Raw genomic sequence first — 44589 nt, forward strand, 5'->3', positions numbered from 1 at the left:
TGACGCCGCCGCCGTCCGCCGCCGCACCGGTCCGCCTCACCAAGGTGACGCTCACCAAGGCGGCCCCCGCGGTGTCGCTGGCCAAGCAGGGCGGCACCTCCGGCGCCCTGCGCGTGAACCTCAACTGGCAGGTGCGCAAACAGTTCTCCGGCTGGGCCGGCAAGCGCGGGCGGGCCTTCGCCACCCACTTGGACCTCGACCTCGACCTGTGCGCCCTGTACGAACTGACGGACGGCCGCAAGGGCGTCGTCCAGGCCCTCGGCAACGCCTTCGGCTCCCTGCACCGGCCGCCGTACATCCAGCTCGACGGCGACGACCGCACCGGAGCCGTGGCCACCGGCGAGAACCTCACCGTCAACCTCGACCGCAGGAACGACTTCCGGCGCATCCTCGTCTTCGTCACCATCTACGAAGGCGCCCGCTCCTTCGCCGACCTGCACGCCACGGTCACTCTCCAGCCCCAGCACGGCGCCCCGGTCGACTTCTCCCTCGACGAGTGCACCGTGCCCTCGACGGTGTGCGCGCTCGCCCTGATCACCAACACCGGAGGCGACCTGGTCGTCCAGCGTGAGGCCCGCTACCTGGTGCCCCAGCGCGGGGTGAGCCCGCAGCGCACCGTCGACCAGGTCTACGGCTGGGGCATGCGGTGGACCCCGGGCCGCAAGTGAGCAACCGCGCGCCCGGCCTCCTCAGCCCTCCTCGGGCAGCGCGTCCGGGCGCGCGTAGGTGCGGCCCTTCCAGGCCGCGCCCCGGCCCCGGTAGTGCAGCACCGCCGAGTCCACCGTCATCAGCAGGTACAGGAACGCGGTGAACGGCAGCAGCGGGGCGAGCCACAGCGGCTGGCGGTAGTAGCGCAGCATCGGCACGTAGGTCGCCGCCATCACCAGCCAGGCCGCGCCGCCGGCGACGGCCGCCGCCGCGCCGCCCGCCGCCGGGTCCGCCAGGCCCACCGCCAGCGTCACCGGCGGCGCCAGGTACACCAGCGCCAGCCCGGCGACCGTGCCGGCCAGCAGCAGCGGGTTGTGCCGCAGCTGCGCGTAGGCGCTGCGCGCCACCATCCGCCACAGGTCGCCCAGCCGCGGGTACGGACGCACGCTGTCCACCCGGTCGGCCAGCCCCAGCCAGATGTGCCCGCCGCCGCCCTTGACCGCACGCGCGAGCGCCACGTCGTCGATCACCGCGTGCCGGATCGCGTCCGGGATCCGGGCCCGTTCGGCGGCCTCGGCGCGCAGCAGCACGCAGCCGCCCGCGGCCGCCGCCGTCCGGCCGCCCCGGCGGCCGATCCGGCGGAACGGGTACAGCTGCGCGAAGAAATAGACGAAGGCCGGCACGACCAGCCGCTCCCACGGTGTCCGAACCCGCAGCCGGGCCATCTGCGACACCACGTCGAAGCCGCCGCCGCGCGCCGCCGCGACCAGCCGGCGCAGGCTGTCGGGGGCGTGCGCGATGTCGGCGTCCGTCAGCAGCAGGTACTCGGGGTCCCGCGCGCGGGCCAGGGCGATGCCGTGGCGCACGGCCCACAGCTTGCCGGTCCAGCCGGCGGGCGGCTCGCCCGGCGAGGCCACGGTCAGCGCCGGCCCCGCGCCGCGCCGCCCCAGCGCGCGGGCCAGCTCCCCGGTGCCGTCCGTGCTGCCGTCGTCGATCAGGAAGACCTCCGCCCGCCCGGGGTAGTCCTGGGCGAGCAGCGACGGCAGGCTCTCGCCGAGCACGGCCGCCTCGTCGCGCGCGGGCACCACGACGCACACGTCCGGCCAGCCGTCCGGCGGCGGCTCCTCGCCCGGCGGCAGCCTGACGTCCGTACGCCAGAAGAAGCCCTGGCCGAGCAGCAGCCACAGCCAGGCGGCGAGTGATCCCACGGCGATCCACACGATCACGGTCACCCCCGCAGTCTGCCCCACCCGGGCGGCCCGTTCGAGGGCATCGTCTATCGTTACGGGGTGAAGATCGCGCTCATGGACTCCGGGATCGGGCTGCTGGCGGCCACCGCCGCGGTACGGCGCCTGCGACCCGACGCAGATCTCGTGCTCTCCCTCGATCCGGCCGGCATGCCCTGGGGGCCGCGCACCACGGAGGACCTCACCGCGCGCGCCGTCGCCGTCGCCCAGGCCGCCGCGGCGCACGCCCCCGAGGCCCTGATCGTCGGCTGCAACACCGCGACCGTGCACGCGCTGACCGCCCTGCGCGCCCTGCTCGAACCGGACCTGCCGGTCATCGGCACGGTGCCCGCGATCAAACCGGCCGCGGCCGGCGGCGGACCCGTCGCCATCTGGGCCACGCCCGCCACCACCGGCAGCCCCTACCAGCGGGGTCTGATCCGCGACTTCGCCGACGGCGTGCCGGTCGCCGAGGTGCCCTGCTGGGGACTGGCCGAGGCCGTGGAGCACGCGGACCAGGCGGCGATCGACGAGGCGGTCGCCGCCGCCGCCGCGCTGACCCCGGCCGAGGTGACGACCGTCGTCCTGGGCTGCACCCACTACGAACTGGTCGCCGAACGCATCCGGACCGCCGTGCGGCGGCCCGGCCGCCCGCCGCTGGTCCTGCACGGCTCGGCGGGCGCGGTCGCGGCGCAGGCGCTGCGCCGGATCGGCGCCCGGCCCGCGCCGGACGCCCCGGTCCGGGGCGCCGTGACGGTGCTGCTCAACGGACGGGAGGGCGCGCTGCCCGCCCCGGCCCTCGCCTACGCGGAGGGCCGGCTCGTGCAGGCCGCCGCACCCGCCCGCTGACACCCTTCGTGTGCGACGCGCTACCCGCGCGGCGAAACCTTAGTAACCTCGTTGGCATGAGGGACCACCCCCGCAGTGACGGCGGCCCGCACCCCGAGGTGTGGACGGGCCGCGCCACCAACCGGTTCCAGTGGCTGCTGGCGCTCGTCGGCGCCGCCTGTCTGGCGCTCGGCATCGAACTGGCCGTCGACTCCGCGTGGAGCTCCGGCCTGGCGCCGCTGGTGATGTCCGTGGTGGGCTGCATCGCGGCCGGACTGCTGGTCCTGTTCGGCACCCTCGCCTTCGTGCACGTCGCGGTGAAGGTCGACCGGGAGTGCCTGGAGGTGCGCTGCGGCCACATCGGCCTGCCGCGCCGCCGGATCCCGCTCGCCCAGGTCGCCGGCGCCGAGTTCGCGCCGCACGTCACCCCGCGGCACTGGGGCGGCTGGGGCTACCGCTGGCGGCCCGAAAAGGGCACCGCCGTCGTCGTACGGCGCGGCGAGGGCATCGTGCTGCGGCTGTGGGACGGCCACACGTTCACGATCACCATCGACAACGCCGAGTCCGCGGTCCGCGTGATCAGAGCCCGGCTGCGCCCGCCGGCCCCGGACCTCGTCTGACCGTCCTGCCGCTCCCAGGTCGCCGCCGTACACTCCCTGAGGTGACCGTCACCGCAACTTCCGTCGACGAGTCGGACAGGCTGCGACCGCAGCCCGCTCCGGCGCCCCGGAGCGCCAGGCTCGTCCGGCTCGCACCGGCCGCGGCCGCCACGCTGGCCGGCCTCCTCCTGTACGTCAGCTTCCCGCCCCGCACCCTGTCGTGGCTGGCCCTGCCCGCCTTCGCCGTCCTCGGCTGGACGCTGCGCGGCCGGAGCCGGAAGGCCGCCTTCGGGCTCGGCTACCTCTTCGGGCTCGGCTTCCTGCTCCCGCTGCTGGTGTGGACGGGCGTGGAGGTCGGCCCGGTGCCGTGGCTGGCCCTCGTCCTCATCGAGGCGGTCTTCGTCGCCCTGGTCGGCGTGGGGATCGCGGCGGTCTCCAGGCTGCCCGGGGCGCCGCTGTGGGCGGCGGCCCTGTGGATCGCCGGCGAGGCGGTACGCGCGCGGGTGCCCTTCCACGGCTTCCCCTGGGGCAAGGTCGCCTTCGGCCAGGCGGACGGCGTGTTCCTGCCGCTGGCCGCCGTCGGCGGCACACCGGTGCTCGGCTTCGCGGTCGTCCTGTGCGGCTTCGGCCTGGGCGAGGCGGTCCGCCTGGCCGTCCGGGGACGGCGCACCCGCACCCTGCGGCGGTCGGCCGCGGCGGCGGCCCTGCTCAGCGTGGCGGTGCCGGTGGCGGGCGCGGTCGCCGCCCGCTCACTGGTGAGCGACAAGGCCGAGAACGGCACCGCGACCGTCGCCCTCGTCCAGGGCAACGTGCCGCGCGCGGGCCTCGACTTCAACGCCCAGCGCCGCGCGGTCCTCGACTACCACGCGCGCGAGACGGCACGCCTGGCCGCCGACGTAAGGGCGGGCAAGGTCCCCCGGCCCGACTTCGTGCTGTGGCCGGAGAACTCCTCCGACATCGACCCCCTCGAATACCCGGACGCGCGGCTCGTCGTCGACCAGGCCGCCAAGACCGTCGGGGTGCCGATCTCGGTCGGCAGCGTCGTCGAGCGGGACGGCAGGCTGCTGAACGAGCAGATCCTGTGGGACCCGGTCAAGGGCCCCCTCCAGACGTACGACAAGCGGCAGATCCAGCCGTTCGGCGAGTACCTCCCGCTGCGCTCGATGATCGGGGCGATCAACGAGAACTGGACCTCCATGGTCCGCCAGGACTTCACGCGGGGCAGCGAGCCGGGCGTGTTCACCATCGGCGGCGCCAAGGTCGGCCTGGCCACCTGCTACGAGGCCGCCTTCGACTGGGCGGTGCGCGACACCGTCACGCACGGCGCGCAGATGATCTCCGTGCCCAGCAACAACGCCACCTTCGACCGCAGCGAGATGACCTACCAGCAACTCGCCATGAGCCGGATCCGCGCGGTCGAGCACAGCCGCACCGTGACCGTCCCGGTGACCAGCGGGATCAGCGCGATCATCATGCCGGACGGGCACGTCACGCAGAAGACGGGCATGTTCGTGCCCGCCCACCTGGTCCAGAAGGTGCCCCTGCGCTCCTCGAAGACGCCCGCCACCGAGCTGGGCGTGCTGCCCGAGATCGCCCTGGTGCTGGTGGCCGCGGGCGGACTGGGCTGGGCGATCGGCTCCGGGCTGCGCGCCCGCCGCGCCCGTTAGGGTCGAGCGCATGGCCACTCCCGACTTCATCCGCACGATCCGCGCCGCCGCCGGCAACCAGCTGCTGTGGCTGCCCGGGGTCACCGCCATCGTCTTCGACGACGAGGGCAGAGTGCTGCTCGGACGCCGCTCCGACACCGGGAAGTGGTCGGTGATCGGCGGCATCCCCGACCCGGGCGAGCAGCCGGCTGCCTGCGCCGTGCGGGAGGTGCACGAGGAGACGGCGGTGCGCTGCGTCGCCGAGCGGCTGGTCCTCGTCCAGGCGCTGAACCCGATCACCTACGGCAACGGCGACGTCTGCCAGTTCATGGACATCACCTTCCGCTGCCGTGCCGTCGGCGGCGAGGCGCGGGTCAACGACGACGAGTCGCTGGAGGTGGGCTGGTTCGCGCTGGACGCGCTGCCCGCCCTGAACGAGTTCGGCCTGACCCGGATCAAGCAGGCCCTGACCGACGAGCCCGCGTGGTTCGACCCGGCGGCGACCGGCTGAGACCCGGGCGGCGGCCCCGGGGAGGGGCGGGGCCCCCGGCGGGACCGTGTGCTCCGTCCGCGCCCTTTTCGCCGTCCCGCGCCGCGCACCGCCCCGCGTGACGGCCGCGCCGGGAGGGACGGCGCGGATACTCGTGGCCCGAGCCACGCATCCCAGGAGCCCGCTTGTCCCGCACCCGGCCCCGCACGTTCTCCCGTTCCGAGACCACCCGCGCCGAGGCATTCAGCGACGGCGTGTTCGCCATCGCCGTCACGCTGCTGGTCCTCGACCTCGCCGACCCGCCGCACCGGCCGGGCGGCCTCGGCCGCGCCCTGCTGGCCCAGTGGCCCGCCTACCTCGGCTACCTGGCCTCCTTCGGCTATGTGGCGGTGATCTGGCTCAACCACCACCAGGCGTTCGTCCGCATCCGGATCATGGACCGCGGCCTGCACGCCGCCAACCTGTTCCTGCTGCTCACCACCGCGGCGCTCTCCTTTCCCACCGCGGTGGTCGCCGACGCCCTCCAGGCCGACCTGTGGGACGCCGACGCGCGGGTCGCCGTGGCCCTGTACGCGGGCCTCGCCGCGGCGATGTGCCTGAGCTGGGTGGTCTTCTACCAGCAGCTCGCCCGCCGGCCCGAACTCCTCCACCCGGACGCGGAGCGGACGTACGTCCGGCACGGGCGGCTCCGCTCCTGGGCGGGCGCGCTCGCCTACACCGCCGCCGGACTCCTCGGTGTGTTCGTCGCGCCGCTGCTGGCGATCGCCGTCTTCGTCGCCCTGCCGGTCTTCTACTTCGTCACCAGCGAGGGCCTGCCCGAAGGACGGGACGACTGAGCCGCCGCCCGGCTGCCCGCCCCGCCCCGCCCCACGCCACCATCCGGCCGCGCCGCAGCCCGCCGCGCCGCTGAACCCGCCCCCGAAAGGAAGCTCCGATGACCGAGCCCGCCACCGAACCCACCGTCGAGCGCAGGGACGACCGGCACCGCTACGAGATCCTGGTCGACGGCGAGCGCGCCGGCCTCACCGCCTACCGCGACCGCGGCGAGCAGCGCGTCTTCTACCACACCGAGGTCGACGACGCCTACGCCGGCCGCGGCCTGGCCGGGCGGCTGGTCGGCGAGGCCCTGGCCGACGTGCGCGCCCAGGGCAGGCGGATCGTGCCGGTGTGCCCGTACGTGGCCAAGTACCTGACCCGGCACGACGAGTTCGCCGACCTCGCCGATCCGGTGACCCCGGACGCCCTCGACTGGCTGCGGGACGGCGAACCGGCCTGACCGGCGGCTGCGGGCGCCCCCGCCGCCCGGGCGCGCCCGCCCCGCCCCGCACTCCCGCCCCCGCCCGCGGGGTGGCTCCCGGCGGCCGGGGGCGCACCGGCCGTCGCCCGCCGCCGTCCGGAAAGGACCCGGAGATGCCCGAGCGCCCTGTGCGGGCCGTCACCGCCCCGATACCCTGAACTCAGGTATGCCTGGTCGGGCAGGGCCACTCCGGGGGGTGAGTGGGTGATGCGCGTTGACCCGTATGCGGCCGGTGAGGCCCATGAGTACGGCATGATGGGCCCTCCGCGCCGCCACGACGACGATCCCCACGGCGACCGTCCCCGAGCCGCGCGACCGTACCCGTCATGAGGCCGAACGGAGCACGGGCCGTGGGAGTGCACCTGCTGCACGGGCACACACGCCGGCTCGCCGTGCCCTACCTCGTGATCGCCGTCTGCTTCGCCGTCGGCGCCGGCCTCGTCGCCGGGGCGCTGTGGCCGGCCGGCTCCGTCCTCGACGCCCCCGGCTACGGCTTCGCCGCCACCCTGCTGCTGGGCGTCGGCCTGTACGGCAGCACGCACGCCATCGAACCGGCCGAGGTCAGAAGGTCCCTGGGCGTCGTGCTGGTCGCCGTGACCTTCGGCGTGCTCCTCAAGGCCGCCCTCATCGCGGCCGTGATGGTGCTCGCCTTCCGCAGACCCGAGTACCTGGTCCTGGGCATCGCGGTCGCCCAGATCGACCCGCTGTCCGTCGCCGCCACGCAGGACGACCCGCGGGTCAGCGCGCGCGCCAAGGCGATCCTGTCGATCTGGGCGTCCTTCGACGACCCGATGACCGTCCTGCTCACGGTGTACTTCTCCGCGCTCGCCCTGCGCCTGGACCACACCGGCCCGGCCCCCGGCTCGGCGCTGTCGGACTCCGCCGACGTCCTCGGCGGCCTGCTGTCCAACATCGCGCTGTTCGCGGCCACACTGGCCGCGTGGTGGCTGATCCGCCTGGCGTACCTGCTCCGCCCCCGCACCCGGCGCGGAGGCGCGGACCGGCCGGCCCCGCCGCCCGCCGCCCCGACCGCCGTGCCCGGCCGGCCGCTGTCCCTGGACGTCGCGGCGCTGGTCCTGGTCGCCGTGCTGCTGGCGGTGGCCGCGCACACCGCGCTGGTCCTCGCGGTGGCGCTGGCCGGACTGGCCGTCCGCCTGGGCCGGTTCGCCGCCGTCCTGGAGGGCGCGGTCGCCGTCGCCTTCCTGCTGGCCGCGGCCGCCCTGGGCTTCCTGCTCTCCGGCGGCGTCCTCCTCTACCAGGGACTGGTGCTGGGCGTCGCCGCGTTCGCCGCGCAGTTCCTGGTCACCCTGCTCATCGGGCGCCTGCTGGTGCGGCCCGGGCTCAGCCGCGCCGACCGCGCCCACCTCGGCCTCGGGCAGCAGAACGGCATCACCGCCATCCTGCTGGCGCTCTCGCTGGAACCGTCCTTCCCGGGGACGGTCGGCGTCGTCGGCCCGGCGATCCTGACCGTCAACCTCCTGCACTACGCCTTCCGCTGGGCCCGCGCCGACACCTGGCGGTGGGACGCCGTACGCTCCTGGGCGCGCGCTCGGCGCACCCCGGACCGGCCGGCCGGTCCCGCTCCCGGGCCGGCGCGCCCCTACCGGCGGTCACCGCGCCGCGGCAAGGACCGCGGCCGGATCCGGGCCCGATGAGTACCCGGGCGCGGGAGCGGGGATCGCCATGAGGGAGGATCCCCGGGCGGGCCGCGGACCGCGCCCGGCGGGCGCCGCCGCCCGCTGACGCACCAACGATCGTGTTCTTCACGGAGGTTCGACCGGCAGGGGAATTTCGTGACACAGCCACCCAGCGCCGCGGGCGGCGTACGCGCGCCCCGCACAGCGCACCGAGGACACCGTCGGGCGGCCCGCTCCCCGGGACGGCCCGAAGCAAGAACACGGGGGAACGCGCATGCCCAACGCCAACTGCAGTCTCTTCGGCACCCCTCCCGAAGACGGCCACGCCCCCTGGCCCACCTACGAGCCGCTGGCGCCCTGGCACATCACCGGGCACGAGGACCTCTGGGTCGACATCGACCACCTGCCGAACGCCCTGCTCACCTTCCGCAACACGATGGGAGCCGTGGCCCGGGGGATCAGACCGGGCGAGGACGGCCATGGCCACCTGGTCGTGGTGAGCGGTCTGCCCGGCACCGGCAAGAGCAGCCTGTTGCACCGCTGCGTCCACGAACTCGTCCAGCTGCTCGACGGCTTCGAGGAACCGGCCGACGACCCGGCGCCGTGCGAGAGCACCGCGTCCGCCCGGCCGGAACGGCCGTGGAGCCGGCGCCGCCCGGCCAGATCGGTGCACGTCGTCCGGATCGACGGCAGCGCCAACGAGGGCCGCGGCCTCGGCTCGCCGCCCGGGGCCGAGCCCTTCGTCCCGCAGTACGACATGACGGTCCACCGCATCGCCCACCTCATCGTGGAGAAGCTGTGCGCGGACGAGGAGTTCGCCGCCGCCTGGCACGGCGCGGACCGCCCCGAGCAGCCCGACCCGTACCTGGCCTGGCGCCGGCTCACCACCACGCTGGAGGCGCGGGGCCGCACCCTCGTGGTGATCGTGCCGCACATCGACTGGCAGGACGCCGACATCGCCCGGCGGTTCCTGCGCTTCTGCTACGACCGGTCCACACGCGGGGTGGTGTTCTTCGTGGAGACGAAGCGTACTGACGTCGGACGCGACCTCGACACCTTCTTCACGGAGAAGGAGCGGATGGGCATCACCCACTTGCAGACCTCCGCCCTGCGGCCGCAGGACTGGGGCAAGTACCTGCGGCACTGGATGGAGGTCCGGGACATACCCGCCCCGAAGATCGTCATCCACGACGACGTGCTCGAGTACCAGCCGGAGACCTGGGCGCTGCTCAGCATCTCCCGGCTCCAGGACTGCCTTCGCCAGGTCTCCCAGGAGGCGGTGCTCAACGACGAGGGACAACTGCGCATGAGCCATGTGGCCGACTGGTTCGAGGCACACCGGCCGAAGCCGGACGCCTTCCTGCGCGAGCCGGGTACCACCCGCCACGGACAGGAGACGCGATGACCTCGCCACCCGCCCGCCCGCCCGAGGGACGTCCCCTCAAGAACCCCTTCCGCGAGAGCACCGTCGCGCAGCTGGAGGCGTTCGACGACAGCACGCAGATCGGGACCGGACCGACCGGCGCCGGCGTCCACATCCCGGGCCGCACCAGCGCCTGGCTCACCGAGCACATCGAGGCCTACCTCGGACACCGGGGCGAGCCGGAGACGCGCGGGCGCGCCATCGCGCTGGTCGGCGAGTTCGGCCTCGGCAAGAGCCATCTGGCCCGGGAGGCCACCCGGCTGCTGAGGAAACACGTGCCGCCGCTGCCGCTGTGGGTGATCAGCCAGCCCTCGATCGACATGCGGACCGTCTACCAGGAGCGCCTGACCAGCCCCCGCGACGACTTCGACGCCTTCGTGGACTTCAAACAGGCCATCACCGACTTCTACGCCGACGTCACCGCCGAGATCCTGGGCGAGGACGACACCGACCGGTTCGGCGCCGACCGCGGCGCCTTCCTGGAGGGGCTGCGGGCGCGCCGGCTCGACCCGCAGAAGATCGTCCAGGCCTTCAACCTGGACGAGGAGCGGATCCAGCACCGGCTGCGCCGCCACTTACGGGGCGTCACCGCCCACCGCACCTTCGCCGTCGCCCTCGCCCAGCTGTTCAACCGGCCCTTCGAGAACGACGTGTGGAACTGGCTGTCCGGCGGCGAACCCGTCGCCCACCTCCGCGAACGCGGCATCCGCGAACCGATCCGCAGCATCCAGCAGGTGTTCGACGCGCTCGCCGTCTTCAGCCTCGTCTACGGCAAGAGCGGCCGGCCCTACGCACTGGTCCTGGACGAGCTGGACAAGACCACGGAGTGGCCCGAGCAGGACCGGGCGGTGTTCATCAACGCGTTCGAGATGCTGGTGGAACGCTATGTGAACCAGGGCGGCCTGCTGCTGTTCTGCGCCCGGCCGGAACTGTGGGGCCGGCTGCCGCTGTCGCTGCACGAACGGGTGCTGCCGCTGTGGCTGGACAGCTGGGGCCCGGCCGAGACCGACCGGCTGATCGCCGGGCACGTCCACCGCGCGGACCGGACGCCGGGCGCGGGCCCGGACGGCGCGCCGTTCGCCGAGCCCGCGCTCCGGGAGATCGTGCTCCAGTCCGACGGGGTGCCCCGGCAGATCCTGCAGATCTGCGAGGGCGCCTGGGACCAGGCCGTACGCCGTGAGGCGGGCGCACGCGAGGACCGCAGGCCGCGGCCCGGGCCTCCTCGGGAGATCGGGCTGACCGACGTGCACGCCGCGCTGCGCTCCGCGCACGGCAAACGCGACATGGCCGAGGTCGCCCACCGGTTGCAGCACGTGCTCGCCCCCCGCCAGTGGTGGCACCACATGCCGCCGGTCTCCGTGCGGAGCCTGTCCGCGCCGCGGGAGGGCGGCGAACCCCGCTGGGTCCAGGTGACCCGCAGGACGTGGATCGCGCTGCTGCCGGTGCCCTCCGTGCTGGCGCAGGACGACGTGCACGGCATCCAGCGCTTCGTCGACCGGGTCCGCTCGGTCCTGGCGCCCGAGAACGTCGAGATCCTGGTCATCGTGAACGGCCACGCCTGCCGGGAGATGCGCAACCGCGTCGCCGAGCACTGCGGCACCGTACCGCTGGTGTTCGACGACCCCCGCTTCGAGTCCATGCTGATCGACGGCGTCCGCAGCCTGATCGAACGGCTGCGGGCCAACGGGCGCAACGCCGTGCTGGGGGAGGTCCGGGACCAGCTGGAGACCATCACGACCCAGCAGGCCATGCTCGCGGACCGCATCGACGCCGTCGACCACGCGGTCAACCACCCCCGGCTGCCCCCGCCGACGCCCGGCCCGCTCACGAGCGACCCGCGGGTGCCGCCCCCCGTCCGTGAACCCTTCCGGCAGGCGCAGGCGGCCCTGGACCGGCTGCTGGAGGACGGCGTCGGCCCGCGCCCGCGCCTGGGCCCGGCCGTGCCCGGCGCCGAGGGCGCGCGCGCCGCGCTGCCGCGCCGGGCCACCACCGAGCAGACCACCCTCCAGGCCATGGGCGCCCTGCTCTACGCCCGCCGCCTGGTGGAGGCATTCCGGGAGGCGATCACCCACTGGTGGGAGGCCGGCGGCGACGCCGACGGCCGCAACGCCCAGGGCCTGTTCACCGTCTGCCGCAGCTTCGAGATCTCGGTGGAGGTGCTGCCCCGGGTCGACACCGGCGAGTCCGGCCCGGGCGCCCGGGCCGGCGGCGGTGTGGAGGAGGTGCTCACCGGACTGGCCGAGCAGGTGTGGTTCGCGCTGCGCGACGGGTTCAGCGCGGAGCCGGGCGGAGCCGCGCGATGAGGTCGGCGAGCCGCTCCTCGGCCACCGCGACCTCCCGCTGCCGTACCGTCACGCCCACCAGGAAGTCGCCCGCGGCCGGGTCCAGCCAGTGCACGTACACGGCCCCCTCCTGCACGTCCAGGACGAGCCGCTCCAGCGGGTCGCCGGTGACCGGCCGCAGGATGTCCGCCAGATCGACCAGCGCCGCACCGAGCCGGAAGACGAGGTCCCGGTAGAGCGCGCGCCGGGTCTGGACGGGGACGACGAGGAAGGTGTCGGCCAGCTCCCCGTGCTCGAAGGCGTCTCCGACGCAGACCGGGGCGCGGTTGCGGTAGTAGCCGGCGTACTGGAGGTCGTAGGGGTTCACATGGCGCTGCCAGAGGCCGCGCAGCCGGCTCTCCTCGTCCCTGTCGGGCGTCAGGACGTGCATCACCAGCGGGACCTGGCCGTCCAGGGGGCGTTTGGGCCGGTCCAGTTCGCCGCCCGGCAGCTCGTCCGCCTGCTGGTAGTGGCTGGTCCGCAGATCGGTGACCATCGCGTTGACGGCCCGGTCCACCGCGTCGCCGCCGGCGCCCGTGGCGCTGACGCCGACGACGTACTGCCCGTCCCGCAGCCGGGAGCACTGCGCCCCGGCGGACCGGGTGACGGCCAGCACCCGCATCAGCTCACCGGTGTTCAGGGGCCGCATGGCGGCGTCCAGCTCCGTGACCCAGCGCACCAGCCGCCGCGCGGGCCGCCCCTCCACCTCCACCTCGTCCTCCCAGGGCAGCGCGTCCTCGAAGGGCACCGCGGCGGCGGCCCGCAGGCAGAAGTCGACGGTGTTGAGGGTGAGGTGGGTCAGGGACCGGATCTCGGGGCAGGCCGCCGCGGTCGTGCGGCAGGCCTCGATCAGATGGTCGTAGCCCCGTTCGGCGTGGGGGGCGACCAGGGCCTTCGGATCGCTCACCGCCCCGTCGGCGTCCCGCTTCATCGGCTTGCACGCTCCTTCCGGTCCGTGCCGCGCGGCGGCGCGGACCGCGTCACAGGTCGGGTAGTTCGAGGTCGATGTCCGTGCGCCGGCGCGGCTCCTCGCCGGTGGGCGGGGCGCCCAGCCGCCGGGCGCGGGTCATGGCGAGATTGTCCGCCACTACGGCCCGGTCCGGGTGCCGTCCGAGGCCGGTCCGGTCGTAGCCCCGCAGGGCGAACTCCTCCAGCCGCACCGCCTCGTCCAACTCGTCCAGCTCCACCAGGGTGTTGGCGACGGAGGCGGCGGCCGCCAGCACCCAGGGGTGGTGGTCGCCGAGCCGCCCGCGCAGGTTCTCCCGCGCGGCCCGGCCGGCCTCCAGCGCCTGCGGCAGCCGCCCGGCGCCGCGCAGATGGACGCCGAGGCGCACCCGGCACAGATCGGAGAACGGGTGGGCCGAACCCAGCGACGCCTCCAGCCCCTCCAGACAGCGTTCCGCCTCCGCCACGGCGCCGGCGTGGTCGCCGAGCAGATGGTGGTCGGCGGCGAGCGAGAACCGGCAGCGCAGCGCGGTGATGCCGTGCTCGCCCAGCATCGCGGCCGCCATGTCCAGGGTGCGCAGGTCGCGTTCCTGGGCCCGCTCGTGGTCCCCGAGCCGGCGCTCGCTCACCGCCAGCCCGTTCTCCGCCTGCACGACCAGCGGCACCCGGCTGATCCGGGGCCGCGCCCCGCCCAGCACCCGGGCCTTCTTCAGCAGCTGGTAGGACTCGATGTTCTGGCCCAGCAGCCGGTGCATCTCGGCCAGTTCGGGGACCATGGCCTCCACCGCCGGGTCGTCGTCCCCGCCCACAGCACGCCGGTGGTCGTAGAGCAGACGCAGGATGCGCAGGCCCTCGGTGTAGTTGCCGAGCACGGCGTAGCGCCAGGCGAGGTTGCGGCGCAGCTGCTCGGTGGTCCAGTGCCGCGGCCCGAGCAGCCGGCTCATGGCGCGCGCGGCGTGCAGCCCCTCGTCCAGGGCGTCGCCGAAGCGGCCGAAGGTGCGCAGGTTCGCGGCGTACCCGTCGGCCATCAGCAGGGCGCGGGGATGGCCGAGACCGAGGCGGGTGCGGTAGCTCTGCAGGACGCCGCGGGCCATCCGCGCCGAGGGGCCGTAGACCTGGAGGTGGCGCAGGGTCTGGGACAGCATGGAGCGCAGCCGCAGCCCTTCGAAGGAATCGGGCTCCCAGTACCGCTCGGCCAGTTCGGCCAGCCGCCGGGCGTCCTGGAGGTGCTGCCGCTCCTGGCTGACGATCAGGTCGGACAGATGGGCGAGGAGAGCCTGGCGCACCTCGGGGCGGTGGTCCGCCCAGAGTCTGAGCGCGTCGATCTGCCGGCCGCGGCGCACGACCGTCTGCGCGGCGGGCGCCGGCCGGTCCTGGTCGGTCACCAGCAGGGTGTCGCCGATCGCGGCCCGCAGCTCCGCGTCCCGGTCGGCCCGGTCGCCGCCCGGCATGCCCGCGACGATCAGGTCCCGCAGCACCCGGTGCTGGCGCACGGGCTGGTCGGGGCGGGCGAAGTCGAAGTCCAGCAGACCGTGCCGGTTCATCGCCCACAGCGAGGCGTCGATGAGCAGCTGGTCGCCCGACCGGACCGGCGCGGCCGGGTCGCCGGGCGGGCCGGCGGCCGGGTCCGCCGCGATGCGGGCCAGCGCGGCGGCCAGCTGCCGCGAGTGCAGCAGCCGCAGGTCGGTGCCGGCCCCGGTGAGCAGGGCGCACGCCTCCAGCAGCCACCCCAGCGCCCGGCTGCCCACCGGCTCCCGCGACCACGCCTCGGCCGCCGGGGTGCGCAGCAGGGAGGCGCGGGCCAGGTGCAGCAGCACCTCGACGCCGGGCAGCGGGCCGACGCCGTGCGCCTGACGGCGCAGGTCGAAGGCCCGGCTGAAGTCGTCGACGGCGGTGAGCAGCGCCTGCGCGCCGGACTGGTTGACCGCCTCCGCCCGCTCGGCGGCCACCCGCAGCCAGCAGGCGGCCAGCCACAGCGCCAGCGGCAGCGGCCCGACCCGCTGGGCGACGGTCCGCGCGGACAGCGGCGTCAGCCCCGGCACCATGGTGGTGAGCAGCGCCTCGCTCTCGGCGCGGGCGAACGGCGGCACCTCCACGGCGCCGCGCGCGGCCGCCTCGGCGCCGCCGCGCGCGCCGATCAGCACATGGCAGTGCTCGGACGGCTCGGGCAGCAGCCGGGCGGCGGCCTGGGCGCCGGCGTCGTCGTCGATCTCGTCGCACACCAGCAGCCACCGCTCGCCGAGGTCGTCGGCGCGCGAACGCAGCGCGCGCACGTGCGCGGCGGCGTCCTGGATGGTGGGCTCGCCGAGCGCGCCGCCGAGCGCGGTCAGACCGGACAGGATCTCGCCCCGGTCGTCGCCGGTCAGCCACCACACCACGTCGTAGGAGCCGCCGAAGCGGTGGCAGAACTCCAGCAGCACCTCGCTCTTGCCGATCCCCGGCGCGCCCAGGACCAGGCAGGGGCGGTGATCGCGGGCCAGTTCGGCCACGGCGGCGCGGATCTCGCCCAGCAGCGCGTCCCGGCCGACGAAGGCGACGTTGCGGGCCATCAGGTCGGTGCTGTGGGGCAGGCTGGGGAAGCGGCGCCCCCTCGACGGCCGTACGGTGTCGGCGGGCAGGTCCAGGCCGCGCAGCAGCCGTTCGGCCGCGCGCTGTTCGGACAGCCGGCGCAGGTCGACGCGCTGGTGGTGGGCGAACTCCCGGGGCAGCGCCTCGTCGTCCACCAGCACCATGCGGATGCCGGGGTCGGACAGCGCCCGCAGCGCCTGCCGGTCCTCGGGGCCGGGCGCGGCGGGCGGCAGGAGCAGCAGCACCTCGTCCGCGCCGGGCGGCCGCAGCGCCCAGTCGTCGTAGGAGCGGCGGACCACCTGGACGCCGGCGCCGCGCAGCCGGTCCTCGATCCACTCCGCCCACACCGCGTGCCGGGGGCCGCAGACCAGCAGCGCCTTGGCGGGCCGGTCGAACCGGGGCCGGGACAGGGCCTGAACCAGCTGTTCCAGCGCGGGGCGCACGCGTTCGGCGAAGCCGTTGCCGGGCTCCAGCTCCATGCCCAGGCGGGGGCTGCGCTCGGACAGCGCGTGGTAGGGGATCTCCAGGTAGCGCGCGGGCCGGTCGCCGCCGAGCGGGGCGAACCGCTCGCGGGCCCGGTCGCGGGCCAGGCGCAGCTGATCCTCGTGGGCCGGGTCGGTCTGCAGGGCGAGGGCGAGCACGTCGAAGGGCCGCTCGGCGTGCTCGCGCAGCCGCTCGGCCAGCCGGACCGCGGACTCGATGAAGGCGGAGGCCGCGGTGAAGCACATCACCAGCACCGACGGCAGCCGGGCCAGGCCGGCGGCCTGCCGATCGGTGCGGATCAGCGGGGCGTCCACCAGGACGTCGTCGTAGGCGGCGAAGGCCGGGTGCTCCGGCGCGGGCAGCGCCGTGAGCGCGTCGTGGCCCTTGAGGGTGACGATGCCGATGGGCCGCGCGACACCCGCCGGACTCCACTCCTCCACCGCGGGGCCGCCCTCGCTGTCGGCGAGCAGGGCCGGGCCGGGTGTGACGGAGCGGACGTAGTGCCGGGTGCGGACGTCCGCGTTGCGCGCGTCCAGAACCAGCACCCGCCGGCCGGAACGGGCCAGCAGCACGGCGGTGTTGAGCAGGGTCGTGGTCTGGCCGATGTTCTCCGCCGTGGAACAGAACACCGTCACGCGGGGGCGCTGGTTTCGGCCTTCCGCCTCGGACATCTCGGCTCCACTTCGCTTCGGGGTGGGTGCGTCCGCGTGGCTCTGGCGCGCCTAGGGTCTCTCGTGTGGATCCCGCCGGGCTCGCGGGCCCTGGTGCCGCACCTCGCCGCGTTGTCGTCGGTTGCCATGGCTCCGCCATGACGCCCTCCTCCGCCTTGCGATGCACGGCACCAGACCCCGCTCCCTGATCCGGCCTGATCCACACGAAAGACCTTAGGGCAGGGCCGGGGGATCGGGCTGCTGGGTGTAGTTGGTGTGGAACAGCGCCTCCGGGCGGGCGGCTTCGTCCCGGACCCGGCGCAGAGCGAGAACCAGCGCGGATTCCGGCAGTGCGGCGATTTCCTCGAAGGGGAATTCGGACAGGTCGACCAAGGGCGATTCCACGACGTTCCGCGCTTCGGTCTGGTCATCCATACGGAGCCCCGTCATCCCGTTTCCGTCGAGAATCCGCCACGGTGTGGAGGAGTGCCGGACAGTTGTGGTTTGGCCGGTGAACCCGGCTGCCAAACAACCGACTTGCTGCCACACTGCTGAGTCTACTGGCAAGGGCGGCGCGCGGAGCGCTCGGTGACGGGCGGCGCGCCACACGGCCCGCCGGTCCCGGCACGGGACGCGAAAACGTTCACACGGGAGTTCCATGGGCGCGGAAACAGGTGAGTGCGGGTGGCCGGCCCGGCGCTCACAAAACGGCCGGCCCTCTTCCCCGGGCGGCGCGGAAACCCCTTCCCCGGGCGGTGGGGAATCCCCTTCCCCGGGCGGCGCGGAAACCCCGTACCCGGGCGGTGGGGAACGCTCCTCCCCGGACGGCCGCGGGGAATTCCCCTTCCACACCTTCGTCCTGAAGTTCCACAGCCGGTGCGACCTCGCGTGCGACTACTGCTACATGTACCGGGCCGCCGACCAGAGCTGGCGCCACCAGCCCCGCTCGATGTCGCCCGCGGTCATCGCCTGGACGGCGCGCCGCATCGCCGAACACGTCCACACGCACGGTCTGCGCGCGGTGAGCGTGGTGCTGCACGGCGGCGAACCGCTGCTCGCCGGACCGCGGCTGCTGCGCCTGGCGGTGACCGAGATCGCCCGCGCGGTGGGGCCCGGGGTGCGGGTGACGACCGCCGTGCAGACCAACGCGCTGCGGCTGGACGAAGCCTGGCTGGACACGCTGGGCGAACTGGACGTGCGGATCGGCGTGAGCCTGGACGGCGACCGCGCCGCCCACGACCGCCACCGGGTGCGCCCCGGCGGCGGGGGCAGCCACCGACGGGTCGCCGCGGCCGTCCAGCGGCTCGCCGAGGGCCCCCACCGGCGGCTGTTCGCCGGACTGCTGTGCACCGTCGACCTGCGCAACGACCCGCACACCACCTACCGGGAACTGCTGCGCTACCGCCCCCCGATGATCGACTTCCTGCTCCCGCTGGGCACCTGGGACGCGCCGCCGCCCGGCCGGATCCCCGGCCGGCCCGACACGCCGTACGGCGACTGGCTGGCCGCGGTGTTCGACCAGTGGTACGCGGCGCCGGTCCGCGAGACGGACGTCCGCGTGCTGCGCGACCTGGTCTCCCTGGTGCTCGGCGGGCGCTCCCGCACCGAGGGACTGGGCCTGGAGCCGGTCCGGTACGCCGTCGTGGAGACCGACGGCTCCATCGCCCTCGACGACACCCTGCGGGTGGCCCGCGCCGGCGCGGCCCGCACCGGCCTGCACGTCGCCCGCGACTCCTTCGACCGGGCGCTGGGCCACCCCGACGTCCGGGCGCGCCAGTCGGGCGCGGCGGCGCTGAGCGCCGTGTGCCGGGCCTGCCCGCTGCTGCCGGTGTGCGGCGGCGGCCACCATGTCCACCGCTACCGCGCCGACGGTACCGGCTTCCGAAACCCCAGCGTCTACTGCCCCGACCTCACCGGACTCATCCGGCACGTCCACCGCGAGGTGGCCGCCGACACCGCGCGGCTGCGCCGCCGGGCGCCGGCCGCCAGGACGTGCCCGTGACCCCGAGCCCCTACCGCCTGAGCGCCCCGGTCTTCCAGGCGCTGGCCCGGGGCGGGGGCGGCGCACCCGCGGTCCGGCTGCTCGCGGACGCCGAGTACGGCCGGCGGCTGCTGCTCCTGCGGGCGGTGCTGGACCGGGCGCGCGAACACGGCGGGAGCACGGAGACCCGGGTGCGGCACCTGTTCGGCGTACTCGCCGAGGCCCGGCGCACCGCGCCCGAGGCAACCCGGCGGGTGCTCGCCCACCCCTCCGTGGGGCCGCGTCTGGTGACCACCTGGCGGGCCCTGGAGCAGCCCGGCCCCGAGAGCGCGCTGCCGTTGGCGGCCGTCGCGGCGGCGGCGGCGGCCGCCGCCGGTCTCGACACCCCGGTCGCCTTCCACACCACCGGACCGGGCGCCGTACTGCCCGCGGTCGGGACGGCGCCCCTGCCCGGCGCGGGGCGGGGCGGCGCCGTACGGCTGCGCGGCCGGCGGCTGGAGTACGGCGACGGCGCACGCGCCTGGCTGCCGCCGCCGGCCGAACTGCCCCGCGAGCGCCCCGGGTGGTGGCCGCTGCGCGCGGTGGCCGCCGGGGGAGTGGTCCTGGACGACGCCGACCCCGCGGACGGCACGGCCCCGGCCCGGCTCTCCGCCGCCGAACTGCGCTCCTGGCGGACCCAGACCGCCTTCGCGCTCCGGCTGCTGCGCACCCGGCACGCCGGATACGCCGCCGAACTCGCGGCCGGTCTCAGGGCGTTGACCCCGGTGGCGAAGGACGACGGCGACCGCGCGCACCACAGCGGCAGTTCGGCCGAGATGTTCGGCGGCGTCGCCCTGAGCCGCCCGGCCTGCGCGCGCTCCCTCGCCGAGACGCTGGTGCACGAGATGCAGCACAGCAAGCTGCTGGCCGTGACCCACCTGGTCGACCTGCTCGACCCGGCCGCCCCCGACGACGCGCCGCTGCACTACGCCCCCTGGCGCGAGGACCCGAGGCCGCTGTCCGGCCTGCTGCACGGCACCTACGCCTTCCTGTCCGTGGCCCGGTTCTGGGCCGTAGAGGCGGCCGCCGAGCCCGGCCCCGAGGAGCGGTACCGGGCCCAGGTGCGGTGCGCGCGCTGGCGTGGGGCCGCGGCGGAGGGCGCCGAGGCGATCCTGACCGACGGCGCCGACCGGCTGACGCCGACCGGCCGCCGCTTCGTCACGGGGATGGCGCACGCCCTCGCCGAACTGACCGGGACGCCGCTCCCGGCGAGCGCCGTGCGCGAGGCGCGCCGCCAGGCCGAGGAGCACCGCGGACGGTGGTCGGCGAGCGGCGACGCCGTCGGACGGACACGTACTTGACGTGGCATCAGAAGGCGCGGGAGTGTGACACGTGTGCGCGGCCGTCCCGGGCGGCCGCCGGTGCGTCGGACCGGCTCGGACCGGCTCGGACCGGCACCGACTTGTACGGACCGACTCGGACCGGGCAGGGTTCCCGCACAGCGGCTCGGCCATGGGGGTGGTGGGGATGGGCGCCGTGGTTCTGGTGCACGGCATCTGGAACGAGGAACCGGACCTGTCCCCCGAGGACGCGGCCCGGCACAAGGCCGCGGACGCGGCGCGGCGGCTGCGCCAAGGCCTGGCCGCCGCACACCTGACCCACCTCGCCGTACCGCCCCTGGTCATGGCCTACTACGCACACCAGCTCGCCGACCGCACCCGGCCCGAGCAGGCGCAGTCCGGCGACGAGGCCACCCTGGACGACCTGACGCCCGAGCAGGCGGCCGAGGCGCTGGAGTGGCTGCGCGCGGCCGGCGCGCGCGAACCGGACGACTCCCAGGCCGCGGCCCTCGCCCCGCTGCGCTGGACGCTGGGACGACTCGTGGCCCAGCGGACCCCCGACGCCCCGCCCGGCGCCCGGCAGAGACTGACCGAACTGCTGTCCCGGATCGTGGTGGCCACCGTCCGCGACCTGGACTCCTACACCTCGCGCCCCGGCCGCCGCGCCCTGGTCCGCGGCACCGTCGCCACGGCGGTCCGCGACAGCGGGGCCCGCGTCGTGGTGGCCCACTCGCTGGGCAGCGTGGTCGCCTACGAGACCCTGCACGCCCACCCCGACATCGAGCTGGACCTGCTGCTGACCCTCGGCTCGCCGCTCGGCCTGCCCGCGATGCTGCGCAAGCTGGACCCGGAGCCCGTGGCCGGACGCGGCGCCCGGCCGCCGGGCGTACGGAACTGGATCAACATCGCCGACCTCGGCGACCTGGTGGCGATCCCGCCCCGGCTGGGCGAGGCGTTCGAGGTCGACCGGCACGACACCACCGACATCGGCCTGTTCGACCCGCACACCCTCGGCGGCTATCTCGCGAGCGGTCTGACGGCCGCCGCGCTCGCGCCGTACCTCGACGGCTCCCGCTCCTGAGGGCCCCGAGGACAGGGGAGGGAGCCGGCAGGTGACCTTGCACGCGCTCGTGGCGGGCGCCGGGAACTTCCCGGAGCGCTCCCTGACCGAGGAGGAGCGGGCCGCCGGCGCGGTGGCGCTGCGCCGCCTGCCCCGGGTCGCCGACGCCGTCGCCGAGATGGCCCGGGCGCTGGCGGCGGCCGGGGCCCGGGTCGCGCCCGTGCTCACCGACCCGACCCGGCTGGAGTGGGACACGGCGTGGCGCACCGCGCGCGAACGGGCCGGCCAGGACCCCCTGATCGTCCACTTCTGCGGCCACGGCCTCCTCGTCGACGACGACCTCTACCTCGCCGTCGCCGGCACCAGCCCGGTCCGGAACCGCATCCGCGACACCGCCGTCGAGGTGGAGTCGCTGCTGAAGGACGTCCGCCAGGGCGACGGCGGACCGGTGCTCTTCCTGCTGGACGTGTGCCACGCCGGCGCCGCGCTGCGCCCCCAGCTCACCGCCCGCCTGCACGGAGTGACGGACCGCAGGACCTGGGTGGTGGCGGCCTGCGACACCCACGCGATCACCTACGGCGCCCGGTTCAGCACGGCCGCCGCCACCGTCCTGGACGGCATCGCCCGGCGCAGACTGGTCGTGCCCCCGGAGCACGAGCACGTCCCGGTGGAACTGCTCGCCCGGGAGATCGACACCGCGCTGGCCCGGGCCGACCGCGAGCGGGGCGAACCGAAACAGGACGTCGTACGCACCCCGCACGACGAGGCCGCGCTGCTCCCGGCGCCGATCCTGCCCAACCCCTGGCACGGGGCGTCCTGGGCCGAGCGGCTGTGGGCCGCCTACGACGCCGGGCTCCAGGACTTCGCCGCCTCCCTCGAACTCGACCCCCGGCTGGACGCCTTCCACTTCGTCACCCGCGCGACCGGCACCGGCCACGCCGGAACCTCCTTCTTCCGCGGCCGCGCCCGCCAGCTGGCGCGCATGCAGCGCTGGCTCGACGACCCCGACGGCGACCAGGGCCGGCTGCTGGTGGTCACCGGCAGCCCGGGCGCCGGGAAGTCCGCGCTGCTCGGCGCCGCGGTGTGCGCGGTCCATCCGAAGTTCGCCCCGCTGCGCACGGAGATGGCCGTGGACGGCTTCCGCCCCCGCGCCGACCCCGACTTCGTCGCCGTGCACGCCGGCGGCCTGACCACCCAGCAGGTGGTGGCCTCCCTGCACCGGCAGCTCCACGGCGAGCCGGCCGCCGTCGCCGGCCCCGGGCAGGGGCCGAGCGAGGCCGTCGCCGAATGCCTGCTGGACGCCCTCGGCACGCGCGGCGCGGTGACCGTCGCCGTGGACGCCCTGGACGAGGCCGCCGACCCCGAGGAACTGCTGCGGGAGGTGCTGCTCCCGCTGGCCGGCCGTACCCCCGGGGACCGGGCCCCCGGCTGCCGGGTGCTGATCGGCACCCGCCTGTGGCCGGACACCCTGCCCGCCCTGCACACCGCCCTGGCCGGGCGGCCCGCCGAGCGCGTCGACCTCGACGAGGAGGACCCGGACGTCCTCGCCGGCGACCTGGCCGCCTACCTGGACCGCATGCTGGGCCCCGGCTATCCCGCCGAGGTCGCGCGGACGCTCGGCGGCCGCCTGGCGCACTCCCCGGAGCACGGCGCGTTCCTGACCGCCTTCCTCTACGGCTCCCACGTACGCGCCCTGGCCGCCGCCGGTGCGCCGCCGACCGCCGAGCGGGTCCTCGGCGACCTGCCGGACGGCCTGCCCGGCACGCTGGAGCTGAACCTGCGGACCCTGCTGGCCGAGGACCCCTGGACCGGCCCGGTGCTGACCGCCGTCGCTCACGCGGCCGGCCCCGGCATGCCGCTGGAGCTGATCCACGCGGTGGCCCTCGCCCTGGCCCCCGAACGGGCCCGCGGCCCGCTGCCGCCCCGGCCCGAGGACACCCGGCGGGCGCTGTGGCACGGCCGGTTCTACCTGCGCGTCACCGCCGACGGCGACCGCCGCCTGCACCGCTTCTTCCACCGCGCCCTGGCCGAACACCTCGCGCCCCGCGCGGACGCCCACGACGTCCTGCGCGCCCTCGTGGAACGCGTCCCGGCCGGCGCCGCGACCCGCGCCTGGGCGCGAGCGGACCCCTATCTGCTGCGCCACCTGGCCGACCACGCGGCCCGGGCCGGCCGGACGGACCTGGACGAACTCCTCGCCGACCCCGGCTACCTGCCGCACGCCGACCCCGACCGGCTCACCCCGCACCTGCACCGCGCGCGCGACCCCCGGGCCCGGGCGCACGCCGACGTCTACCGGCACAGCACCGCCCACGATCCGCGCCGCCACGACCCGGCCGTACGGCGCGACCTGCTGGACCTGGACGCCGCCGGATGGCGCCGACCCGCCCTGGCCGAAGCGCTCGGCGCCCCGCCCGGGGTGCTCGCCCGGCCGAGCTGGGCGGTCAGCCGGGCGGCCTCCCCGGCCCGGCTGCACACCCTGGGACCGCACGGCGGGCACGTCCTGCGGGTGGCGCTGGCCCGCACCTCCACCGGCGGTGCGGGCGCGGACCTCGTCGTCACCGCCGCGGGCGACGGCCGGCTGCGCCGCTTCGACGCGCTGGGCGGCCGCCCGCTGCCCGGCCTGGCCGGCGGACCGGCCCGCGCGTTCGCCGCGACCCGGCTGTCCGACGGCCGGCCCGTCCTGGTCTCCGGCGGCGACGCGGGCGGGGTCCTCGTGCACGATCTGCGCACCGGGGACCCGGTCCGCTCCCTGACGGACCCCGAGGCCCGGCCGGTCGGCCTGCTCACCGCGCTCGCCCTGCCGGACGGCGCGCGGGCCGTCACCGCCGGACAGGGCAAGGAGTTCCTGGTCTGGGACCTGGAGGCGGGCCGGCTCGCGCACGAGGAGGACAGCCCCGTCGTGGTCGTCCGCGCCCTGGCGGCGGCCGAACTCCCCGGCGGCGAGGCGGTCCTGCTCGCCGCCGGGGACGAGTACACGGCCATGGTGTGGGACCTGCGCACCGGCCGCCGGCTGCGCTCCCTCGGCCCGCACCCGGAGTTCGTCCGCGCCGCCGCCACCGCCCGCCGCGGCGACGGCGCCGTCCTCGCGGTGACCGGCGACCGGGACGGCGCCGTCCTCGTGTGGAACCTGGCCGACGGGACGCCGGTGCACACCCTGCGCCGGCACGCCGACTGGGTGACCGCGGTGGCCGCCGGCCCGGTCGGCGGCCGCTGCCTGGCGGTCAGCGGGGACCGGTCGGGCCGCGTGGCGGTGTGGGACCTGGACACCGGCGGCCTGCTGCACGACCTCGACGGGCAGCACGGCGTGATCACCCGGGTGGCCCTCGGCGAGGGCGCGGGGGCCGGCGTGGCGGTCACCGGCTGCGCCGACGGCCGGGTCGCGGTGTGGGACCTCGGTTCCGGACGGCGCACCCACGATGTCGCCGCCCACGCCGACGGGGTGCACGACGTGGCCGTCGGCCGGCTCGGCGAGCGGGTGGCGGCGGTCAGCGGCGGCGCCGACGGACGGGCCGTGGTCTGGGACGTCACGGGCCCCGGCCCGAACGCGCCGGAGACCGGCCCCGGCGAACCGCCCACCGCTCTCGCCGTCGCGCCGCCCGCCGGGGGCGTGCCGGACTGCGGCGGGGCGGCGCGTGCCGCGGGTGCCGGGGGAGCCGTGCGCGACCGCGGGGCGCCGCACGGCGCGGGCGCCTTGCTGGTTGCCGCGGGCGGTGAGCGGACGGCGGAGGTGCGGGATCTCGCCGGGGGCCGGGTCGTACGCCGGCTGCGGGATCCGGAACGGCCGTTGCTGGTGCGCGCCGTCGTCGCCGCCGAACTGCCGGGGAGCGACCGGGTGGCGGTCACCGGCAGCCGGGACGGCCTGCTGCGGGTGTGGGACCTGGCCGACGGGTCGCTCCTGCGCGGGTGGGACACCGGGACGGGCCGCGTACGGGCCCTGGCGGCCGGACATCCGGGCGACGCCGGGCCGACGCTGGTCGTCGCGGGCGGCGACGAGGGCACGGCGACGGTCTGGGACCCGGCGACGGCCCGGCGCGTGGCGGTCTTCGACGGGCACGACGGCGCGCGCATCCTCGCCCTCGCCGCCGTCCCCGGCACTCCGGGGGCCGTCGTCAGCGGTGACGACGCCGGCGCCCTGCTGCTGTGGGACGCGCGCACCGGAACGCGGCTCGCGGTCCTGACCCGGGCGGCCGGCCGGATCGACGCCGTGGCCGCCGCCGCCCTGCCCGACGGCCGCGCGGTCGCCGTGTCCGGCGAGGCCACGGGCGAGACCCGGCTGTGGGACCTCGGCGACCCGGCCGCCGCCCGGCGACTGGACGGCCCGCGCGGCCCGGTGACCGCGCTCGCCGCGGCCCGGCTGCCGGACGGCCGGGCCGTGGTCCTCGGCGGCGGCGCCGACTGCCGTGTCCTGGCCTGGGACCCGGCCGACGGTACGCGGCTGCCCGCGACGTACCACCTGCCCGCGGCCGTCTCGGCGCTCGCCACGTGCCCCGCGGGCTTCGTCGTCGCCCACGCGGCGGGCACCGCCCGCCTCACCTGGAACGCGGCCCTCGGCGAGCGGGCGCCCGGCGCCGACCGGCCTCGGTGAGCGCGCGGGTGGGCGGTTGCCGGGGCCAAACGGCCCCGACCCGCCCGGCGGACCGGGACGGCACGGCCCCGCACCTCCGAGGAGAACCCCGTGCACGCGGCGTGCCCGCCCGTCGCGTGCGCAGCGAGGTGTCCGGGCCGGATGCGCGGCCGGCCCGCGCGGAAGGCCGGGCACCGCCCGCTCGCCCGCCGCGCCGCCGTACTACCCTTGCCCCAGATGGTTCGGGCAGGTCGCCCGATGATGGTGTTGGGGGTAGGTGTGGTCACTGGTCGGGTGGTCCGGTTCGACAGCGCGCGGGGCTACGGCTTCATCGCGCCCGATCACGGCGGGGAGGACGTCTTCCTGCACGTGAACGACATGCTGATGCCGGAGTCCTACGTCCGCTCCGGGGTCGCGGTGGAATTCGAGATCGAGGAGGGCGACCGCGGTCCCAAGGCGTCGTCGGTGCGGCTCGCCACGAAGGCCGACGGCAGCCCGGTGACGCCCCCGGCGGCCGCGCCGGTCGCCGCGGGCGGACGGAGCGCCGCGGACGACGGGCTGTGCGACGTGCTGCGGCACGACGAGTACGTCGCCGAGGTGACGGAGGTCCTGCTCGCCGCCGCGCCGACGCTGACGGGCACTCAGATTCTGCAAGTGCGGGCCGGACTGCTGGAGTTCGCCACGAAGCGCGGCTGGATCGAGGGCTGACGCACCCCGGCCGACGGGCACGGGGGCACGGCGGCGCGGCAAGCCGGTCCCGGCTCAGCCCTCGTGCGCCGGGCGCCGGCCCGGTCCTGCGGCTGGAGTACTACCCGGTCCTGCGGCCGGAGTGCTAGGCGTCCGCGTCGTCCGCGGCCTCGGCCGGCGTCCGTTCCGGCGTCAGCAAGTGGGTGAGACGGCGGGCCGAGGCGTCCCAGGACCAGGAGTCCCGGACCCGGTCGCGGCCCGCCGCGCCCAGGGCGGCGGCGCGCTCGGTGTCGAGGAGCAGGCCGCTCAGCGCCCCGGCCACGGCCGCGGCGTCGGCGCCGTCCACGACCATGCCGGTCTTCCCGTCGACCACCGTGTTGGGAGCGCCGCCCGAGTCCCCGACGACCACGGGCAGTCCGCTCGCCGCCGCCTCCAGGAACACGATCCCGAGTCCCTCCGCCTCCAGGCCGCCCCTGCGGGTGCGGCAGGGCATGGCGAACACGTCGGCGGCGGCGTAGTAGCGGGGTGTCTCGGTGTGCGCCTTGCCGCCCGCGAAGACGACCGCGTCCGGGGCGTGGCGGCCGGCCAGCCTGCGCAGCCGGGCCTCGTCGGGCCCGTGGCCGACCAGCAGCAGCACCGCGTCGTGCGCCGCGCGCCGGATCAGCGGCATCGCCCGGATCAGCACGTCCTGGCCCTTGCGGGCGACCATGCGCGCCACGCACAGGATCACCCGCCGGCCGCGCAGCCCCAGCTCGGCCCGCACCTCCGCGCGGGCGGCGGCGTCCGGCCGGTACACCCGCGCGTCCACCGCCGGCACCAGCCGGCTCATCCGCGCGCGCGGGCCGAGGGCCGGCTCGATCCGGGCACGTGTGTACGCGCCGAGGTAGGTCACGACGTCGACTCCGTCGCCGATCCGCCGCATCGTCCGCCGCGCGCCGGGTATCCGGGCCCACCAGATCTCGTGGCCGTGCGTGGTCGCCACGATGCGCCGCACCCCGGCCGCGCGCAGCGCCGGCGCCATCAGGGCGAGTGGCGCGGCGGCCCCGAACCAGACCCGGTCGCAGCCGTGCGCCCGGGCGATCCCGACGGCCCGGGCCGTCGCGCGCCGGGTCGGCAGCAGCGTGCGGGCCGCGTCCCGGACCACCGGGAACGGCAGGGTCGCGTCGAACGCGGCGCCGCCCGGTTCGTGCGAGGTGTAGACGACCACGTCGTCGTCCGGCATCCGGGTGGCCAGGGCGTGCACGAAGGTCTCGATGCCTCCCTGACGGGGCGGGAAGTCGTTGGTGATGACGAGGGTGGAGCCCATGGAGGTGTCGCATCCTTCGGCGGGTGGCGAGGGACGGACCGCGGTCGCGGCCGTCGTCACCGGCCTCCGGACGCCCGCGGAGACCGACACCTCATGCCACCATCCGGCGCCCCGCCGCTTCGTCCCTCCGGGGAGGGAAACCCGGCCGCCGGGTCGCACCTGAGAGGTAGTACCGGCCGGGGAGGGGCGGCACCGGCCCGCCGTGCGCGCGACCCCGCCGGCCCTCGTCAGCCCTGTGCGGCCGGGACCGCCGGACGCTCCTCGCGCACCCGCTCGGCGACCGGCGTCCCGGTGAACTCCGGCAGCACCTGGAAGACACCCGTCAGGCCCGTACGGCGCAGGATCCGCCGGAACGACGCGCTGTCGCTCACCAGGCGCAGCCGGCCGCCACGGGCGGTGACCCGGTTGCGCAGCCGGCACAGCAGGCCCAGCCCGGCGCAGTCGATGAACGGCACGGCGCGCAGGTCGAGGACCAGGTCGGGGCGGGAAACCGCGCTCAGCGCGTCCAGCCGTCCGCCGAGGCACAGGCGGGTGGCGAAGCCGACGTCGCCGCTCAGCGTCACGACGGTCGCTCCACCGATCGTGCGCTCGATGTGGCCGAGCAGGGGCCGGGTCTGGCTCTTGGACATGCGGCAAGCAAATCCCGGCGGGCACCTCGGGCGGTAGGGCCGTTCGGCCCCCTCGGGACCGGCCCCAGTGGCCCTGCGGCCGTCCGGTGCGGAAGGCGGTGCGTCCGGTGCGGCAGGCCGTGCGTCCGTACGGCGGGCCGTCCGGCCCGCGCGGAACCTCCGGTCAGCGGACAAGATGGAAGCGAGGGGCATCCCGGCGACACGTCACCCTCAGGCCGCCCCGCCGGCCGTGTGCCGCCCGGCCCCGGACAGCCGCCCGAGAAGCAAGGGGTGAGGACCGGCATGAAAGCCTATGTCTTCCACGGCCCCGGGCAGTCCGCCTGGGAGGACGTGCCCGACCCGGACATCAAGGACCCGACCGACGCCGTCGTGCGGGTGGACACCGTCACGATCTGCGGCACCGATCTGCACATCCTCAAGGGCGACGTGCCCGAGGTGCGCCCCGGCACCGTCCTGGGGCACGAGGCCGTCGGCGAGGTCGTCGAGGTCGGCGCCGACGTGCGCACCGTACGCCCCGGGGACCGGGTGCTGGTCTCCTGCGTCTCCGCCTGCGGCCGCTGCCGCTACTGCCGCGAGGCCGTGTACGGCCAGTGTCTGGGCGGCGGGGGCTGGATCCTCGGCCACCTCGTCGACGGCACCCAGGCGGAGTACGTCCGCGTCCCCTTCGCCGACCTGTCCGTGTACGCGCTGCCCGCCGCGGTGCCGAGCGAGGACGCGGTGCTGCTGGCCGACATCTTCCCCACCGCCTACGAGGTGGGAGTGCTCAACGGGCGGGTACGGCCCGGGGACACCGTGGCCGTGGTCGGCGCCGGGCCCATCGGTCTGGCCGTGATCGCCGCCGCCCACCTGTTCGCGCCCGAACGGGTCATCGCCGTGGACGTGGACCCGGCCCGGCTGGAGGCCGCCCGCAGACTCGGCGCCGAGGCGGTCGCCGACGCCCGCGAGGCCCCCGAGCAGCTGGTCGCCGACCTCACCGCGGGACTCGGCGCGGACGTGGTCGTGGAGGCGGTGGGCCTCCCGGAGACGTTCGAGACGTGCACCCGCATGGTCCGCCCGGGCGGCCGCGTCGCCAACGTGGGCGTGCACGGCCGACCCGCGACCCTGCACCTGGAAGACCTGTGGATCAAGGACGTGACCATCACCACCGGGCTGGTCGACACCCATTCCACCCCCACGCTGCTGAAGATGGCCGCCGCGGGCCGGCTGCCCACCTCGCAGCTGATCACCCACACCTTCCCGCTGGAGCGCATGCAGGAGGCGTACGACGTCTTCGGCCACGCCGCCGAGACGGGCGCCCTCAAGGTCGTGCTCGGCGGACCGCAGCGCGAGGTGGTCCCCGTCCCCACCGCCTGACACCCCCACTCGACACCCCCTGCTCGGCACACCCCCACTCCACACACCCGGGCGGGACCCGACGGACGGAAGGCGGTGCGCGCGATGGAGCTGCCCCGGTGGCCGCCGGGCCCCGACGGGTGTGACCCCGTGACGGACACGACCTGGGCGTACGAGGGCTACGACCCGGCGGCCGAACGGCTGAGGGAGTCGCTGTGCACCCTCGGCAACGGCCGCTTCGCCACCCGCGGCGCACTGCCGGAGTGCGCCGCCGACGACGTGCACTACCCCGGCACGTATCTCGCCGGGTGCTACAACCGGCTGGTCTCCCGGGTCGCCGGCCGTGAGGCCGAGCACACCGACGACGCCGAGCACGTCGAGCACGTCGAGCACGTCGAGCACGTCGAGAACGAAGACATGGTCAACCTGCCCAACTGGCTGCCCCTGCGCTTCCGGCCCGCCGGAGGCGACTGGATCACCCCGGACACCGCCCCGGTCCTCGACCACCTCCAGGTCCTGCACCTGGACGCGGGGGTGCTGGAGCGCCGCACCCGCTACGGACTCGGCGCACAACGCTTCCTGACCGTGCGTCAGCTGCGGATCGTGCACATGGTCGACCCCCATCTCGCCGCCCTGCGCACCGAGTTCACCGTCGAGGGCGGCGGGGTGGAGCTGGTGGTCGAGGCCGCGCTCGACGGCGGGGTGACCAACTCCGGCGTCGCCCGCTACCGGGACCTGGACGGCCGCCACCTCACCGGGGTGCACACCGGCACCGCCGCGCCCGGCACCGTGTGGCTGGGCTGCCGGACCCGCACCTCCGGCATCGAGATCGGCCTGGCCGCCCGTCTCACCGGCGACGGCGAGGTCACCGCCCGGCACGAGCCGCCGCGCGCCCTCCAGGAGACACGGCTGCGCCTGACGCCCGGCCGCACCCGCACCCTCGACAAGACCGCCGCGCTGCACACCTCCCACGACCGCGCGATCAGCGACCCGCTGTGCGCCGCCACCGTCCGGGTCGCCGCCGCGCCCGCCTTCGAGGCCCTGCTGGCCGACCACCGCACCGCCTGGGCCCAGTTGTGGCGCAGGGCCGGCATCGACGTGCCCGGGGAACCGGGCCGCATCCTGCGCCTGCACCTCTTCCACGTGCTCCAGACCCTCTCCCCGCACACCGCGGACCTGGACGTGGGCGTACCCGCGCGGGGCCTGCACGGCGAGGCGTACCGCGGGCACGTGTTCTGGGACGAGCTGTTCGTCCTGCCGTACCTGAACCTGCGCCTGCCCGAGGTGGCGCGCGCCCTGCTCGACTACCGTCACCGGCGTCTGGAGCGGGCGTGCGCGGCGGCGCGCGCGATCGGCCGGCGCGGCGCGATGTACCCCTGGCAGAGCGGCAGCGACGGCCGGGAGGAGACCCAGCGGCTGCACCTCAACCCCCGCTCCGGACGCTGGCTGCCCGACCACTCGCACCTCCAGCGGCACGTCGGCTCGGCCGTCGCCTACAACGTGTGGCAGTACTGCGAGGCGAGCGGCGACACCGAGTTCCTGCACACCAAGGGCGCCGAGATGCTGGTGCGGATCGCCTGGTTCTGGGCGGACTCGGCCACCTGGGACGAGCGTCTGGGCCGCCACCGGATCCTGGGGGTGATGGGCCCCGACGAGTACCACGACGCCTACCCGGACGCCGAGCGGCCCGGCCTGGACGACAACGCCTACACCAACGTCACCGCCGCCTGGGTGCTCGCCCGCGCGCTGGAGGCGCTGCGCCTGCTGCCCGAGCCCCGCCACCGCGAACTCCTCGAACGCACCGGCCTGGACGGCCCCGAGCTCCAGCGCTGGGAGGAGGTCTCGCGCACCCTGCACATCCCCTCGCACGACGGCGTCGTCAGCCAGTTCGAGGGCTACGGCGACCTCGCCGAACTCGACTGGGCGGGCTACCGCGAACGCTACGGCGACATCCGCCGTCTGGACCGGATCCTGGAGGCGGAGGACGACACCGTCAACCGCTACCAGGCGTCCAAGCAGGCCGATGTGCTGATGCTCGGCTACCTCTTCCCGCCCGCCGAACTGCACTCCCTCTTCCGCCGGCTGGGCCACCGCCTGGACGAGGAGAGCTGGAGCCGCACCGTCGACTACTACCTGGCCCGCACCAGCCACGGGTCCACGCTCAGCGGCCTGGTGCACGGCTGGGTGCTGGCCCGGGCCCGCCGCGCCGAGGCGTGGGCCTTCGTCCAGGAGGCGCTGCGCGGCGACATCGCCGACGTGCAGGGCGGCACCACCGGCGAGGGCGTTCACCTCGGCGCCATGGGCGGCACCCTGGACCTGGTCCAGCGCGGACTGACCGGCCTGGAGGCGCGTGACGGCGCGCTCCGGCTCGACCCGGCGCCCCTGCCGGAGCTGTCCTCCTACGGCTTCGCCATCCGCTACCGGGGCCACTGGGGGGTACGGCTGCGGCTGACGCACGGCCGGCTGGAGATCACCCTGCCGCGTTCCCACCAGAGCCCGGTCGAGGTCCGCCTGGCCGGCCGCGCGTACCGCGTCGAGCCGGGGGAGACCCGCCGGCTGACCCTGCCGGAGTGAGACGCGGGGAACCGCCCGCCGGGCCGCCCGGCGTCCGCGCGCCACGACGCGCCGGCGGGGCCACGAAGATCTCGTGGCCCCGCCGGCGCGTCTTCACGGTCGGACGTCCCCGCCGCCCTACGGCTCCTGCCCGCGGTCGGGCGCACCGGCGAGCCGCTCCGCGCCCCGGGGGCCCTTGGACGCCTGGAGGGACTTGAGCACCTCGTCGCCGTACAGGTCCTCCAGCCAGGTCGACTGGTAGATGGTGTCGAGGTAGCGCTCGCCGAGGTCCGGCGCGATGGCCACCGCGGTCAGGTCGCGCTCGTCGTGCTCGGCCAGCCACTTCATGGCGCCGCTGACCACCGTCCCGGTGGAGCCGCCGAACAGGAAGCCGCGCCGGGCCAGCCGGTGGCAGGCGCGGATCGTGTCCGCCTCCTCCACCCGGATGACCTCGTCGACGTAGGACTCGTCGAGCAGCGGCGGGCGCATGCTCATGCCCAGCCCGGGGATCATCCGGCGGCCCGGTTCGCCGCCGAAGGCGACCGAGCCGACGGTGTCCACCGCCACGATCCGCACCGGACGGTGCCACTCGCGGAAGTAGCGGGCGCACCCCATCAGGGTGCCGGTGGTGCCCGCGCCCACGAACAGCACGTCCAGGCGCGGGAACTGCTGGGCTATCTCCGGGGCGGTCTTGCGGTAGTGCGCTCCCCAGTTGCCGGGGTTGGTGTACTGGCTGAGCCACACGTACCGGTCGTCGGAGGCGCACAGCGCGCGCACGTAGTCGATGCGGGCGCCGAGGAAGCCGCCGTTGGCGTCCAGGTCGGCGATGACCTGGACCTCGCTGCCCAGCGCTTCCATGAGCAGACGGGTGGAGAGGTTGCAGCGGGAGTCCGTGACGCACAGGAACCGGTAGCCCTTGCTGGCCGCGATCATGCTGAGCGCCACGCCGAGGTTGCCGGAGGAGGACTCGACCAGGACCGAGTCCTCCGTCAGCAGCCCGTCCCGTTCCGCGGCTTCCACCATCTCGATCGCGGCCTTCAGCTTGATCGAGCCCGCGAAGTTGAAGCCCTCGCACTTCAGGAAGAGCGAGCGCCCGAATGTCGGCCGCAGATCGACGTAGAGCTGGCCTTCGTTGAAGGCGTGGGGGGCGGTGATGACGGGCACGGTGGCCTCCTGACGCTCGGGCCGAGTAAGCGGATGATCAGCCGGACGGAGGATCAGCCGTACCGCCGAAGTTCGTGGAAGAAGTCGTCGATGACGCGCAGTTCCCCGGCCCGGGCCACCTCGTCGTGGACGTAGCCGCCGACGGCGAGGTCGAGGACCCCGAGGCCGAAGGGGGAGAAGATCACGGTTCGGTCGGCCGGCGGCCGCACCCGGTCCGACAGGACGTCGTCGAGGGTGCCGTCCAGGAAGTCCCGTCCGCCGGTGAGCTGTTCGGCCAGGTGCGGCGAGGTGTCCGCCTTCAGGCAGTGGTCGACGTCGTCAACGAAGTTGGCCGAGGCGAGCAGCACCTCGGGGGCGAGGTCGCGCAGCGACACGTGCAGGACGAGGGGATGGTGGTCGAACCAGCCCGGATCGGTGACGTGCGGCTCGCCCGCGACGGTCGCGAAGACCACCAGGTCGCTGGAGCGGATCAGCTCCTCGGGACGGTCGTGGACGGTGATGTCCGCACCCCGCCCGGCGGTGCCGGCCTGCCGCAGGTAGCCGCTGAAGCCGGCCGCGCTGTCGGCGGACACGTCGTACACCCCGACCCGGTCGAACTCCCAGCCGGTGGCGGCGAGATACGTGTGGATGTAGCGGGCGATCAGACCGGTGCCGAAGAAGCCGACCCGGGTGGGCCGGGCCCGGCCGCGGCTGAGCCGGTCGGCGGCCAGCGCCGCGGACGCCGCCGTCCGGGAGGCGCTGATGATGGAGCTCTCCAGACAGGCGAACGGGTAGCCGGTCTCGTGGTCGTTGAGGATCAGCACCGCCGAGGCCCGCGGCAGACCGGCCGCGACGTTGTCGGGGAAGCTGGAGATCCACTTCAGGCCGTCCACGCCGACCGGACCGCCCACCGACGCGGGCAGCGCGATGATCCGGGAGGCGGGCCGGTCCGGGAAGCGCAGGAAGTACGACGGCGGGTTCACCGTCCGGCCTTCGCCGTGCAGCCGGTAGGTCGCCTCGACCAGGTCCACGATCTCCTTCTCGCGGCCCTGGAGCGCCTGGTGCACCTGTGCGCCCGGGATCACCGCGAAGGACGGCGTCCGGGGCGGCCGGGCGGTGTGCGCGGCGCCGGCGTCGGGACTTGTCACGGAGGTCATCGCCGGCTCCCCTTCGGGCTCGGGCGGCCGTCGGCCGGGTGCCAGGGCTCGGCCATGGCGACCAGCACCTGCCGCTGCCCGGTGAAGGCCTCGCGGCTGTGCGCGGTGCGGATGTTGTCGACGAGCATGAGGTCTCCGTCCTGCCAGGGGGTGCGCCGGGTGTGGTCCTCGTACGTGGCGTTGAGGGTGCGCACGACGTCCTCGTCGATCGGACCGCCGTCGCCGTAGCGGGTGTTGAACGGCAGGCCGTCCGGTCCGTACTCGTCCACCAGGTACTCGCGCACCTCCGGCGCCAGCGTCCATTCGTTGAGGAAGGCGACCTGGTTGAACCAGCAGCGGCGGCCGGTGGCCGGGTGCCGCACGATCGCGCTGCGGCGCTGCCGGGTGCGCAGCGACCCGTCCGGCTGCCACTCGAAGTCGATGGCGTGGGCGCGGCAGTAGTTCTCCACCGTCTCACGGTCCTCACTGCCGAACGACTCGGACAGCGAGGCCCCGATCTCGTCGTTGTAGCTGCGGGTGAGCAGCCAGCCCTCCCGCTCGAAGCGCTCGGTCAGCTCGGCGGGCAGCGCCCGCAGCACCTCCTCCGCGTCGGCCACCGCGGTCGCCCCGCCCTGCGCGGGCGCGGTGAGGCAGGCGAACAGCATCAGGCCCGGCACCCGCTGGACGTAGCTCAGCTCGTGGTGCATGCACATCGGCTGGTTGTCCGGCCAGGCGGTGGAGGAGTACAGCCCCGCGCCGTACGACGTGCGCGGGGCGAACGCCTCGCGCTCCGCCAGGAGTTCGCCGGCCAGCGCGGTGAAGACGGCCCGAACCTGGTCCGGCTCCCGCAGCCCCAGGCCGCGCACCAGCAGCGCGCCGTGCTCGGCGACCTGCGCCCGCACCGCCTCGCGGTACTGCGCGGCCCAGCCGGTCACGTCGAGCGGCTGCTCCACGTGCAGGACCGGCGGCCGGTCCGGTCGCAGCTCCACCTCCAGCAGCGACGCCGGGGACGAGAACGACATGTGGGTCTCCTTTCGTTCGCAAGGTGGCCGCAAGGCCCTAGGAGGACGCCAGCAGTTCGGCGGCGCCCAGTACGGCGCGCGCCGCCTCGGCCGGCCGGGTGCGCGGGAAGTAGTGGCCGCCGTCGGCCAGTTCGCGCAGCTCCACCCGGTCGGCCAGCAGCCGCCACCGGCGGTGGGCGGCGCGGGCATCCGCCGTGTGCGGGTCGTCTGCGGCGACGACCACGGTGATGGGCGCGGCCAGCGGCTCGGCCGGCGGACGCTCCAGCGCGTCGGCGAAGTAGCGGTGCGCGGCCAGGCAGTCGTGCCGGTAGGCGGCCCCGATGTGCTCGGCGTGCGCCGCGTTCAGCTCGCCCAGCTCGGTGTACCCGCTGTCCGCGCCGAGCCGCGCGGCGATCTCCGCGTCGCTCAGCAGCGTCAACTCCTCCGCCGCCGCACGCCGTTCCGTCGCGGTGCCGAGCAGCTGGGCCCCGACGAACACCCGGACCACCTCCACGCCGCGCTCGCGCAGCCGCCGGGCCGTCGCCACCGCGAGCGCGGCGCCCGAGGAGTGGCCCCACAGCATCACCCGGCCGAGACCGCGCCCGGCCAGTTCGGCGACCACGTCCTCCACCACCCGCTCCAGCGGCGCGAACGGCTCCCGGGCGGCGGCCAGGTCGTGGCCGGGCAGATCGACGGCGTACACCGCGAGGCCGCTGCCGGCCAGCGCGCTCGCCATCGGCCGGAAGTTGACCGCGTTGCCGCCCGCGTACGGGAAGCACACCAGCGCGCACTCCTGCCCGCCCGCCGCGTCCGACAGCGGTTGCAGCAGCTCCGTGCGCCGCTTGCCCGCGCCGTCCAGCAGCGCGGCCAGGTCGGCGAGCACGGGATGGCGGGTGACGTCCTTCAGGGACACCGCGCGGTCCAGGGCGATGGTGAGCTTCACCGCCGTCAGCGAGGTCCCGCCCCGGTCGAAGAAGTGGTCCCGGCGCCCGATCCGGTGCGCGGACACCCCCAGCAGCTTGGCCCAGACCTCGGCCAGTTCGCGTTCGGTCGCGGTGCGCGGCGCGTCCCGCCGCCCCTCGCCGCCGGCCGGCCCGCCCTCCCCGGCCGTCTCCCCGGCCGCCCGTGCCGCCCGCTCGGCCGACGCGGTCAGCGCCTTGCGGTCGATCTTGCCGTTGGCTGTCAGCGGCAGGCTCTCCTGCCAGTGGAACGCCGTCGGCACCATGTAGGCGGGCAGCGCCGCGCCCAGCGCCCGCCGCAGCTCCTCGTCCGTCAGCCGGCGGCCGCTGTAGTAGGCGATCAGGTGCGCGCCACCGCCCGCGAGTTCCGCCACCACGACCGCGCCGTCCCGCACCCCGCCCACCCGCAGCAGCGTGTTCTCGATCTCGCCGATCTCGATCCTGAACCCGCGGATCTTGACCTGGCTGTCCCGGCGGCCGAGGAACTCCAGCTTGCCGTCCGGATGCCAGCGCCCCCAGTCGCCGCCCAGGTACAGGCGCTCACCCGGCCGGTACGGGTCCTGCCGGTAGGCCTCGCGGGTGCGCTCGGGATCGTTGACGTAGCCGCGCCCCACGCACACCCCGGAGAAGGCGATCAGTCCCGGCGCGCCCAGCGGCACCAGCGACAGCCGCTCGTCCACGACCAGGACCCGGACGTTGTTCACCGGGCGCCCCAGCAGCACCCGGTCCGGGACCGCCTCCATGACCTCGTGGTTGGTGTCGTCCGACGTCTCGGTCAGCCCGTAGGCGTTCACCAGGGCGACGCCCGCCTTGAGGGCGAACCAGCGCTGCACCAGCTCCCGCTTGAGCGCCTCGCCGGTCACCGACACACAGGTCAGGTCGGGCAGTTCGCGCGGGCGCTGCTCCAGGTAGGACACCACCACCTCCAGATAGGAGGGCACCAGCTGCGCCACGCCGACCCGGCCGCGCTCCAGCGTGTCGACGAAGCGCTCCACGTCCGTGATCGCGTCCTGCTCCACCAGCAGCGTGCGCCCGCCCACCAGCAGCGCGGCCAGCAGCTGCCACAGCGAGATGTCGAAGCACTGCGGCGCCGTCTGCGCCACCACCGTGCCCGGGCCGACGCCCAGGTCGTCGATCTTGGCGAAGAGGTGGTTGAGCAGGCCCGCGTGCTCGCACATCGCCCCCTTGGGCTCCCCCGTGGAGCCGGAGGTGAAGTAGATGTACGCCAGTTGCTCCGGCGTCACCTCCACCCCGAGGTCGACGTCGTCGTGCCCCTCCGCGTACGCGTCCGGCACGAGCAGCTTCTCGACCGGGGCCGGCAGTGCGGCGAGCGCCTCGTCCAGCGTGTCGGCGGAGCCTGGCTCGGTCAGCACCAGCCGGCACCCGGAGCGGGACAGCGTCGCCCCGATCCGGCCGGCCGGGAAGTGCGGCTCGATCGGCAGGTAGACGCCGCCGGCCTTGAACACCGCGAGCACGGCGGCCGGCCAGTCGAGATCGCGCTCGGTGACCACCGCCACCACGTCCTCGCGGCCCACCCCGCGGGCCAGCAGCGCCCGCGCCAGCCGGTTCGCCCGCGCGTTCAGCTCCCGGTACGTCCAGGAGACGTCGCCGTGCACCGCGGCCACCGCGTCCGGGTGCGCGCGCACCTGCCGCTCGAACAGCTCGTGCGCCCGCGCCTGCGGCAACTCCCGCTCTGGACCGGCGAGTTCGGTCAGCTGAGCGCGGACCTCGGCCGTCGACAGCAGGCTCTGCCGGGTGTGCTCGGCGTCCGCGTCGGCCGTCATCAGCCGCAGCGCGGTCAGGTGGTAGCCGCCGATCCGGGCCGCCGCCGCGGCGTCCAGCACGTCCGTGCGGTAGCGCAGCCGCAGCGCCGTCCGCCCGTCCGGGTCGCTCCACCCCACGCTCAGCACGGCGCCCTCGGGCAGCGCGCCGCCGTCGTCCTGAGCGCCCGCGGGGGCCTCGGGAACGTCCGGGTCGAACACCACCTCGTACGCCGGTCCCGTCAGCCCCAGTTCCCGGCGCAGCTCGCCGACGGGGAAGTCCCGGTGCGTCAGCAGGTCCGCCTCGACCCGCCGGGCGCTGCGCACCAGCCCGCGCCAGGTCGCCGGTGCGAGGGTCAGCCGGCAGGGCAGCGGGGCGCCCTCGCCGGTGGCGTGCCCGGTCACCACGTCCTGCTCGCCGCCGAGCGCGGCCAGCGTCTTGGCGTGCGCGGCCAGCAGCACCGCGCTCACCGGAACCCCCAGCTCGGCCGCGAGGGCGCGCGCCGCCCCGGCCACCTCCGCCGGCACCGGCTCCCGGTGCTCGGCCACACCCGGCTCGGGCCGCCGCGTCCACCGCGGTACGGCGGTGAACCCGCCGGCGCTGAGCACCTCCGTCCAGAAGTCCCGGTCCGCTGCCACGAGCGCTCCCATCGAATGCCCCTTCCTCAGTTCGCAGTCGGTGCGGCGGGGTTGCCCTCCCAGGCCGCGTTCGCGGGGACTTCCTCGCCCTTCATCAGGAAGGAGTCGGGCGCCAGCACGGCGCCGTCGCCCATCGTCACGCCGTAGTGCACGTGTGAGCCGACGCCGAGGGTCACACCCGCGCCGAGCGTGCTGTGGTCGGACTTGAAGGTGCCGTCCTCCTGCGAGTGGCACTGGATCTTGCTGCCGGCGTTCAGCGTGCAGTCGTCCCCGACGACGGTCAGCGTCCGCTCGGTGATGTAGCAGCCGTCGTCGAAGACCCGGCGGCCGATCCGCACCCCCATCAGCCGCCACACCAGGGCCTTGAACGGCGTCCCGTTGAACACCGCGAGATACCGGTCGGGCACCTTCCACAGCCGCTCGTGCCACCAGAAGTACGGGTCGTAGATGGAGCACAGCCGGGGGCGCAGCGGACGGAAGGAGGCCAGGGCCCGTTCCACCAGGACGTGGAAGAGGGTGGTGAGGACGAGGGTGATGGCCAGGTAGCCGGCTATCACCACGTGCCCCAGCGTGCCGTACAGGTCGACGGAGGTGAGCGCGAGCGCCGTGAGGAGAACCGTGTGCAGCCAGCGCAGGAGCAGGTGCAGCGCCATCGAGCGCAGGTTGTAGCGGTTCTTCGCGGCGAGGTTGCGGCGCAGCTCGTCGCCGGTGCGCAGATGGTCGAAGCGGGTGTCGCGCTCCACGGAGCGGGGGATCTCGAAGCACGGTGAGCCGAGCAGTCCGACGCCCTCGCGGATCTCGCCGTCGAGCGGGACCATGACCTTCGTCGCCAGCAGGCAGTCGTCGCCGGTCCGGGCGCCGGCCGGGTAGGCGATGTTGTTGCCGAGGAAGTTGTGGGCGCCGATCGTCGCCCGGCTCACCCGGAACGAGGTGCTGGAGAACTCGGCGTTCATGACGGACAGTCCGTCGGCGATCATCGTGCCGCTGCCGACCGAGACCAGGAACGGCGTCTCGTGCTGCACCTCGGTGCCGAAGTTCGAGCCGGTCTGCTCGACCCGGTTCAGGTCGTAGCCGAGGCCGCGCAGGTAGGGGACGATGTAGGAGCTGTCGCCGAACAGCCAGGGGAAGAAGTGGACGTTCGTCAGCGCGGCCACGGCGCGGTGCGCGGCGTAGTGGAAGCCGTAGAGCGGGTAGACCCGGTCGGGTCTGACCACCAGGCGCAGCAGCCGCGGCACGGTGTACAGGACGGCGAGGCCGAGGACGAGGGCGCCGCAGAAGAGGACGGTGGCCACGACCAGGGTGTCGGTGGCGAACTCGGCGGCCGTGGCGGTCCTGGTCTCCGCGTCCAGCCGCTTGCTGAGCGCGGGCACCTCGGCGAACACCATGTAGAGGCCGCCGACCGTCAGCGGCAGGTAGACCAGGAAGAGCTGGAGCAGGCTGGTGACGCCGAAGGCGGCCCTGCGCAGGGCGCCGCACCGGGCCGGCGGGACCCGGACGTGGTCGACCTCGGTGGGCTCGGCCGGCGAGCCGTGCCGGCGTTGCCCGGCCGGGATCTCCTGGCCGCGGTACAGGGCGGAGGCGTGGCCGAGCTGGGCGCCGTCGCCCAGCGCGGTGTCGATGTCGAGCACCGTCTTCTCCCCGACGAACACCTCCCGGCCGAGGGTGATCCGGCCGGTCTGGATGTACCCGGCGTGCGCCCGGTAGCCGAGGAGGAAGGCGTCCTTGCGGATCACCGCGCCGTCGCCGATGACCAGCAGGTCGGTGCAGACCGGCACGGTGCGGGTGAGGATCGTGACGTTCCGGCCGATCCGCGCGCCCAGGGCCCGCAGATACAGGACGTACAGCGGATTCCCCACGAACAGGATCATGGGATTGGCGTGCAGCAGTGTCTTGACGATCCAGAAGCGCAGATAGGCCGGACCCCAGATCGCGAACCGGGCGGGTTTCCAGCGCCCGATGAGCACCCATTTCGCGGCCACCGGAAGGGCGCACAGCGCGATGAATCCGATGCCGCCGCACAGGAGCGAGCGCACATAGACGTCGAGGAGGCCGGAGCCCTTGGCGACCCATTCGTAGGCCCAGGCGCTGGACATGCCGAGGACGAGGGAATAGCCGAGGAAGACCAGCGCCTGCGCGGTTCCGCACAGCGCGTGGCGCGTCGCGCCCGGCGGCGCGGGGACGGCCGGCGCGGTCGCCGGGACCGCGGTCGCCGGGGCGTCGGCGCCCGGCGGCGGGGGAGCGGCGGCCGTACCCGCGAGGGCCGCGGCCAGTTCGCGGACGGTCGGGTGCCGGTAGACGTCCTTCATCGACACCGACGGCAGATCGGGGTGTTTGCGCACCCGCGCGCAGAACTGCGCCATCACCAGGGAGTTGGCGCCGAGGTCGGTGAAGAAGTGGCTTTCGGGCGGAACGTGTTCCGCGTGCACGACGGCCGCGAGAATTCCGGCGAGTTCCCGTTCGGTGTCCGCCGTCGCCGGGGCGGCGGGTGTGTCCCGGGCCAGCACGGGTCCGTCCGGCCCGGGCATCAGTATGTCGGCAGATTTCTCCACCATGCGAGCTCCCTGAGGAAAGGTCGAAAACCTTCGGCCAGCGGTGGCCGGTCCCCGAGACCGAGCGTTTTCGCCTGATCACGAAACCATGGATCAGTTTTGTGCTGTCCCGCCGCGGCTGCCACTCGGGCACGTCCGTATGGAGTTCACACGCAGGTGGGCGCGGCGCGGGCGGGCGGACGGGCGGTGAGCGCCGGGGCGCGGAGGCGGGCCGGTGCGGGCGTCACGCGGGGGACGGGTCCGACAGACGTCCGACGGGGGCCGAGTGGCCGGGGCCGGGCCGGGCGCGCACACTGAGCAGTGCGCGGGGCCGCGACCGGGCTGTGGCGCGGGTGGCCTTGGAGCCGGACCGTGCCGGCTCGTACGCCGGACCGTTCGTCGAGGGGGCCGATATGGCCGTAGAAATCCCGCCTCTGATCAAACCCTCCCGGCTCAGGCGTCGGGGAGGTCTGTGGGGCGAATGCCTGGCGGAGTTCCTGGGGACGTTCGTCCTCATCGCCTTCGGCGCGGGCGTGGTGGCCATGGCGGTCGCGGCGCTGCCCGGCTCGGGCCGCACCGAGGGCCCCACGACCTTCTTCCTGGGCGCGGGCGACTGGCTGCTGGTCTGCTGGGGCTGGGCCTTCGCGGTGACCTTCGGCGTCTACGTGGCCGGCGGCGTCAGCGGCGCGCACCTCAACCCGGCGGTGACGCTGGCGTTCGCGGCGCGGCGCGGGTTCCCGTGGGCCAAGGTGGTTCCCTACTGGGCGTCCCAGGTGGTGGGCGCGTTCGCCGGGGCGGCGCTGGTGTACGCCGTCTACCACGACGCCATCAACACCTTCGACCAGGCGATGAAGGGGCCGAAGACGAACGGGCACACCGTGGCCTCGTTCTCGATCTTCGCCACCTTCCCGGCGCCGTACTTCCACGGCGGCGTCTGGGGGCCGCTGATCGACCAGATCGTGGGCACCGCCCTGCTGGTGATGCTGATCGTGGCGATCGTCGACCTGCGCAACACCGCCGTGAAGGCCAACCTCGGCCCGGTGGTGATCGGGTTCGCCGTGGCCGCCATCGGCATGTCCTACGGCGCGAACGCCGGGTACGCCATCAACCCGGCCCGCGACTTCGGCCCGCGGCTGTTCACCTACGTCGCGGGATGGGGGAAGTTGGCGCTGCCGGGCAGTGCGGCGGGCTCGTTCAGCGATTACTGGTGGATTCCGATCGTGGGCCCGCTCGTGGGCGGTCTGATCGGGGTGCTGGTCTACGACCTGTTCATCGGCGACGTCCTGCACCTGCGCGCCCAGCGGAAGGAACTGCCCGAGGTCGGCCGGGCCCGCCCGGTGGACGAGGACTGAGCGGCGCGGCCTCCGCGCCTTCGGCGGCCCCGCGGGGCCGCCGAAGGCGCGCGCCGGCCGGCGGCGGGAGGGTCGGACGCGGGCTCAGCCGTGGTACGTGATGTAGCCGTTGCCGTCGCGGTCGTCGCGGGACTTGGTGTAGGAGTGCACGTCGGCGCGGGCGCCGGAGGGCTTGTAGAGGTAGATGGTGTCCTTGTCGTTGTTCCAGAGGAAGTTGCAGTTCTGGCGGTAGACGACGTTCTTGGCGTCGGAGTCGGTGCCCTTGCCGCCGCGCAGGTTCACGTAGTCGCCGTGCTCCAGGTAGTGGTTGGAGCGGAACGTGAAGCGGTTGCCGGTGGCGTCCTTGACGATGTAGCCCTTGAGGTTGACGGTCGAACGCGAGTAGTTCTTGATCGTCAGGAACTCGTCCTTGGTGTTGCCCTTGGCGCAGCTGTTGGAGTCGCGTCCGGGGGCGTCGTACTGGACGCCCTTGATCTTCAGCGCGGACGAGTACTCGGTGGCCTGGGCCGGCGCCGCGGCGACGACGGCGACCGTGCCCGCCGTGGCGGCGACGGCCAGTGCGGTGCGTATGCGCATGAGGTTCCCCCCTCGGTGATGCGGATGAGGCGCGAGGAGCATACACACAACATGGCCGCCACGTGTCTGAGATGTGCGGGAAACGTGAAGGCGCGCCCGCCGATGGCTGGCGGGCGCCGTGTGCGGGTGACGGTGCGTCAGGTCGTCGTGAGGACCATGCGGAAGCGGGCCGCGCCGGACAGCATCCTGCGGTACGCCGCGTCGGCCTCGGCCAGCGCGACCACCTCCGTCATCGGCCGGATGCCGTGCAGGGCGCTGAACTCCAGCGTGTCCTGGACGTCCTCGGCGGTGCCGGACGGATGACCGCGGACCACCTTGGCGCCCGTGATCAGCTGGAGCGGGCTGATCGCCAGCGGCTCGGGCGAGACGCCGATGACCACGAGCTCGCCGCGGTGCGTCAGCCCGTCCACCGTCTCCGAGACAGCCGCGGAGTGGCCGACGGTGGCCAGTACCACCTTGGCCCCGCCGAGCGCCTGGAGCGCCTCGGCGACGGGGGTGTCCGCCGTGCTGTCGACGTAGTGGCGGGCGCCCAGCCGGGCGGCGAACTCCGCCTTGTCGGCGCCCCGGGCGATCGCCGCCGTCTCGAAGCCCATGGCCGCCGCGTACTGCACGGCCAGGTGCCCGAGCCCGCCGACGCCGAGCACCGCGACCAGATCGCCCGGCCGGGCGGCGCTGCGGCGCAGCCCGTTGAACACGGTCACCCCCGCGCACGCCATGGGCCCGGCGTCGCTCGCCGCGAGAGCGTCGGGGATCCGGGCCAGCGCGTCGACCGGGGCGACGGTCCGCTCGGCGAACCCGCCGTCATAGGCCCAGCCGGGCACCTTCAGGTGCTCGCACACGATGAAGTCGCCCTGCCGGCACGCCGTGCAGTGGTGGCAGCTGCCGCCGAACCAGCCCACCGTCACCCGGTCGCCCACCTGCCAGCCGTACTCCGCCGCACCCGCGCCGAGCGCGTCGATCCGGCCGGCGATCTCGTGCCCGGGCACCAGCGGGAACCGTACGCCGGGCAGCGCCCCGTCCACGAAGAGCGCGTCGCTGTGGCAGATCCCGCACGCCTCCACGGCGATCCGCACATGGCCGGGTCCGGGCTCGGGGACCTCGCGCTCGACCAGCTCGAACGGCCCGCCGGCCTCGGTCACCTGCGCGACTGTGTAGGCACTCATCCGGACCTCCCGCGACGGCTACGGCACGACACCCCCGACTCCAGCACAGCAGCTCGCCCCGCATCCCGCGCGCCGAACCCGCCGCCGCCCCCGGTCGGGGGCCGCCCTCAGCCCGCGGCGCGCCCCTGCGGCGCCCC

Annotated in this window: 31 protein-coding genes; 18 read left to right on the top strand and 13 right to left on the bottom strand. The window is 75.0% G+C overall.

The annotated features are described in order from the left end of the window. On the top strand, positions 1-668 hold a 668-nt coding region (locus ABEB07_RS30360; RefSeq protein WP_425589103.1), incomplete at its 5' end, for a TerD family protein. Positions 669-689: 21 nt separating this feature from the next. On the opposite strand, the gene ABEB07_RS30365 is transcribed toward ABEB07_RS30360, so the two are convergent. Beyond that, positions 690-1898, bottom strand: a complete 1209-nt coding sequence (locus ABEB07_RS30365; protein ID WP_425589104.1) for a glycosyltransferase — start codon at positions 1896-1898, stop codon at positions 690-692. 39 nt (positions 1899-1937) lie between these two features. On the opposite strand from ABEB07_RS30365, the gene ABEB07_RS30370 reads away from it, so the two are divergent. The 9 genes from ABEB07_RS30370 (at position 1938) to ABEB07_RS30410 (ending at position 12097) form a co-directional block, all read left to right on the top strand. Next, the gene (locus ABEB07_RS30370; protein WP_345671268.1) at positions 1938-2723 is read left to right on the top strand and encodes a glutamate racemase; all 786 of its coding nucleotides are present in this window, start codon (positions 1938-1940) and stop codon (positions 2721-2723) included. 56 nt (positions 2724-2779) lie between these two features. After that, positions 2780-3322: a hypothetical protein gene (locus ABEB07_RS30375; protein ID WP_164587087.1), complete on the top strand. Its 543-nt coding sequence runs from the start codon at positions 2780-2782 to the stop codon at positions 3320-3322. A 41-nt stretch (positions 3323-3363) separates the two neighbouring features. Then, complete coding sequence (lnt, locus tag ABEB07_RS30380) at positions 3364-4968, top strand: apolipoprotein N-acyltransferase (protein ID WP_345671270.1); 1605 nt, start codon at positions 3364-3366, stop codon at positions 4966-4968. 10 nt (positions 4969-4978) lie between these two features. Then, positions 4979-5458, top strand: a complete 480-nt coding sequence (locus ABEB07_RS30385; protein ID WP_345671271.1) for an NUDIX hydrolase — start codon at positions 4979-4981, stop codon at positions 5456-5458. A 164-nt stretch (positions 5459-5622) separates the two neighbouring features. Further along, positions 5623-6273 carry a TMEM175 family protein gene (locus ABEB07_RS30390; RefSeq protein ID WP_164587084.1) on the top strand — a complete coding sequence of 217 codons (651 nt, stop codon included), beginning with the start codon at positions 5623-5625 and terminating at the stop codon, positions 6271-6273. A gap of 98 nt (positions 6274-6371) precedes the next feature. Next, a complete protein-coding gene (locus tag ABEB07_RS30395; protein ID WP_345671272.1) occupies positions 6372-6713 on the top strand; it encodes a GNAT family N-acetyltransferase in 342 nt (113 codons plus the stop codon). A gap of 347 nt (positions 6714-7060) precedes the next feature. Beyond that, a complete protein-coding gene (locus ABEB07_RS30400) occupies positions 7061-8389 on the top strand; it encodes a hypothetical protein (RefSeq protein WP_345671273.1) in 1329 nt (442 codons plus the stop codon). Between the two features lie 256 nt (positions 8390-8645). After that, positions 8646-9776, top strand: coding sequence for a hypothetical protein (locus tag ABEB07_RS30405; RefSeq protein WP_345671274.1), 1131 nt, complete (start codon positions 8646-8648; stop codon positions 9774-9776). Further along, positions 9773-12097, top strand: coding sequence for a hypothetical protein (locus tag ABEB07_RS30410; protein WP_345671275.1), 2325 nt, complete (start codon positions 9773-9775; stop codon positions 12095-12097). The genes ABEB07_RS30405 and ABEB07_RS30410 overlap by 4 nt, the downstream gene beginning before the upstream one ends. On the opposite strand, the gene ABEB07_RS30415 is transcribed toward ABEB07_RS30410, so the two are convergent. From ABEB07_RS30415 to fxsA, 3 genes are all read right to left on the bottom strand, one after another. Further along, positions 12066-13046, bottom strand: a complete 981-nt coding sequence (locus ABEB07_RS30415; protein WP_345671276.1) for a hypothetical protein — start codon at positions 13044-13046, stop codon at positions 12066-12068. The two genes, ABEB07_RS30410 and ABEB07_RS30415, sit on opposite strands and share 32 nt — an antisense overlap. A gap of 49 nt (positions 13047-13095) precedes the next feature. Continuing rightward, positions 13096-16746, bottom strand: a complete 3651-nt coding sequence (gene fxsT / locus ABEB07_RS30420) for an FxSxx-COOH system tetratricopeptide repeat protein (RefSeq protein WP_345671277.1) — start codon at positions 16744-16746, stop codon at positions 13096-13098. A gap of 249 nt (positions 16747-16995) precedes the next feature. Beyond that, a complete protein-coding gene (gene fxsA, locus ABEB07_RS30425) occupies positions 16996-17196 on the bottom strand; it encodes an FxSxx-COOH cyclophane-containing RiPP peptide (RefSeq protein WP_176147986.1) in 201 nt (66 codons plus the stop codon). 223 nt (positions 17197-17419) lie between these two features. Between fxsA and ABEB07_RS30430 the strand changes: the two genes are divergently transcribed. The 5 genes from ABEB07_RS30430 to ABEB07_RS30450 all read left to right on the top strand — a co-directional run bounded on the left by ABEB07_RS30430 (position 17420) and on the right by ABEB07_RS30450 (position 26396). Further along, complete coding sequence (locus tag ABEB07_RS30430) at positions 17420-18763, top strand: FxsB family cyclophane-forming radical SAM/SPASM peptide maturase (protein ID WP_425589105.1); 1344 nt, start codon at positions 17420-17422, stop codon at positions 18761-18763. After that, on the top strand, positions 18760-20082 hold the full coding sequence (locus ABEB07_RS30435; protein ID WP_345671280.1) for an HEXXH motif domain-containing protein: 1323 nt from the start codon (positions 18760-18762) through the stop codon (positions 20080-20082). The genes ABEB07_RS30430 and ABEB07_RS30435 overlap by 4 nt, the downstream gene beginning before the upstream one ends. Before the next feature lie 166 nt (positions 20083-20248). Beyond that, complete coding sequence (locus ABEB07_RS30440; protein WP_345671281.1) at positions 20249-21142, top strand: hypothetical protein; 894 nt, start codon at positions 20249-20251, stop codon at positions 21140-21142. 31 nt (positions 21143-21173) lie between these two features. Next, positions 21174-25709: a hypothetical protein gene (locus tag ABEB07_RS30445; RefSeq protein ID WP_345671282.1), complete on the top strand. Its 4536-nt coding sequence runs from the start codon at positions 21174-21176 to the stop codon at positions 25707-25709. Between the two features lie 258 nt (positions 25710-25967). Then, a complete protein-coding gene (locus tag ABEB07_RS30450; RefSeq protein WP_345671283.1) occupies positions 25968-26396 on the top strand; it encodes a cold-shock protein in 429 nt (142 codons plus the stop codon). Positions 26397-26520: 124 nt separating this feature from the next. Here ABEB07_RS30450 and ABEB07_RS30455 read toward each other — a convergent pair whose 3' ends face one another. Both ABEB07_RS30455 and ABEB07_RS30460 read right to left on the bottom strand, forming a co-directional pair. Next, positions 26521-27681 (bottom strand): glycosyltransferase family 4 protein, encoded by a 1161-nt coding sequence (locus tag ABEB07_RS30455; protein WP_345671285.1) that lies wholly within the window; start codon positions 27679-27681, stop codon positions 26521-26523. Between the two features lie 227 nt (positions 27682-27908). Further along, positions 27909-28310 (bottom strand): STAS domain-containing protein, encoded by a 402-nt coding sequence (locus ABEB07_RS30460; protein ID WP_345671286.1) that lies wholly within the window; start codon positions 28308-28310, stop codon positions 27909-27911. 282 nt (positions 28311-28592) lie between these two features. Between ABEB07_RS30460 and ABEB07_RS30465 the strand changes: the two genes are divergently transcribed. Beyond that, complete coding sequence (locus ABEB07_RS30465) at positions 28593-29663, top strand: zinc-dependent alcohol dehydrogenase family protein (RefSeq protein ID WP_176147979.1); 1071 nt, start codon at positions 28593-28595, stop codon at positions 29661-29663. A gap of 84 nt (positions 29664-29747) precedes the next feature. Further along, the gene (locus ABEB07_RS30470; RefSeq protein WP_345671288.1) at positions 29748-32216 is read left to right on the top strand and encodes a glycoside hydrolase family 65 protein; all 2469 of its coding nucleotides are present in this window, start codon (positions 29748-29750) and stop codon (positions 32214-32216) included. Between the two features lie 117 nt (positions 32217-32333). Here ABEB07_RS30470 and sbnA read toward each other — a convergent pair whose 3' ends face one another. Genes sbnA through ABEB07_RS30495 form a run of 5 tightly spaced genes read right to left on the bottom strand, consistent with a single transcriptional unit; the run spans position 32334 to position 41385 of the window. Next, on the bottom strand, positions 32334-33359 hold the full coding sequence (gene sbnA, locus ABEB07_RS30475; RefSeq protein ID WP_164585388.1) for a 2,3-diaminopropionate biosynthesis protein SbnA: 1026 nt from the start codon (positions 33357-33359) through the stop codon (positions 32334-32336). A 53-nt stretch (positions 33360-33412) separates the two neighbouring features. Beyond that, positions 33413-34495: a 2,3-diaminopropionate biosynthesis protein SbnB gene (sbnB, locus tag ABEB07_RS30480; protein WP_345671289.1), complete on the bottom strand. Its 1083-nt coding sequence runs from the start codon at positions 34493-34495 to the stop codon at positions 33413-33415. After that, complete coding sequence (locus ABEB07_RS30485) at positions 34492-35496, bottom strand: TauD/TfdA family dioxygenase (RefSeq protein WP_345671290.1); 1005 nt, start codon at positions 35494-35496, stop codon at positions 34492-34494. The genes sbnB and ABEB07_RS30485 overlap by 4 nt, the downstream gene beginning before the upstream one ends. A 37-nt stretch (positions 35497-35533) precedes the next feature. After that, positions 35534-38845 carry a non-ribosomal peptide synthetase gene (locus ABEB07_RS30490; protein WP_345671291.1) on the bottom strand — a complete coding sequence of 1104 codons (3312 nt, stop codon included), beginning with the start codon at positions 38843-38845 and terminating at the stop codon, positions 35534-35536. 14 nt (positions 38846-38859) lie between these two features. Next, positions 38860-41385: a Pls/PosA family non-ribosomal peptide synthetase gene (locus ABEB07_RS30495; protein ID WP_176147974.1), complete on the bottom strand. Its 2526-nt coding sequence runs from the start codon at positions 41383-41385 to the stop codon at positions 38860-38862. Positions 41386-41774: 389 nt separating this feature from the next. On the opposite strand from ABEB07_RS30495, the gene ABEB07_RS30500 reads away from it, so the two are divergent. Further along, a complete protein-coding gene (locus tag ABEB07_RS30500; protein ID WP_345671292.1) occupies positions 41775-42713 on the top strand; it encodes an MIP/aquaporin family protein in 939 nt (312 codons plus the stop codon). Positions 42714-42797: 84 nt separating this feature from the next. On the opposite strand, the gene ABEB07_RS30505 is transcribed toward ABEB07_RS30500, so the two are convergent. Continuing rightward, positions 42798-43289 carry a lamin tail domain-containing protein gene (locus ABEB07_RS30505; RefSeq protein ID WP_345671293.1) on the bottom strand — a complete coding sequence of 164 codons (492 nt, stop codon included), beginning with the start codon at positions 43287-43289 and terminating at the stop codon, positions 42798-42800. A gap of 137 nt (positions 43290-43426) precedes the next feature. Beyond that, complete coding sequence (locus ABEB07_RS30510; RefSeq protein WP_345671294.1) at positions 43427-44452, bottom strand: alcohol dehydrogenase; 1026 nt, start codon at positions 44450-44452, stop codon at positions 43427-43429. Positions 44453-44589: the final 137 nt, after the last annotated feature.

Source organism: Streptomyces similanensis (assembly GCF_039543625.1).
Lineage (GTDB): Bacteria > Actinomycetota > Actinomycetes > Streptomycetales > Streptomycetaceae > Streptomyces > Streptomyces similanensis.

Coding starts and splice junctions, on each gene's coding strand:
- sbnB (WP_345671289.1), bottom strand. CDS start 34,495: ATGACCTCCGTGACAAGTCCCGACGCCGGCGCCGCGCACACCGCCCGG.
- ABEB07_RS30385 (WP_345671271.1), top strand. CDS start 4,979: ATGGCCACTCCCGACTTCATCCGCACGATCCGCGCCGCCGCCGGCAAC.
- ABEB07_RS30510 (WP_345671294.1), bottom strand. CDS start 44,452: ATGAGTGCCTACACAGTCGCGCAGGTGACCGAGGCCGGCGGGCCGTTC.
- ABEB07_RS30495 (WP_176147974.1), bottom strand. CDS start 41,385: ATGGTGGAGAAATCTGCCGACATACTGATGCCCGGGCCGGACGGACCC.
- ABEB07_RS30500 (WP_345671292.1), top strand. CDS start 41,775: ATGGCCGTAGAAATCCCGCCTCTGATCAAACCCTCCCGGCTCAGGCGT.
- ABEB07_RS30410 (WP_345671275.1), top strand. CDS start 9,773: ATGACCTCGCCACCCGCCCGCCCGCCCGAGGGACGTCCCCTCAAGAAC.
- ABEB07_RS30485 (WP_345671290.1), bottom strand. CDS start 35,496: ATGTCGTTCTCGTCCCCGGCGTCGCTGCTGGAGGTGGAGCTGCGACCG.
- ABEB07_RS30400 (WP_345671273.1), top strand. CDS start 7,061: ATGAGGCCGAACGGAGCACGGGCCGTGGGAGTGCACCTGCTGCACGGG.
- ABEB07_RS30395 (WP_345671272.1), top strand. CDS start 6,372: ATGACCGAGCCCGCCACCGAACCCACCGTCGAGCGCAGGGACGACCGG.
- ABEB07_RS30405 (WP_345671274.1), top strand. CDS start 8,646: ATGCCCAACGCCAACTGCAGTCTCTTCGGCACCCCTCCCGAAGACGGC.
- ABEB07_RS30490 (WP_345671291.1), bottom strand. CDS start 38,845: ATGGGAGCGCTCGTGGCAGCGGACCGGGACTTCTGGACGGAGGTGCTC.
- ABEB07_RS30440 (WP_345671281.1), top strand. CDS start 20,249: ATGGGCGCCGTGGTTCTGGTGCACGGCATCTGGAACGAGGAACCGGAC.
- ABEB07_RS30465 (WP_176147979.1), top strand. CDS start 28,593: ATGAAAGCCTATGTCTTCCACGGCCCCGGGCAGTCCGCCTGGGAGGAC.
- ABEB07_RS30430 (WP_425589105.1), top strand. CDS start 17,420: ATGGGCGCGGAAACAGGTGAGTGCGGGTGGCCGGCCCGGCGCTCACAA.
- ABEB07_RS30505 (WP_345671293.1), bottom strand. CDS start 43,289: ATGCGCATACGCACCGCACTGGCCGTCGCCGCCACGGCGGGCACGGTC.
- ABEB07_RS30455 (WP_345671285.1), bottom strand. CDS start 27,681: ATGGGCTCCACCCTCGTCATCACCAACGACTTCCCGCCCCGTCAGGGA.
- ABEB07_RS30470 (WP_345671288.1), top strand. CDS start 29,748: ATGGAGCTGCCCCGGTGGCCGCCGGGCCCCGACGGGTGTGACCCCGTG.
- ABEB07_RS30415 (WP_345671276.1), bottom strand. CDS start 13,046: ATGAAGCGGGACGCCGACGGGGCGGTGAGCGATCCGAAGGCCCTGGTC.
- ABEB07_RS30375 (WP_164587087.1), top strand. CDS start 2,780: ATGAGGGACCACCCCCGCAGTGACGGCGGCCCGCACCCCGAGGTGTGG.
- fxsA (WP_176147986.1), bottom strand. CDS start 17,196: ATGGATGACCAGACCGAAGCGCGGAACGTCGTGGAATCGCCCTTGGTC.
- ABEB07_RS30460 (WP_345671286.1), bottom strand. CDS start 28,310: ATGTCCAAGAGCCAGACCCGGCCCCTGCTCGGCCACATCGAGCGCACG.